The following is a 57,671-nucleotide window of genomic DNA, read 5'->3' as shown; positions in this document are numbered from 1 at the left end:
CGTTTCATGAACGAGGCGCCGACCCTATTGATGATCGGGATTGTTATCCTCGTCGTCGTCAAACCGTTCTAAAGAGACGTTGTCGGTTAAATTTGCTTGATTTTAAGCAGCCCCCTTGCGGCGGTGAACCTTACTCGCTATTTTCCCTCCACCTCATCCTTGTGGCATGTATGTAAAGTTTGATCGTCTGCGATCTCTTCGCAGGACCGGTTACAGCCTCGACATCGCCTTCCCCCCAGAATTTAAGAGTAATGGTCACTTCATGGCTGAAATGAAGCTTCAAGAACTTAAGAGTAAGTCCCCGACGGATCTGCTGGCGTTTGCCGAATCGCTCGAGGTCGAAAATGCAAGCACCATGCGCAAGCAGGAACTGATGTTTGCGATCCTGAAGGTGCTTGCCAGCCAGGATGTGGAGATTATCGGCGAAGGTGTTGTTGAGGTTCTCCAGGATGGTTTCGGCTTCCTGCGGTCCGCCAACGCCAACTATCTTCCGGGTCCCGACGATATCTATATCTCGCCCTCCCAAATTCGCCGCTTCTCGCTGAAGACTGGCGACACCGTTGAAGGCCCGATCCGTGGACCGAAGGAAGGCGAGCGCTACTTCGCACTGTTGAAGGTCAACACAATCAATTTCGACGATCCCGAAAAGATTCGTCACAAGGTGCATTTCGATAACCTGACACCGCTCTACCCCAATGAACGTTTCAGGATGGAGCTGGAGGTTCCCACCTCCAAGGATCTTTCGCCGCGCGTCATTGACCTTGTTGCGCCGCTGGGCAAGGGGCAACGCGGACTGATCGTCGCGCCGCCGCGCACCGGTAAGACCGTCCTTCTCCAGAATATCGCTCATTCAATTACGGCGAATCATCCCGAGTGCTATCTCATCGTTCTCCTCATCGACGAGCGTCCCGAGGAAGTGACAGACATGCAACGCTCCGTTCGCGGGGAAGTCATTTCGTCAACCTTCGACGAACCGGCCGTGCGCCACGTTCAGGTGGCGGAGATGGTCATCGAAAAGGCCAAGCGCCTCGTTGAGCATGGCCGCGACGTTGTCATCCTGCTTGATTCGATCACGCGTCTCGGTCGCGCCTATAACACTGTCGTACCCTCTTCCGGTAAGGTTCTTACCGGTGGTGTCGATGCTAACGCCCTGCAGCGCCCCAAGCGTTTCTTCGGCGCGGCCCGCAATATTGAAGAGGGCGGATCGCTCACGATCATCGCCACAGCTCTCATCGATACGGGTAGCCGCATGGACGAAGTTATCTTCGAAGAATTCAAGGGCACCGGTAACTCGGAAATCGTCCTCGACCGCAAGGTCGCCGACAAGCGTATCTTCCCGGCGATGGACATCCTGAAGTCCGGAACACGTAAGGAAGACTTGTTGGTACCGCGCCAGGACCTGCAGAAGATCTTCGTGCTGCGGCGTATCCTTGCGCCGATGGGCACGACGGACGCAATCGAATTCTTGATCGACAAGTTGAAGCAAACGAAGAATAATCCGGACTTCTTCGACTCCATGAACACCTGATCCTTAGCCGGATTCACCAAGGTAAACCGGTCACAGCGTGGCCGGTTTTTTCTTTTTATACACCTGTTATCTTCAGCCTTGCACTGGAGAAGGAAAATGCTGCCCAACATGGACACAATATTCGCGCTGTCGAGCGGTGCCGTCCCTGCGGGACTCGCGGTGGTTCGAATCAGCGGCGCTGATGTCCCTACGGTTCTGGCCTCACTGATTGGCGCGCCGCCCCCGGCTAGACAAGCAGCACTGAGGTCGATTCGGACTCGTAATGGTCTGGTGATTGACACCGCGCTCGTTCTATATTTCCCGGCGCCGCATTCTTTCACGGGCGAAAGCGTCGCGGAGATACATCTCCACGGCGGCCGCGCCGTGGTTGATGCTTTACATCGGGAACTTGCGGAATTCGAGAATCTACGACCAGCGGCGCCAGGAGAATTTTCGCGGCGCGCCTTCGAAAATGGCAAGCTGGATCTAATCGAAGTCGAGGGCCTGGCAGATTTGATTGCAGCCGAAACGGAGATGCAGCGGCGGCTGGCTGTCGAGCAGAGCTCGGGCGGCCTTTCATCGGTCTACAACGGATGGGCGGATCGGCTGACGCGCGCTCGCGCCCTAATCGAAGCAGAGCTTGATTTTCCGGACGAGGAGGATGTGCCGGGTTCCGTATCGGATCAAGTATGGGCTGACGTGGCGAGGCTGGTCACAGAAATGCGCGAGCATCTCCTACAGCTCGAGGCTGGTGAGATTATCCGAGACGGTTTCAAGGTTGTTATCGCCGGCAGACCGAATGCCGGTAAGTCGAGCCTGATGAACGCCTTGGCTAAGCGCGACGTTGCGATTGTCACCGATATCGCCGGGACAACAAGGGACGTACTGCACGTTGATCTGAACATGGACGGCTACCTGGTCAAACTTTACGACACGGCGGGCCTTCGCGCCGCAGCGGAGAGAGTTGAACGCGAGGGTATCCGACGGGCCGAGAAAGCGATTGCCGAAGCCGACCTCTTGATCTTTGTCGAGGATATGTCGGTAGATACCGCAACGAACACGTACCCTGAGGGTGCGTTGCTGGTCGGCGCCAAAAGCGACTTGCCCCGTAAGAGTATGAATGACTATGATCTCGTCATCTCGGCGGCGGACGGAACCGGCCTGGAAAGGCTGCGCGCCCTGATTGTCGAGCGTCTAAGAGCCAAAGTGCATCCGCAGTCGATGGCTATCCCGAGTCGGACGCGTCACAAAGATTCGCTGGCGAAATCACTCTCTGCTTTGGAGACGTCGTTACTAAACCCCACGCGAGGGTTGGATCTGCGAGCGGAAGACCTAAGAGCGGCCAGTGATGCACTGGGGCGCGTCACGGGACGTGTCGACGTGGAGAACTTGCTCGACGTGATCTTCGGAGAGTTCTGCATCGGAAAATGATTCACGTGAAACATCCGAATCGGTGCCGCCGCGGAGCGGTTTCACGTGAAACGCCTTGACTCGCTGCAACACTTCGATCATCACCGGACAATCTCAGGAGCTCGAAGAATGAACACCTCACGGTTCGATGTCATCGTCATCGGCGGCGGACATGCCGGATGCGAAGCCGCTGCTGCCGCTGCGCGTCTTGGTGCCAAGACGGCGCTGGTCACGCATCGCCGCGACACGATCGGTATCATGTCGTGCAATCCGGCAATTGGCGGACTTGGTAAAGGCCACCTGGTTCGAGAGATCGACGCCATGGATGGGCTGATGGGACGGGTGGCTGACGCCGCCGGTATTCAGTTTCGTATGTTGAACCGGAAGAAGGGGCCCGCGGTTCGCGGCCCGCGCACCCAAGCCGATCGCAAGCTGTATCGAGAAGCGATGCTCGCGGAAATCGAAAGCGTCGAAAATCTTACCGTCGTCGAAGGTGATGCGTTCGATCTGACGATAGTAGAAAATCGTGTTGCAGCTGTTGTCATGAAAGATAGCCGGATTCTTTCCTGCGGCTCTGTGGTGTTAACCACCGGAACTTTCCTACGCGGTCTTATTCACATCGGCGACAAGAAGATACCGGCTGGTCGCGTTGGTGAGGAACCGTCGCTCGGCCTCTCTCATACGCTTCTGAGCCTAGGTCTGGGGCTTGGACGCCTCAAGACCGGTACCCCGGCGCGCCTGGATGGCACTACCATCGATTGGCAGAGTGTTGGCCGACAGGGTGCTGATGACGAGCCCGTCCCGTTCTCGTTCATGACAGATCAGATCGTGAACCCGCAGATCGAATGTGGCGTGACACGTACCACCGAGGCAACACATCGGATCATCGTTGAGAATCTCAGGCGATCCGCAATGTACTCGGGTCAGATTGAGGGAGTCGGCCCGCGCTACTGTCCGTCAATCGAGGACAAGCTGGTGAAGTTCGGCGAACGCGACGGACATCAGGTTTTTCTTGAGCCTGAGGGTCTCGACGACAAGACGGTCTATCCCAATGGAATCTCGACCTCACTGCCTGCCGAGATCCAGGACACATTCATTCGAACGATTCCCGGTCTTGAGCGCGTTCAGATTCTGCAGCCGGGTTACGCGATCGAATACGATCATGTGGATCCTCGAGAACTGAAGCCGTCGCTGGAAGTCAAGAAGATGCCTGGATTGTTTCTGGCTGGGCAAATCAACGGTACAACGGGCTATGAGGAAGCGGCAGCTCAGGGTCTCGTCGCCGGTATCAATGCCGCCCGCCTGGCTGGCGGCCAGAGCGAGGTTCTCTTTAGTCGCACTGATTCGTACATCGGGGTGATGGTCGATGACCTAACATCTCGCGGTGTTGCTGAGCCATATCGGATGTTTACGTCCCGTGCCGAGTATCGTTTGTCGCTGCGGGCAGACAACGCAGATGTTCGCCTCACGCCGTTGGCTATTCAGATCGGGAGTGCTTCATCCCGCCGCCGTGATCGCTTTCAAGCCTATAGTGACGCGTTGGAGCGAGGCCGCTCGCACCTTAAGGCACTGTCAGTGACCCCAAACGAGGCCGGCCGCTTTGGACTCAAGTTGAATCAGGATGGCCAGCGCCGCTCAGCTTACGATCTTCTGTCGTATCCCGATTTTAGCTTGCAGGATCTTCGGCAGATTTGGCCTGAGCTGTCGCGTATTGACAGTCGGGTGGCTGATGCCCTGGAGATAGAGGCGGGCTATGCAGTCTACATGCAGCGGCAATCAGCTGATATCGCGCACGTGAAGCGTGATGAGGACCTGACGATACCGGGCGACTTTGACTTCAGCGTCCTCGCCGGTCTATCCAACGAGTTAAAGTCTAAGTTGCACAATACGCGCCCATACAACGTCGCGCAGGCCGCTAAGATCGACGGCATGACGCCAGCCGCCATCTCCTTGTTGCTCGTTCACTTGAGACGTGGTGTCTTTAGCGCCGCGGCATCAGGCTGAGGCGCCTATTGCAATTTACGAGAGTCCTATCATGCACCTAAACGGTCGGCGTGTTTCACGTGAAACACAGGAGCGCCTTGAACATTTCGTGGGCCTTTTCCAAAAGTGGGCAAAGGCTATCAATCTCACTGCGCCATCCACGCTAAATGACGCGTGGAACCGACATATTGCTGACTCCGCACAGGTCTTTCAGATCCAATCGTCGCCTCTCACGTGGGTTGACCTCGGTAGCGGCGGTGGCTTCCCTGGCGTTGTAACGGCTATTATGCTTGCCGAACTGGGTGGTGGATGGGTTCATTTGGTCGAGAGTAACCGCAAGAAGGCTGCGTTTCTCCGCACAGCACTTCGCGAGACCGGTGCTCGAGGGTCCATACACATCGAACGAATCGAAGACGCTCCGCCGACTATCGAGAACTGCGATTTTGTCTCTGCTCGGGCGCTTGCAGACCTCACAAAGCTCCTGACCTATGTCGAGCCATGGTCGCAGAAGAATGCGGATCTTCGTGCTTATTTCCACAAAGGACGGGATTACCGTGCCGAGATCGAGAAAGCGCGTGGTGAGTGGCGATTCGATCTGTTAGAACATAAGAGCGCTGTCGAGGAGGATTCCGTGGTTCTGGAAATCTTCAACATTCGACGCTTGGCTTAACAGATCGGGCTTTGGCTATGGCTGGCGAACGAAATCGTATAATCACCATTGCAAATCAGAAAGGCGGCGTTGGTAAGACCACGACTGCCATCAACCTGGCGACGGCCCTGGCTGCGATCGGCGAGCGGGTTTTGATTGTTGACCTCGATCCCCAAGGCAACGCCAGCACCGGCCTCGGTATTGACCGGAAGCATCGCCGGCTATCTTCCTATGACTTGCTTTTGGGCGATTGCTCTGTGGAGGAGGTGGCGCAGGAGACTGCAGTACCCAACCTCTATATAGTGCCTTCGACAATGGATTTGCTCGGTGTCGAAATGGAGATCGCGAGCCAAAATGATCGCGTCTTCAAGCTGAAGAAGGCTCTCGCCAAAGAGGATGCTTTCCGCTTCTCCTATATTCTTGTCGATTGCCCACCCTCCTTTAACCTCCTGACGATGAACGCGATGGCTGCGGCGCATTCAGTGCTTGTGCCGCTGCAATGCGAGTTTTTCGCCCTCGAGGGTCTTAGTCAGCTCCTGGAGACTGTCGATCAGGTTCGACGTACCGTTAACCCCAACCTCGACATCCAAGGCATCGTGCTGACAATGTTCGATTCTCGCAACAATCTGGCGCAACAGGTTGTTAACGATGTGCGCACCCATCTCGGAGAAAAAGTCTACCATACGTTGATTCCGCGAAATGTACGCGTTTCGGAAGCGCCGTCCTATGGAAAGCCGGCAATTCTGTATGATCTGAAGTGTGCGGGGAGCCAGGCGTATCTCCAGTTGGCATCCGAGGTTATCCAGCGCGAGCGCCAACGTCTCGCCGCGTGATTTGAAGAAAGAATGGCGAGTTATTCATGAACGATGATGTCTCGAAGAGAAGACTTGGTCGCGGCTTAGCTGCATTGATTGGCGAGATGGACCAGCCGATTCCGGTTGATACTGCAAAGCCGGGAGTCAGCGCCGATCGTATGGTTCCGATCGAATTCGTCAGCCGGAACCCGCGCAACCCTCGGCGCTTCTTTGATGATGGCCAACTGCATGAACTCGCGAGTTCTATCCGCCAACACGGCATTGTCCAGCCGGTCGTAGTTCGCACGCTTGCAAGCAATCAGTTCGAGATCATCGCCGGCGAAAGACGGTGGCGGGCGGCGCAACTGGCCGGTCTCGTAGAAATCCCCGTGATCGTGCGCGACGTCGATGATAAAACCGCGCTCGAGATCGCGATTGTTGAGAACGTGCAGCGCTCCGACCTCAATCCGCTGGAAGAGGCGCTAGGCTATGATCAGCTGATGGCGGAATATGGTTATACGCAGAATGATCTCGGCGAAATTATCGGCAAGAGCCGTAGTCATGTTGCGAACTCGCTGCGTCTCCTGAAGTTACCGGAGCCGGTTCGCGATCTGTTGGCTGCGGGCAGCCTCTCGGCCGGCCACGCCCGAGCCTTGGTGCCGACCTCTGACCCGACCGCCCTCGCCCGTACGATCGTCGCAAAGGGCATGTCAGTGCGCGACGCTGAACGACTGGCTCAGAACGATATTAAGGCACAATCCGAGCCAAGGGCTCCAGGGCACCAGAAGGATCAGAAGGATTCGGACACGCTCGCATTAGAGCGGACATTGTCGGATGCACTCGGCCTCGATGTGATGATCAATCACAAAGCGAGCGGAGGACAAATTCGAATTTCCTATAAGTCATTGGAACAATTAGAAGAAATCTGCAGACTTTTGGAGCGTCGCTAAGCAGTTATCGACGTGCCGACTGTAATGTCGTTGAGAGCAGCGTTTGGAGAGCGATGCTGTCTTCCAGGGCTGCGCGCTTGCGGGTTTGTAGAATTGCAGCCTGCAGGCGATTTGCCTCCCGCGCCAAGGCCTCAGCGGACCAGGTTCGGAGTGCCTGTTCGATGATTGGCTTTCGTCGAAAGTGAAGATGGCGGCCTAACGTCTGCATGACCTGCGCAGCCGGCAATCGCTTCTCGTCCATCTCCGTCTTCATCGCGTCAAGCAGTTGAAATTGCTTTAGGCAGGCCTGAACAACAAGGAACACAGCGGTCTTGGAGGATATGATCTTCTGCATCGCGTGCAGAAAACTTGCTGGATTGCCGTTCAGCACCGCATCGACCGCATCATCTACCGATATTGCGCTAGCGTCGCCAATGATCTCTGTAACGTGGTGTTCTTCGATCGTCGGTTTTCCGCGGCAATAGAGTGCGAGCTTTCGCAGTTCATTGCGCGAGGCAATACGATCTCCCCCAATGAGTTCCAGCAAAGCTTGCCGTCCAGCCGGCGTGATGCCGATTCCAGCGCTGGAGAGTTCGCTGTCTATCAGGCTGTTTAGCGCACGGGTGTCATCCGCGTAACAGGGGATTGCCACCAAATTGCGCGCCGCTTCGGTTGCCTTTCGCAGTAGGGATCCTTTCTTCAGATCCCCAGCTTCGACGATCACGTACGTGGCTTCGGGCATGTTGATTGACAAAGCCTGGAGAGAGTCGACCAGATATTTCTCGTTCGCCGCTCCGCGTATCCAGATAAGTTTGTCCCCGCCGAAGAGGCCGATCGCCCCTGCCTCGTCCAGAAGACGGCCTTGATCCCGCTGCAAATCGGAGATGTCGAGCTTTATCAGGGAGAAGGGATCGTCAAGCGAAACTCTGGTCTTGCCCGCGAGCAGTGTCGCACGCTCAGAGACGAGGCCGCGGTCTGGTCCGTAGATGACGAACAGGCGGTAGTTGCGGGCGGATCGCTCAAGAAAGCCTTCAAATTCGTGCGATTTGATTTCCACCACGCTCCGGCTCCTCAGCGGCCGAGCGCAGCCGCAATATCTGCACCAACGAACTCGGCTGCCTGCCGCGCGGCACGATTTTCGGCATCACGAATGGCGCGCTGCTTCGCAAACTCCTGACCCGGAAAATCAAGCAGGGCGGTCGCATAGCGGTTGCCAGCCTTTATAACATGGCCGTCCTTCGTCGACTTCAGGGTATAGTCGACGCTAACCGTTGCACGGCCAGCCAGCGACTCATCCGACGACGCGACGAGCAATGTGCTAATGATGTTCGACCGCACGCTCAATTCCACCTTGTAGTCGGGGTTCTCAGGCTCGCCGGCCCCGCGCCCCGCGATAAAGATCAGCCGGTTGCGAACCTCCTGCCCGACACGGCTGGTCGCTTCGGAGAAGCCAACAGACGAGAGCTTGCCGGCTACGCCTGAGCTTTCGGAATAAAGGGGCCTAACTTGGCAGGATGCGAGAAAGGCCGTGGACGCAAGGATTGCGGCAATACCGGTGCCACGTACCAGCTTAAAAGCGATATCAAACGACAATGTTCACAATCCTTTGCGGAACCACAATGATCTTCTTGGGCGTCTGACCGCTCAGAGCCCTCTTAACGTCGTCCAATGCTAGTACGGCCTCGGTGACGGCATTCTGATCTGCGTCGCGTGAAATTGTCAATTCGGCGCGCTTCTTACCGTTGATTTGAACTGGCAAAACCACATCGTTTTCAACGACGAGGGCGGCATCGTAATGCGGCCAATCGGTGTGTGCCAGCAAACCATCGTTGCCGAGCGCTGCCCAGCATTCCTCGGCCAGGTGGGGCATCATCGGCGCTACCAGCTGGATAAGGATCTGCGCAGCGTCACGTACGGCGGCGCGATAGGCCAAATCGCCCTCGCCGGCAGCAACTTTGGTCAGAGGCGATGCAAGCGCATTGACCAGTTCGTAGATCCGCGCGACAGCCTTGTTGAACCAGAGACGATCATAATCGTTTTCAACGGCCTTGAGTGTCTTGTGAGCGATTTGCGAGATCGCTTGACCTTCGCCATCCTTAGCCGGAGTCGCAGCCACATTCTTCAGAGCGTCCGCGGCTTCGGCGATCAGTCGCCACAACCGCTGGGTAAATCGGTGAGCGCCCTCGACGCCCGCTTCCGACCAGATGACATCCCGTTCCGGCGGCGAGTCCGAGAGGACGAAGAAGCGTGCAGTGTCGGCGCCATAAGACGCGATGATATCGTCCGGATCAACGACATTCTTCTTCGACTTCGACATCTTCTCGATCGACCCGATCGCGATTTCTTCCCCGCCGGAGAGGTGATAGGCGCGGCGTTTGCCGTCGAGCTCTTCAATGCGAATGTCGGCGGGCGCGACCCACTCGCGGCTCATTCCCGAGCCGCGGCTGTATGTTTCGTGCACGACCATACCCTGCGTAAAGAGACCCTTGAACGGCTCCCTGGCGTCGACGTGACCCGTCTCGCGCATCGCCCGGGTGAAGAAACGCGAGTAGAGCAGATGCAGGATGGCGTGCTCGATGCCGCCAATATATTGATCGACCGGGAGCCATCGATTGGCAGCGCTGACGTCGGTCGGCTTGTCCTCCCAGGGGGCGGTGAAGCGCGTGAAATACCAGCTCGAATCGACAAAGGTATCCATCGTGTCGGTTTCACGCCGCGCATCCTTGCCGCACTGCGGGCAGCCGACATGCCGCCACGTCGGATGACGGTCGAGCGGATTGCCGGGCTGATCGAAGGTAACGTCCTCAGGCAACTTTACCGGCAGATCCTTCTTCGGAACGGGAACGACGCCACAGTCATCGCAATGGATGACCGGTATCGGGCAGCCCCAATAGCGCTGGCGTGAAATGCCCCAATCGCGCAGGCGGAAGTTCACCTTGCGCTCCCCTTGAGGAGCATTCCCGAGCGTCATAGATGACAGGCGGTCGGCCACGATCTCGAATGCTTCAGTTGTGTTCTTGCCATCCAGGAAACGCGAATTGATCATCACGCCATCACCGTCATAGGCAACGTCACCGACACTGAACGTCGCGGCATCGCTATCCACCGGCATAACAACCGGAACAACGGGCAGACCGTACTTGCGTGCGAAATCGAGGTCGCGCTGATCGCCGGACGGGCAACCAAAAATCGCTCCAGTGCCATAGTCCATAAGAACGAAGTTCGCGACAAAGACAGGTAGTTCCCATGAGGGATCAAGCGGATGCCTTACCCGAATCCCGGTATCGATGCCCTTCTTCTCCGCGGTTTCCAGTGCCGCGAGCGAGGTGCCGGCACGACGGCATTCCTCGCAGAAAGCATCGATAGCCGGATTTTTCGCCGCGGCATCCTTCGCCAGCGGATGGTCGGCCGCTATGGCCAGGAACGAAGCGCCAAACAAAGTGTCTGGTCGAGTCGTATAGACTTCGATCTCGGTTTCTCCGGTCGGAGCTGTCGGCTGGACGATCTCCCAGCGCAGCATCATGCCCTCGGATCGGCCGATCCAATTCTTCTGCATGAGCCGGACCTTTTCAGGCCACTGATCAAGCGTGTCCAGCGCGTCAAGCAGATCCTGACTGAAGTCGGTGATCTTGAAGAACCACTGCGTCAATTCTCGTTGCTCGACCAGCGCACCTGAACGCCAGCCTCGGCCGTCGATCACTTGCTCGTTGGCGAGAACCGTGTTGTCGACCGGGTCCCAATTGACCTTCGACTGCTTGCGATACACGAGCCCCTTCTCTAGGAAATCCAGGAAGAGATGCTGTTGGTGCTGGTAGTAGGCGACGTCGCAGGTTGCGAATTCGCGGCTCCAGTCCAACGACAGGCCCATCGCTTTCAACTGGGACTTCATGGAGGCAATATTCTGATAGGTCCAGGACGCGGGATGGACGCCTCGCTCCATCGCCGCGTTTTCAGCCGGCATGCCAAAAGCGTCCCAGCCCATGGGATGCAGGACATTGTAGCCGCGAGCGCGCTTGTAGCGGGCGACGACATCGCCCATCGCGTAGTTCCGCACATGGCCCATGTGGATGCGACCGGACGGATACGGAAACATCTCGAGGACGTAATACTTCTCGCGCGGATCGCTGTTGTCGGTCTCGAAGACCTTCGCCTCGTTCCATTTCTGCTGCCAGCGAGGTTCGGCATCGCGCGGGTTATAACGTTCGGTAGCCATGGTATTCGTATTTCCAGAAAATCAGGGGAAGTTGGTGGTGACCTTCACCATGAAACCGCGGTAGCGTCAAGTTTTGTGGGCGCCGTAGGCGCCGGATCTCGGTCTTCCGGCCACGATTTCAAGCATGTGGGCCTTGGCAAGCACAGCCCGGGCGTTTAGTGCATGGCCATCTTCTCACGCGACATCTCGAGGCGAACGATGGAACTAGAAGAGCGATTGAACGATGTACGCTCGCGTATTGCTGCAGCCGAGCTGCAAGGCAGACGACCGGATGGGTCGGTCCAGCTGGTTGCCGTCTCGAAGACATTCGACGCAGACGCGATTCGCCCAGCGCTCGAGGCTGGGCAGCGAATATTCGGAGAGAACCGGGTCCAGGAAAGTCAGGGAAAATGGCCTGACCTGAAAGCTGAAATACCCGGCATCGAACTTCATCTCATCGGACCCCTGCAGTCGAACAAGGCAGCGGAAGCAGTGGCGCTGTTTGATGTCATCGAAACTGTTGATCGCGAGAAAATTGCCCGCGTACTTGCCGATGAGATGAAGCGCCAGGCGAAGACCCCCCGCCTCTACGTTCAGGTGAATACCGGGCTTGAGCCGCAGAAAGCAGGAATCGCACCCAAAGAGACGATGCAGTTTATCGGTTTTTGCCGCGACGAGCTCGGCCTCACCATTGAGGGATTGATGTGCATTCCGCCCGCTGACGAAAATCCGGGCCCGCATTTCGCTTTGCTGGCGCAGCTCGCGAAGGCTTGCGGCGTCGAGAAATTATCGATGGGAATGTCCGGGGACTATGAAACGGCGATCGCCTTTGGGGCGACCAGCGTCCGCGTGGGGTCCGCGATTTTCGGCGCCCGCTGATACGCTGCTTTCGTCGGGCTTCCTCTCCTGCCCAGCCTCTCCTAGATTGCTAAGGTAACTTGCATATCCTGGGGAGGAGCAGATGCAGGGTGGCTATCAGCGAACCTATGCCAGATGGAAGGACGATCCCGAGGCCTTCTGGCAGGAGGCGGCGGCGCAAATTGACTGGTTCAAAGAGCCGGAACTGACGTTTTCACGGGAGGGCGGTCCATATGGCCGTTGGTTCCCCGGGGGCGAAACCAATACTTGCTATAATTGCTTGGATCGCCATGTTCGGGCAGGTCGCGGCGGCGACACCGCATTCATCTACGACAGCCCCATCAGCGGTGCGAAGACCATCTTTACCTACGGCGAAGTTCTCGCCGAAGTGAGTGCCATCGCCGCGACGCTGCGCGAACGGGGGATTGGCAAGGGCGACCGCGTTATCATCTACATGCCGATGGTGCCGCAAGCAGTCTTCTCCATGCTTGCATGCGCGCGCATCGGCGCTGTTCATTCCGTCGTGTTTGGTGGCTTTGCCGCAAACGAGCTTGCCGCGCGCATTGACGATTCGGGAGCGAAACTAATCGTGACCGCAAGTTGTGGGCTCGAGCCGGGGCGGGTGGTACCCTACAAGCCTTTGGTGGATCAAGCGATTGCCATCGCCAAGTCAAAACCAGCGCATTGTCTTGTCCTGCAAAGACCGCAGCTTGCGGCAGATTTGGTCGATGGTCGTGATGAGGATTTCGAGGCTGCTGTTGCGAGAAACCGTGGAGTGAAGGTGGAATGCGTTTCCCTCGGCGCTACGGACGAACTCTATATTCTCTACACATCGGGCACGACGGGCCAGCCTAAGGGCGTTGTGCGCGACAACGGTGGTCACATGGTCGCCCTTAACTGGTCGATGCGGAACATCTTCGGCATCCGGCAGGGTGAAGTCTTCTGGGCTGCCTCCGATATCGGTTGGGTTGTCGGGCATTCCTACATCGTCTATGCGCCGCTGCTGGCAGGCGCCACCAGCGTGATCTTTGAAGGAAAGCCGGTGGGCACACCCGATGCCGGCGCCTTCTGGCGGATCGCTTCGGAGCATGACGTTCGCGTTCTCTTCACCGCCCCCACCGCCTTCCGCGCCATTCGCCGCGAAGATAGCGAGGGTGTTCACCTCAAGGCGTATTCCATGCCGAATTTCAGGGCCCTGTTTCTGGCGGGAGAGCGCGCCGATCCGGAGACATTGAAGTGGGCCGAGCGTATGCTCGATGTTCCTGTGATCGATCATTGGTGGCAGACCGAAACCGGATGGCCGATGGTGGCGAATCCGCTCGGCCTTGAGGTGTTGCCGGTAAAGCATGGCTCCCCATCGGTACCCATGCCCGGATACAGCATCCACGTTCTCGATGACGCCGGCCACCCGGTTGCGCCGGGGATACTTGGCAATGTGGTTGTCCAGCTCCCCCTGCCCCCAGGTTGTCTGCCCACTTTGTGGAATGCGGATGCGCGCTTTCACTCAGCCTATCTGGCCGAATTTCCTGGCTATTACAAAACGGCGGATGCCGGGTATGTGGATGAGGATGGCTACCTCTTCATCATGTCTCGCACGGACGACATCATCAATTGTGCCGGTCACCGTCTGTCGACGGGGGCCATGGAAGAAGTTTGTGCCACGCATCCGGATGTCGCCGAATGCGCGGTGGTCGGAATTGCCGACCAGTTGAAGGGGCAGGTGCCCTGCGGTTTCCTTGTCCTCAAAAAGAATGTTTCACGGGAAACATCGGCGATCGAATCGGAGGTCGTTCAGCTCATCCGGGAAACGATCGGCCCGGTGGCTGCTTTCAAAACGGCGATAACCGTCGACCGCCTTCCCAAGACCCGCTCTGGCAAGATCCTGCGCGGCACGATCCAGAAGATTGCCGATGGCGTGCCGTGGAAAATGCCGGCGACGATCGACGACCCGGCAATTCTCGAGGAGATCGGTGAAGCGTTGCGCAAGCGCGGCTTCGGCTCGCTGCCGATGTAGATACAAAGTAAAAAGGCCCCGCTACGCAGGGCCTTCTAAATCATTCATCAAAACAATCAGTACTGATCGTCTTCGTCCTCATCCTTCGGAGAGGACTTCAGCGACTTGAGTTTTGCGAAGACGGCATCGGCGTCGATTTCCTTCTCCTCTTCGCGATCATGGCTCGTCAGACGTTCAGTTTCATGCGCCGACTGCAGGGTCGCGCCAAGCTCGGCCGCCGTCGGCAGCGGACGACCCTTTGCTGCCTTCTCGACTTCCATGTCGAGATCGATTTGGCTGCAGAGACCGAGTGTCACCGGGTCCATCGGCGCGAGATTTGCGGAGTTCCAGTGTGTGCGCTCGCGAATCTGTTCGATTGTCGATTTTGTGGTACCGACCAGCCGTGAAATCTGCGCATCCTTCAGTTCCGGATGGTTGCGCACCAGCCAGAGAATGGCGTTCGGACGATCCTGGCGCTTCGAAACCGGTGTGTAGCGCGGACCGCGACGTTTGGATTCGGGAACGCGAACCTTGGGCTCGGAGAGCTTCAGCTTATGCGCCGGATTCTTTTCCGCGCGGGCGATTTCGTCGCGTGAAAGCTGACCGGTTGCTATGGGATCGAGACCCTTGATGCCTTGCGCAGCTTCGCCATCGGCAATTGCCTTCACTTCGAGCGGATGCAGTCTGCAAAACTGAGCGATCTGGTCGAATGACAGGGCTGTGTTGTCGACGAGCCAGATGGCAGTCGCCTTCGGCATGAGCAATTGTTGAGCCATGGATATAGTCCTTCTGTCGTCCGCGCCGGTGTCGCGGTCCGTGGATTGTCACCACTATGTCCGGGAAATATGGCGCTATATAACCGCAGTGACGCAGAATTGCAATTGATCACGAATGAAATGACCTTTGTCTAATTGCCGGGCAAATGCGACCTGCTATGAATGCCTAGAGCCAAGCCGGACTGCTTCGTTCCGTCCGGTGTCCGAGTGAGGAGGAGTTCCATGTCCGAAAAGATCTACCCGGTGCAAAAACCGGTGAAGAACCATGCGCTTATCGATAGAGCCAAGTACGAACAATGGTACGAGGAAAGCGTCGAGAACCCTGACAAATTCTGGGGCAAGCATGGCAAGCGGATCGATTGGTTCAAGCCTTACACGAAGGTCAAGAACACGTCCTTTACTGGCAGGGTCTCGATCAAGTGGTTCGAGGACGGGCAGACGAACGTTTCCTACAACTGCATCGATCGGCACCTGAAGACCAACGGTAATCAGACGGCAATCATCTTCGAGGGCGACAACCCGTACGTCGACAAGAAGATCACTTACAACGAGCTTTACGAGCATGTTTGCCGGATGGCGAACGTGATGAAGAAGCACGGCGTCAAGAAGGGAGATCGCGTCACGATCTACATGCCGATGATCCCGGAGGCGGCCTACGCGATGCTCGCCTGCGCACGCATCGGCGCAGTCCATTCGGTGGTGTTCGGTGGCTTCTCTCCGGAAGCACTGGCCGGGCGTATCGTCGATTGCGAATCCACCTTCGTGGTCACCTGCGACGAAGGCGTCCGCGGCGGCAAACCTGTTCCGCTGAAGGACAATACCGACACGGCCATTCACATTGCCGCCCGCCAACATGTCATCGTCGACAAGGTGCTCGTGGTGCGCCGTACCGGCGGCAAGACCGGCTGGGCGCCGGGCCGCGACCTCTGGTACCATCAGGAAATCGCCACGGTTAAGCCGGAGTGCCCGCCGGTGAAGATGAGGGCGGAGGATCCGCTATTCATCCTTTACACTTCCGGCTCGACGGGAAAGCCAAAGGGCGTATTGCATACGACCGGTGGCTATCTCGTCTACGCGGCAATGACCCATGAGTATGTCTTCGACTACCATCCGGGCGATATCTACTGGTGCACCGCCGACGTCGGCTGGGTCACCGGTCATTCCTACATCGTCTACGGTCCGCTTGCGAACTGCGCGACGACGCTGATGTTCGAGGGGGTGCCGAACTTTCCGGACCAGGGTCGGTTCTGGGAGGTTATCGACAAGCACAAGGTCAACATCTTCTACACGGCGCCGACGGCGATCCGGTCGCTGATGGGGGCTGGCGATCACTTCGTCACCCGCTCGTCGCGCTCTAGCCTGCGTCTGCTCGGAACAGTCGGCGAGCCGATCAATCCGGAAGCGTGGGAATGGTATTACAATGTCGTTGGCGACAAGCGTTGCCCTGTCATCGATACCTGGTGGCAGACGGAAACGGGCGGTCACATGATCACGCCGCTTCCGGGCGCGACCGACCTGAAGCCGGGGTCCGCGACGATGCCGTTCTTCGGCGTGAAGCCGCAGCTGGTCGATAATGAAGGCAATGTACTCGAGGGTGCCGCCGACGGAAACCTCTGCATTACCGATAGCTGGCCGGGTCAGATGCGGACCGTCTACGGCGATCACGAGCGCTTCATCCAGACATACTTCTCGACCTACAAGGGCAAGTACTTCACCGGCGACGGCTGCCGACGGGATGAGGACGGCTACTACTGGATCACCGGTCGCGTCGATGACGTGCTGAATGTTTCAGGCCACCGCCTCGGTACCGCCGAAGTCGAATCCGCGCTCGTTTCGCACAACCTTGTCTCGGAGGCGGCTGTCGTGGGCTACCCGCATCCGATCAAGGGTCAGGGCATCTATTGCTACGTCACGCTGATGGCCGGCAACGAAGGTTCGGACGATTTGCGCCAGCAACTGGTCAAGCATGTCCGCAGCGAAATCGGCCCGATCGCTGCACCCGACAAGATACAGTTTGCCCCGGGTCTTCCAAAAACGCGTTCGGGCAAGATCATGCGCCGTATCCTGCGCAAGATCGCCGAAGATGACTTCGGCTCTCTCGGCGATACCTCGACGCTTGCCGATCCGGCAGTAGTCGATGACCTCATCGCCAACCGCCAGAACAAGGCGACCGCATAAAGAAGGAAGCCGCTCCGAGCGATCGGGGCGGCTTCAATTCTCTGCGCCGCAGGTTTCTCGCGGTTTTCGGCCGCCGTTGTAGGCCCGCACGATCCCGTCTTCCAGCATGTCTTGAGCCGGATTCCTGCCATCTGAAAGGGTGACGTTCGCCAGGATGCGGCCGAAATACTTGTCGCCCGCGATCTGCGTCAGCTGGATTTCCGATGATCCCGATGTCAGGGTTTCGAGGGCATGGCGCGCGTCGATCCCCGCGCGTCTTGTTTCAGCGCAGCTAGAGTGCATTTCGGGCGCGTCGATTCCGCGGATCCGGACATACACTTCCATTGTCTGCTGCGGCCAAGGACGCGCTTCGACCAGCAGCGTGTCGCCATCGATCACCCTCAGGATTTCCGCCGAAACAGGCCCTTCTATTTCGTCGCGAGCAACGGCCGTTACAGGGGTCGCAACAAGGGCAAGCGCAACGAGGGGAGCAATCTTTCTCATAAAAGGAATAAATTCCGATCATGAGTGAAAGTCAATAGGAATATTTACTTAGAAATCGATCGCCCTGCCATTGATTTCCCAATCTCCAAAGCGCGAGGGATCTGCGCCGCCGCGGCCACCTATCTCTGCAGGCATTTCTACCGGCTTCTCGTTTCGGCGCCGCTCTTCGGCCTCGGCAAGCGCGCGCTTGGCAGCCGGTGATAGCAACTTCCGAGGAGCCTCGGCAGCCTCAGTCGCCAGGGTTTCGTCGTTGTCGTTGTCTGCTGGCTGCATCATGCGATTCCGCCTGAAAAACATTGAAAATGGCTGGTGAATGACCAAATCATAGAGCGCCAGCGCCGCAATTGAAACCCTCTGGTTTTATGCGGTCCGCTCAGGGGCACTTTGGAGATAGCGATGAATCTTGTCCGTACAGCCATGTTGCTCGCCTTCATGACCGCATTGTTCATGGCCGTCGGCTTCCTAATTGGCGGGCGTGGCGGCATGATGATCGCGTTCGTGATCGCCGCCGGAATGAACTTCTTTTCCTACTGGAATTCCGACCGGATGGTGCTGTCGGCTTATCACGCCCAGGAGATCGACGAGCGCAATGCGCCGGAGTTTTTCACGATCATAAGGGATTTGGCGCGCAATGCTGGCTTGCCGATGCCGAAGGTCTACCTCTACGACAGCCCACAACCAAACGCCTTCGCGACAGGTCGTAATCCGGAAAACGCTGCCGTTGCCGCGTCCACTGGGCTACTGAGTGCGTTGACGCCCCAGGAAGTCGCCGGCGTGATGGCGCACGAACTGGCGCACGTGCAGAATCGCGACACCTTGACGATGACCATCACGGCGACGCTTGCCGGCGCGATTTCCATGCTGGGAAATTTTGCGTTTTTCTTCAGTGGCAACCGAGAAAACAACAACAATCCGCTCGGTTTCGTAGGGGTGTTGCTGGCGATGATCGTCGCGCCGCTTGCTGCAATGATGGTGCAGATGGCCATCAGCCGGACGCGCGAATACTCGGCCGATCGCCGTGGTGCAGAGATTTGTGGTAATCCGCTGTGGCTTGCATCGGCACTTGGCAAGATCGCACGTGGCGCCTCGCAGGTGCCGAACTACGATGCCGAGCGCAATCCGGCAACCGCCCACATGTTCATCATCAATCCGCTGACCGGTGCTGGGATGGATAATCTGTTCTCCACGCACCCGAACACGGAAAACCGGATCGCAGCGCTGCAGGAAATGGCGCGCGGTGGCATGAATATCTCGACGCCGCCGGTTCGCGCTGATAATCCGATGCGCAAATCGCGTTCGGTTCCGAATACCGGTATTGATCGCGGTGGTTCACAACCGCCAAAAGGTCCGTGGTCTTGAATTCTGACGGCAAGAAAAAGCCATTTCGCAAACCAAAGTCTTCCAATTCGGGCTCTGTCGCTGCTCCGGCAAAGCCCGGATTGCAGGTTCGCGCTGCCGCGGCCAAGATCCTGGCGGCCGTCGTCGACCGGAAGCTTTCGCTTGACGGTGCCTTGGACAATGAACATGGCAATCCGGCGTATAAGGCTCTCAATGAGGGTGACCGAGCCCTCGTTCGCGCCATTCTCAATGCGACGCTGCGCCATTTGCCGCGGATCGACGCCGCAATCGCCGGCTTGCTTGAGTCACCCCTTCCGGAAGGCGCGCGGGCCCTGCATCACGTTCTTGCGATTGCCGCCGCGCAAATTCTCTACCTTGATGTGCCGGATCACGCTGCGGTCGACCTCGCCGTCGAGCAATCAAATCAGGACCCCCGGAATCGCCGTTTTGCAAAGCTGGTGAATGCCGTTCTGCGCCGTCTTGGAGGCGAGAAAGACCAGATCTTTGCCGAGATCAACTCCATTCCAGTAATGCCGGAATGGTTTCTCGACCGGCTTGAGAAGGCCTACGGCAAGGAAAGGGCGCGATCGATCTCTGACTCGCAGCTGGAGCCGGCGGCTATCGATCTTACGGTCAAGGATGACGCGCAGGGATGGGCGGAACGTCTGGGCGGCCTCGTGCTGCCGACCGGTGGTGTTCGGCTGGCTGCCTTCGAGGGTGGCGTCCCCTCACTGGAAGGATTTGCGGAAGGCGCGTGGTGGGTTCAGGACGCAGCAGCCAGCATTCCCGCCCAATTGTTTGGCGACTTGGCGGGCAAGCGCGTTGCCGATTTATGCGCAGCTCCCGGCGGTAAGACAGCCCAGCTCATCCTTGCCGGAGGCAACGTTACTGCGGTCGAACAGTCCGAAAACCGCATCAAGCGACTGCGAGGGAATCTCGATCGGCTTGGATTGAATGCCGAGACTGTTGCCAGCGACCTCACCAAATACGAGCCGACGGAGCTTTTCGACGCCATACTGCTCGATGCGCCCTGCTCATCGACGGGAACGACGCGTCGCCATCCCGATGTTCTCTGGGCCAAGGGACCGGATGACATAGCGAAACTTGCAAGTCTTCAGGAACGCCTGCTGCGACACGCGATAACCTTGTTGAAGCCGGGCGGGACGATCGTCTTTTCCAATTGCTCGCTTGATCCGGCCGAGGGCGAAGAGGTAATCGCGCGCGTACTTTCCGACACACCGATGCTTGAGCGTGTCGCCATTGATGCCCAGCAGTGGCCGGGCCTGGAATCTGCCATCAATGCCCTCGGAGAATTCCGCACCACACCCGACATGCTCGAAGCTCCCTCCGGTTTTGCCAGCGGACTTGACGGTTTCTACGCCGTCATGATGCGCCGTGTTGCCTGATTGAAAGGCAACTGGCATAGTTGAGCACCTGTCATAATTTGATACGTAAGTGTCACTGATTCCGGGCTTATTCACTTATTCTTAACGACGCGGGTCAATAGACAATAAACATGTGGTCCGGGTTCTCGACTCTTTACGTGGGAGAGGCTTGGCGGCGCACGCTGTGCCGCGGAGCAATCCTGCGGCTGCGTCTCTTCCGCCATACCGTTCACGCCCCGGAGCGGTTGATCGTCGCTCCCACCGACCTGCGCGCGGTCGATCCGCATGTGGCCGACGAGATTTTGAACGGTCGCTTCCCGCTCGCCGGTCGGCTCCTCGAAACCGGTGGCAAGTCGCCCTTCAATTTCAGTCTCCCATCCCGATCATTCGCCCTGCGGCTTCATAGTTTTGGCTGGCTCCGCCACATGCGGACCAAGAAGAGCGACCTGCATTCGAGCGTTGCCCGGTCCATCGTCAACAATTGGCTGTCGCTGCATGGCGGCCGCATCGAAGGTATCGCCTGGGAGATCGATGTTACCGCGCAGCGTGTTATTTCCTGGCTCTCGCATTCGCCTGTCGTTCTCCATAACGCCGATCGCGGCTTCTATCGCCGCTTCCTGCGCTCGCTAGCCTTCCAAGTGCGATTTCTGCGCCGCATGGCAAAGTACGCGCCACCCGGCGAGGTTCGCTTTCGATTGCGCATTGCCCTTGCAATGGCCTCTATTGCCATGCCGACGCGCGCAGGTGCCCTTCGGCGCGCTGCTGATGCACTGGACCAGGAGTTCGACAGCCAGATTCTACCGGATGGCGGGCATGTCTCGCGCAATCCGCGCGTCGGCCTGGAATTGCTCTTGGATCTTCTTCCGCTCCGGCAAACCTATGTCAATCTCGGGCATGATTTGCCGCAGAAGCTGATTTCCGGCATCGATCGCATGTACCCAGCGCTGCGGTTTTTCCGGCACCAGGATGGCGACCTTGCGCTTTTTAACGGCGCAACGTCGACGCTCGCGACGGAATTGATGTCGTTGCTTCGGTACGACGAGACTGCGGGTGATCCCTTCAAGGCGATGCCCCATTCACGTTATCAACGGTTAGCCTCAGGTAGAACGGTGGTCATTGCTGATACAGGATTGCCGCCGGCCGGCAGTCTGTCGCGCACGGCGCATGCGGGTTGCCTGTCGTTTGAGATGTCGTCCGGACGTCACCGCTTTATCGTCAATTCCGGATCGCCGAAGTTTGCCGGCAAGCGCTACGTGCAGATCGCTCGAACGACGGCTGCGCATAGCACGGTGACCGTCAACGACACTTCTTCCAGCCGTTTTGCGTCCTCCGACTTCGTCGCAAACGTTATCACTGACGGCGTGAAAAGCCTGAATGTGGATCGCGTGCTCGCCGATGACGGCCGCGACGTGATCAAGGCAAGCCATGACGGCTACCTCAACGCCTTCGGTGTTCTGCATGAGCGAGAGCTGACCCTGAACGCCACGGGATTGATCGTTACGGGCTGTGATCGGTTGGTTGCGCCGGAAGGCAAGGTCGATGAGGCCGTGCGTGCGGTGGCGCGCTTCCATGCTCACCCATCCATCAATCTGAAGCAGTTCGACAAAGAGTCGGTGATGATGACGGCGCCCGATGGAGAAACATGGCTGTTCTCGTCGCCCGGCAACGAGATCGTCATCGGCGAGGACGTTTTCTTTGCGGATGCTTCGGGCATTTGCGGTTCCGACCAGATCGAGATCGCCTTCTCCTATCCCGAGCGGCCGGAAATACGCTGGTTTTTATCGCGCAAGGGCTAGCGAGTGTTTCCGCGGCGGCAAAGCTGTGCTAACGCGGCGCCATCATCCGCTTATCCCTCGCCGGATATCTCCCGAAGACCAAACGGAGAAGCCTCATGGCCGTTGTTTCCAAGAAAATCCCCGCACCCGACAAGGTCGCAGTCAAGACCGCGTTGCTTTCGGTATCGGACAAGACCGGTATCGTCGAACTCGCGCGTGCGCTCGCCGACAAGGGCGTTCGCCTCCTGTCGACCGGCGGCACTCACAAGACAATTGCGGCGGCCGGTCTTACGGTGACCGATGTTTCCGAGGTCACGGGTTTTCCAGAGATCATGGATGGTCGCGTGAAGACCCTGCACCCGAAAGTGCATGGTGGGCTGCTCGCCATTCGGGACGATGCTGAACATCAGGCGGCAATGAAGGCGCATGGCATCGAGGGTATCGACCTGGTGGTCGTCAACCTCTATCCGTTCGAGGATGTTCGCGCTGCCGGCGGCGACTATGCGACGACTGTCGAGAATATCGATATTGGCGGCCCCGCGATGATCCGCGCATCGGCCAAGAACCATGCCTACGTGACGATCCTGACCGATCCGGCGGACTATCCTGAGTTGCTCGAGCAACTGGCTTCGGACGCCGGTCAGACCAGCTATCCGTTACGCCAGCGGATGGCCGCCAAGGCGTTCGCGCGCACGGCAGCTTATGATGCCATGATTTCCAACTGGTTTTCCGAAGCTCTTTCGATCGACACACCGCGTCATCGCGTCATTGGCGGCGTGCTCAAGGAAGAAATGCGTTATGGCGAAAATCCGCATCAGAAGGCGGCATTCTATGTGACGGGCGAGCGTCGCCCCGGTGTTGCCACCGCGTCGCTGCTGCAGGGCAAACAGCTTTCCTACAACAACATCAACGACACCGATGCGGCTTATGAACTCGTCGCCGAGTTCCTGCCCGAAAAGGCAGCAGCCTGCGCGATCATCAAGCACGCAAACCCCTGTGGCGTGGCGACCGGCACCAACCTGCTGGAAGCCTACAAGCGCGCGCTTGCCTGCGATTCCGTTTCGGCTTTTGGCGGTATCATCGCGCTCAACCAGACGCTCGATGCGGAAACGGCGGAAGAGATTATCAAGCTCTTCACCGAAGTTATCATCGCACCCGACGTCACCGAGGAAGCGAAAGCCATCGTTGCACGCAAGGCAAATCTTCGTCTCCTGACTGCAGGTGGCCTTCCGGATCCGCGCTCAGCCGGCCTGACGGCGAAAACCGTCTCCGGCGGCCTGCTTGTGCAGAGCCGAGACAACGGCATGGCCGAGGATCTGGAGCTCAAGGTGGTTACCAAGCGTGCGCCGACCCCGCAGGAACTCGAAGACATGAAATTTGCCTTCAAGGTAGCCAAGCATGTCAAATCGAACGCCGTGGTTTATGCCAAGGATGGACAGACGGCCGGCATTGGCGCAGGGCAGATGAGCCGCGTCGATTCTGCCCGTATCGCTGGCCTGAAGGCCGAGGAGGCAGCCAGGGCTCTCGGGCTTGCAGAGCCGCTGACACGCGGTTCGGCAGTGGCGTCTGAGGCCTTCCTGCCCTTCGCCGACGGCTTGCTGTCCATGATCGCCGCTGGTGCAACGGCAGTGATCCAGCCCGGTGGATCCATGCGCGACCAGGAAGTGATCGATGCTGCAAATGAGCACAACGTCGCGATGGTCTTCACCGGCATGCGGCACTTCCGCCACTAAACCCGTGGGCTGCCGTTACGCCCTGTCCGCTGGATAGGGCGTACGGAAAAGCAGGACCAGTCCTGCAGCGAGGAAGATTACCAGTGTTGCCATTCCCAAGCGCGACGAACCGGTCGCATAGGTTACGGCGGAAAAGAACAGCGTCGCCAGAAAGCTCGTAGCGCGCCCTGACAGCGCGTAGATGCCAAAATAGCGACCGGCCTCGCTCAGGCTTACGCTGCGCGCGAGATAGGACCGCGAGGACGCCTGCACCGGGCCGAAGGCAAGACCGATCAGCAGACCGTAGGCAATGTATGCCTTCTCCGCTGCCGTACCGAAGAGGCCGCCGGAATCGGCGGTTGGCAGCTTCAGCAAACCAAAGAGAGTGTATCCAGGCCCGGTCGACACTATCCCGATAGTGGCGATCAGCAACATTGTCAGGCTGATAACGATCGTCGACTTAGAGCCTATACGCCGATCAACGCGACCGGCAATGATGCAGCCGAAGATCGCAACGACGTTGAGTATGATTCCGTAGATCCCGATCTCAATCGTCGCCCAGCCGAACATTCCGGCAGCAAAAGCGCCGCCGAGGATCAGCAGCCCGTTGACGCCATCCTGATAGATCATCCGGGCGATGAGGAAGCGAACAATGCCACGGCGATGCTTGAGTTCGGCAAGTGTACTCTTCAACTCGGTAAAGCCGGCTCGCACCGCAGCGCCAAACGGAAGGCCCTTGCTGATGTCAGGTGTGAAAAAGAACATCGGCAGAATGAAGATCAGATACCAGACAGCCGAGATCGGCCCAGTGATACGGGCATCTTCGCCCTGGTGCGGATCGAGACCGAACAACGGATCGAGACCAAGAATTGTTTTGCCGGATTCGAGATTGCCGGCGAGCAGGACCACGACGGCGATAAGAACAATCATCCCGCCGAGATAGCCGAGGCCCCAGGCCGTATTGGATAGTTTGCCGACCTCGTCTTTGCTGACGAGCCGAGGCATCATGGAATCATTGAAGACGATCGAGAACTCGGCCGCGATCGAGGCCAGGATCATGAAGATTATTGGGTAGATCAACGGTGAGCCGGGCGCTGCAAACCAAAGGCCGAAGAGGCTCGCAATCTTGATCACCGCGAAAAACGCGATCCAGGGCTTTCGGGCGCCGGACTGATCGGCGATGGAGCCGAGGATTGGCGACAAAATGGCGATGATCACCGAAGAGATCGTCGCCATGTTGCTCCACATTGCCTGGGCGGAGACCGGATCGGCAGTCAGGCGCGACACGAAGTAGGGACCGAAGATGAAGGTCGTTACAACAGTGAAGAATGGCTGGGCTGCCCAGTCAAAGAGCATCCAGCCCCAGATGCCCTTCTCCGATGCCCTAGCCGGCTGCGTTCCCGTCCAGTCGATGCGATTCACAGTCCGCTCCTGATTCCGAGCGGAACTGTCTCACCTAGCCCCGTCGCGCGCAAGATCGGTCAACAGACCAGCCGCCACGGTGATACGGGCAAGGTTCGGGTCGCCGCTGTCGCTCAACCCCGACAGTTCCTCCGCTATCCGGTTGATCCTGATGCGATCGCCTGCATGCCAAGCTTGGACCGGAAGCTTGTCCTTACCGTGGTTGGCAAGTGCCGAAATGACGATATCGCGTCGCGCGCTTGCGATCTGGTCGATGCTGCGGGCCAGCGCCAGGTTTTCATAGTGGTCAGCCGTGATGATCCGTGAGCCGGCGGCAAGCAAGCGCCCGATCCGGAAGGTCTGGGAGACAGCAAAATAGCTTTCCGCGGCACGCGCCAGCGGTTCGCCCGTGCGGGCAGCGATTTGCATGATCTCAGGTACGAGGGCAAAGCCGAGCAGCCCCGAGATCTCGGCGGCCAACTTATCCGGCACACCGGCGTCACGATACTCCTGCTGCCGCGCTTCGAGCTCCGGCACCGTCTGGTTGGCGAAAATCGGCTTGAGCTTCTTGAGGGCAGTCTGAAGTCCCTCGACAGTTGCGGATATATCGCCCTTGGTCATCTGAGTCTTCAGGAGCAGGCGGGTCAGCACCGTGAACGTATGACTGATTTCCTCGTAGATGCGGTTCTGCATCTGGCCGGAAATCTTGCCATCCAATGCGTCTGTCTCCGCCCAGAGTCGGCTGAGGTCAAACCCATCGCGGGCGATTATCGCGGCCCGAACAACCTCAGGCGCGGATGCCGCCGTCGCATCCGTCATGCTGATGGCAAAGCTTGGGCCGCCGCGGTTGATGGCCTCGTTTGCCAACACTGTCGCAATGATCTCGCGCCGTAGACGGTGGGTATCGATATCCGACGCGTTCGTCTTGCGCATCTTTGCGGGGAAGTAGTTCGAAAGTGTTGCCGCGAAATAGGGATCGTCCGGCAGATCGCTGGCAGCCAATGCGTCGAACAGCACGATCTTCGCATAGGACAGCAGAACGCCGATTTCGGGTCGGGTGAGCGGCTTGCCAGCGGTATAGCGTTCCGCGAGGACCGTGTCGTCGGGAAGGGTCTCCACCTTCCGGTTCAGCTGCTTTGCGCCTTCGAGCACTGTCATGAGCCGAGCAAGTTCCAGCCCGTTGGCAGTGCCCTTGCGCTCGGTCAGCGATATCGCGAGAGACTGCAAATAGTTGTTCCGCAGCACGAGCCTGCCGACCTCGTCCGTCATGGAAGAAAGAAGCTGATCGCGCTTTGACCGAGTCAGGCGACCGTCGTGCATTGCTGCTGCGAGAGCAATCTTGATATTGACCTCGACGTCGGACGTGTTGACGCCGGCCGAATTGTCGATTGCGTCGGAATTGCAGCGCCCGCCTCGCATTCCATAGGCGATACGACCTTTCTGTGTGACACCAAGGTTTGCGCCTTCGCCGATCACCTTGGCGCGCACGTCTTCGGCAACAACGCGAATTGGGTCGTTGGCACGATCGCCGACTTCAGCATCGGTTTCCGACGGCGCCTTAACGTAGGTGCCGATGCCACCGAACCAAAGCAGGTCGACCGGGCTCTTCAAGATGGCCGTCATGATCTCGAACGGCGTTGCTACGGCCTTGTCGATGCCAATCGCAGCCACCGCTTCCGGCGTCAGAGTGACGGACTTTGCCGAGCGCGAAAAAATCATCGCACCTTTCGAAAGGACGCTCTTGTCGAAATCCTGCCAGCTCGACCGTGCCAGGTTGAAGAGTCGCTGCCTTTCGGCAAGCGTCTTCGCCATATCTGGATCGGGATCGATGACGATGTCGCGATGGTCGAAGGCCGCAATCAGCCGGATTTTGGGCGACAACAGCATGCCGTTGCCGAAGACGTCGCCCGACATGTCGCCGACGCCGGCGACCGTGAACGGCGCGGTCTGGATGTCGATGTCCATTTCGCGGAAGTGGCGCTTTACCGTTTCCCAGGCGCCGCGAGCGGTGATCCCCATCTTCTTGTGGTCATAGCCAGCCGATCCGCCCGAGGCGAAGGCATCATCGAGCCAGAAGCCCGCTTCCTGAGCAAGCGCGTTGGCGGTGTCCGAGAAAGTCGCAGTTCCCTTGTCGGCTGCCACGACGAAGTAGGGGTCGTCGCCGTCGAGCCTCACCGTATCCATTGGCGGCACGATATCGGGGCCACTGATGTTGTCAGTAATGGACAGCAACGTGCGGATATAGGTCTTGTAAGCCTCGCGGCCGGCATTGAAGACTTCGTCGCGGCTGCCGCCAGCCGGCAGTTTCTTCGGGTAGAAGCCGCCTTTGGCGCCGACCGGTACAATGACGGCGTTCTTGACCTGCTGTGCCTTCACCAGGCCGAGTACTTCGGTCCGGTAATCTTCGGCACGGTCCGACCAACGCAAGCCGCCACGCGCCACCTTGCCGAAGCGCAGATGGACACCTTCGACTTCGACGCCGTAGACGAACATCTCGCGGAATGGTCGCGGTTCAGGGAGTCCGTCGACCAGATGCGGATCCAGCTTGAAGGCCAGCATCGCCTTCGGCGAGCCGTCCGCATTGCGTTGGAAGTAATTTGTCCTCAAGGTGGCGTCCACTACGTTGACGTAACGGCGAAGGATGCGATCATCATCGAGGCTCGGCACATCGGAGAGAGCCGCCTCGATCCTCTGATGATGCTCGGCCGCCTTCTTGATCCGTACCTTCTCGGAGATCTTGGGATCGAGCGCGTCGTAGAACAGCCGGAATATCATTGCCGCGATGACCGGATACTTGTCCAGCGTCGTAGCGATGTAATCCAGCGAGTAGGGAATGCCCGCCTGACGCAGGTAGCGCGCATAGGCGCGAAGTACGCTGGTTTCGCGTGCAGTCAATCCGGCCGAAACGATGAGCCGGTTGAAGTTGTCGTTGTCGATGACGCCGCTGAATGCAGCTAGGAATGCTTCTTCCAGCATTTCGCCATGACGGTGAAGGTCGATTTGTATGCCCCCCCGCGGCTCCAGTTCCATATCATGCAACACAACCAGCGTTTCCGCGCCGCCGTGGAGGGTTACGTCGATGTCGAATGTTCCCTCACTAATGACGTTGAAGCCGAGGTTTTCAAGCAGCGGTACGCGGCGGGACAGGGCAAGTTGGCCGCCGGAATGGAAGATCTTCAGGCAAAGCAGCTCAACGCCGTCTTTTTCCCGCGTGTAGAACGCGATGCGGATCGGCTCCCCGGCCGCGCAGGCGGCGATATCCTCGAGATCGTAAAAGGTTTCTTCCGGCGGGAAGAGATCCTGGAAGGCGTGGCTTACGTGCAACTGAGGGGCCTTCGGCCCGGCTAGGGCTTCGAACCGATCATCCCACCGCGCGGTGATGGCGCGAATGGCTTCTTCCAGCTTTGCCTGCGGTACGCGAGGGGTCTTGCCTCCGGACCGGCCGATGATGAAGTGGACGCGTGCGACACCACCCTCCGGGAAAGCCGGATAGTAGGCCGAGACACGGCCATCGTAGACGGTCTTCAGATAGGTCCCGATCTTCTCACGCACGATCGAGTCATACTCTTCGCGTGGGACGTAAACGATCACCGATACAAATCGGTCGAAATGGTCTATGCGCGGCAGGACTCGGACACGCGGCCGATCGGCAAGATCGTTGATCTGCTCGGCGAAGCCGGCCAGAAGCGGTGTGTCGATCTGGAAGAGGTCGTCGCGCGGATAAGATTCCAGCGTGTTATCGAGCATACGGCCCGAGTGGCTCATTGGGTCGAAGCCGAAATGTTCCTTCACTCGCTCGATCTTGGAGCGGAGCAGCGGGATATCGCTTGCAAGCGACGTGTAGGCAGTCGAGGTGAACAGACCGACAATACGCAGTTCGCCCGTCACATTGCCGTCGGCGTCGAAGCGCTTGACCCCCACATAGTCCATGTAGGCGCGGCGATGGACGATCGACTTCACATTGGCCTTGGTCACGATCAGGAAGTCCGGGCCATCCAGGAATGCCAGGATTTCCGGGGTCGTCGTCACCGCATCCTTGCCGGTGCGCAGAACGAGAACGTCGGGGTTCGACAGGATGCCAAGACCCGTGCCCTTGTCGCGTTCGACCTTCGCGCTCGCGCCCTTGCCGGAGTAGACATACTCCCGCATGCCGAGGAAGGTGAAATTTGCGTCGCGGAGCCAGGTCAGGAAGGCAAGCGCTTCGTCCCGTTCAGTCTTCCGCCGGCTGGCATTGTAGGCGGAAAGCTCATCGATCACCGTTCCAAGCTTATCCAGCATGGGTCTCCAGTCGGATACCGTTACCCGCACTTGCTCGACCACCGTTTTCACTCGCTTGACAAGCTCAGCGGCCTGGGCCGCTGTCAGGGGCGCAAGATGTAGCTGGATGTGACTGACGCGATTGGCCGGCTCGCTCGGGAGATCAGCGGAGTAAAGTTCGGGAGCCTTGCCGGGCTCCATCACCAGGATCGGATGCACGGCCATGTAAAGGTCGCGATAGCTGCTGGTAACCTCGCCCATCACCGATTCATACAGGAACGGCATGTTGCGGTCGGTCACCGAGAGAATGGATACCGCAACACCGCCCGGCTCCACGTCGGCAATCGTATCGATGGTGATACGTGCCGAGTTGCTGCCCCAGGCAGCCAGTTCCTTGGCCGAATGAACGGCGGAAAGCGCCAACATCTCCGGTGTGTATTGCTCCAGGTCATCGCCGCTGGCACGCCCAAAGAGGATATCAGGATCGAGATAGGTTTCCCCGGTTGCAGCCGCGATTTTGGTCGCGCTTTCAAGCTGTTTTTCTCGTTTCGGATTGTTTCGACCAGCCATCGCAGATACTCCCTCATCTCCTCGATTTGGCGCAAAGTAGCAGAAGATTTGACGAAAGAATCTCTAAATGAGCGCTTTCTGAGGCAGCTTTCATGCGTTTTTGGCCACCGCAACGCAAATTTTCGAAAGATTTTGCTTCGTCGTAGATATGTGGAAATTTCCCGAGCCGACGTTTTCATGTCTCTATGAAGAGCGGTTGACAGTGAAGCAGCAAAAAGGGGATCAACGGGTGTCGAAAGCTGAGTGGAGCATCATGTCGGAAAGTGCTGCAGGAACTGTCATCGTCATCTCCAGCCATGTTGTGCGTGGTTCTGTCGGAAATCGCGCGGCGGTCTTTGCGCTGGAGACCCTCGGCCACCAGGTCTGGGCGCTGCCGACGATCGTGCTCCCCTGGCATCCCGGCCATGGTCGGTCAACGCGGCTGACATTTACCGAAGCAGATTTTGACGCGGCGATTGAGGATCTCATCCGCGCGCCGTGGATCGGCGAAGTGAAGGCCGTTCTTTCGGGCTATTTCGGCAATGCGGCGCAGGCACGCTCGGTTGCCCGGCTCGTGACTGCTTTGCGCGAACGAAAGCCTGAATTGTTTTATGTCTGCGATCCGGTGATGGGGGACCTGGGTGGGCTCTATGTGCCGCAGGCAACGGCGGAGGCGATCAGGGATCATCTGATACCCCTCGCGTCGCTTGCGACGCCCAATCGCTATGAGCTTGCTTGGCTCGTTGGCGCCTCGCTGGATGACAATACGGCGATCATGGATGCCGCGCTGTCGCTGGGGCCGTCTCGCATGCTGGTAACGTCAGCCGTGCCGATGATGGCAGGCGGCACGGGGAACCTCTATCTTTCGGGGCGCCACGCGCTGTTGGCGGAACATCGCCTTATCGACAAGCCGCCGAATGGTCTTGGCGATCTCCTTGCGGCCCTGTTTCTATCGCGGCTTCTCTCCGGCATGGAGGACGAAAAGGCGCTCCAGCTTGCAACGGCAAGCGTCTATGAGGTGCTTGCTCGCGCTGTGAAGCGGGGCAGCGATGAACTGACGCTTGCGAGCGACTCCTCGAGCCTGACAACGCCGATGGCAATGGTTCAGATGAGGCGCCTGCTGCATCCGGCCCAAAGGCGCAAGGGCTAGCGGCTATCGTGCGGTGCGATATTGATCTTGTATTGCGCAGGCTGTAATCGAAGATCATGCAGCATTTTCCAAGCACCCTTCTAGACGGTTATCGCAACTTTATGAACGGGCGTTATGCGGACGCCCGTGATCGCTATCGGACACTAGCGGAGCACGGGCAGAACCCCAGTACGCTTGTGGTAGCCTGCTCGGATTCCCGTGCTGCGCCCGAACTGATTTTCGACGCCGGCCCGGGCGAACTTTTCGTCGTCCGGAATGTCGCCAACATGGTGCCGCCCTATGAGCCGGATGGGCATTTCCACTCGACGTCTGCCGCGCTGGAATTTGCGGTTCAGGCCCTGAAGGTTACAGATATCGTCGTCATGGGCCACGGCCGTTGTGGTGGCATTAGGGCGGCTCTGGACCCGAGCGCTGAACCTCTTTCTCCCGGTGACTTTATTGGACGCTGGATGTCGCTCGTGAAGCCTGCGGCAGAACAGATCGGCGCCAACGACGTGATGACTGCCGCCGAGCGTCAAACTGCACTCGAGCGAGTATCGATCCGCAATTCGATTGAGAATCTCAGGACATTCCCGAACATCAAGGCCTTGGAAGAGGCCGGTGAGATCGCGCTTCATGGAGCATGGTTCGACATTTCGACCGGTGAACTGTGGGTGATGGATGCCGAAACCCGCGACTTCATTCGACCGGATGTCTAAGCCCAAATAAAAAGCGCCGAACTTCAGTTCGGCGCTCGTGGCTCAGTGTTGGATTCTCAGTTTCCGTCGATCTGCTGGCCGATGTAGGCAATGGCCTGCTGATAGACCGTCGCGGCATTCCAGCCGGCGATCGCTGCAAAGTTGGGTTCGCCGGGCTGATAGCCGGCGCCGGCCTGCCAACCATGGCCCTTCAGGAAATTAGCCGTCGAGGCCAGCGCATCCGCGCGCGAGCCGACCATGTCGACGCGACCGTCGCCGTCGCCATCGGCGCCGAAGCGCACGACATTGCGTGGCAGAAACTGCGTCTGGCCAATCTCGCCGTGCGCGGCGCCTCGCGCCTGCGGGCTGAGGTAGCCTTCCGAGACGAGTTGAAGCGCTGCGTAAAGCTGATCGGTGAAATAATCAGAGCGCCGGCAATCGTAAGCAAGTGTCGATACGGCCGACATGGTGTGCTGGTTGCCCATGTAGCTGCCGAAGCCGGTCTCCATGCCCCAGATCGCGATCAGCGGGCCAGCGGGAACACCATATCGGCGTTCGATCGATGCAAAGAGCGCAGCATTGGCACGCTTCATACCCTTACCACGGGAAATGATCGTTGCACCGCCGCGCTTCTGCATGAAAGCGTCGAAGGAAAGCTTGAAGCTCTTCTGGCCGCGGTCTGCGGCGATGGTCGGTCTGTTATAGGAAACGTTCGCAAAAGCGCGATCAAGAACCGACGGGCTCACGCCGTTCGCAGCAGCCTCTTGCTTGAACTCGCCAACCCAGGCGTCGAAGCCGGCACCGTTATTGCCGCACTGGGCGGCTGTGGCCGCTGCCGGAACTGCGTGGAGAGTACAGGCCGCCGCAGCTGCCAGCAAAAATTTCGTCATGCGCATGGAGATACCCCGATCCCGATCTGACTAGCCTTCAAACCGGGCCAGCTGCCCGCTTCCGGCAATATTGTCACCGTCTTTGAATTGGCAAGCGCGGGAGGCCGAAAACGGCAAACCCGCGCCCAGCAAGCCCTACCTTAATAAGCGGGACTTAACAAATCACAGTTAACAGTTGGTTAGGCTGCCTTCTTGCGTGGCTTCACAAGTCCGCGATTGATGAGAAGCTCGGCGATCTGGATCGCGTTGAGCGCAGCCCCCTTGCGAAGGTTGTCGGAAACCACCCACATGTTCAGGCCGTTCTCGACCGTCGCATCTTCGCGGATGCGCGAGATGTAGGTCGCGTCTTCTCCGGCAGACTCGTATGGCGTGATGTAGCCACCGTTCTCGCGCTTGTCGATGACGAGGCAGCCCGGAGCTTCGCGCAGGATATCGCGTGCCTGATCGGCAGTGATTTCGTTCTCGAACTCGATGTTGACCGACTCGGAGTGGCCAATGAAGACCGGAACGCGAACTGCCGTGCAGGTCACCTTGATCTTCGGATCGAGCATCTTCTTGGTTTCGGCGAGAACCTTCCACTCTTCCTTCGTGTAGCCGTCTTCCATGAAGCTATCGATGTGCGGAATGACGTTGAAGGCAATACGCTTCGTGAACTTCTTGTTCTCGATCGGATCCGCTACGAAGACGGCGCGGGTCTGGTTGAACAGCTCGTCCATACCATCCTTGCCGGCGCCGGAAACCGATTGATAGGTCGAAACAACGACGCGCTTGATCTTGGCGAAGTCGTGCAGCGGCTTGAGAGCAACGACGAGCTGTGCAGTCGAGCAATTCGGGTTGGCGATGATATTGCGCTTGGTGAACTGGGTAACGGCGTCCGGGTTCACTTCCGGAACGATCAGCGGTACGTCCGCGTCGTAGCGCCATGCCGAGGAGTTGTCGATGACAACGCAACCCTGTGCGCCGATCTTGGGAGACCACTTCTTGGAGACCTCGCCGCCTGCCGACATCAGGCAGATATCGGTGTCGGAGAAATCGTAATTCTCGAGATTTGCGACCTTCAGCGTCTTGTCGCCGTAGGACACTTCCGTGCCCTGCGAGCGCGCGGACGCAAGTGCTACGACTTCATCGGCAGGGAAACCGCGCTCGGAGAGGATGTTGAGCATTTCCCGACCGACATTTCCGGTCGCTCCCGCAACTGCAACTTTAAAACCCATTTCTCAAGCTCTCTTTCTCTTCTCTCCTCTTGTCCGGTGAGGGGGGAAGCGCGAAAACATCGCGTCTTCCTTGTCCCCAGCCGAGCCGGGGAGAGAGCGGCAGGCCAGAGACGTTAGACGGTTTTCGTCGTCGTTTTGGCCTTGGTTTTGGAAGAAACCGGAACGGCAATATCCATCCCGGCACTAAGTGCCCGGTCATTGCATGCAGCAATGGCGTGTTCGTGGCGAACCATGGATATTCCTTTTCCGCCGTTGCTCTTAAAAGGTTTTCCACAGGAGTCAAGGTTTTTGCAATTGGAGTACGCAGCAGGATAGCGGGCTGGGAGCGTCGAACCGCCGAAAGCGTCTCGCCTCCTAACGCCGATCCCTAGAACGATCGACGTGCGCGGGAACCGGAACGAAACCTCGGTCGGGCAACCGCCTGTGGCTCCCGGCCTCCAATTTCCGCTTACGCTCAAGATGATAGGCATAGGCAAACTGGACAGCGATGCCGATCACCACAAAGATCGGGCCGACGATGCGATCGTGGTTGTTGATGTAGAGCACCACCTGACCCACCATCGCCAAAATCGTGCCGGCGACAAAAATGCTGAGCGAATGGCGACCAAGAATGGTCAGCGGGTTGTCCGTGGACCTGCGAAGCAAGCGCGAGATCGCTGGAATATTGAGGACGAGATAGGTGAGTGCCAGGACGTGCAGCAGCCTCGGCAGCGACAGGAATGTTTTGTCGAAGCCCGTCAGCACCGGCGGCAACCCGAACGACGCCAGCGCAATTCCGAAACTCCAGAGTTGACCGACAACCCAGGCAAAGGACAAGGTGACATAGGCGGCCGCAAGTCCAAAGAGAACGGGATGTTGCGGCAGTTTGCCGCCGCGGCGCACATGCATCATTCCGACAATGCCGATGGTGAAGAGGAATTGCCAGGACAACGGGTTAAGGAACCAATAGCCCTCAATCAGCATGTTGTGAGGAGCAATTTCGTAGACGCCGGCAACCAGCCATACGGCGCCCGAAACGGCAAGCGCAAGGAGCGGGCTTACGGCATTGAGCAACAGTATGACCGGCACCATCAACATCAGTGCGCCATACATCGGGAGAATATTGTTGTAGCCGATCTGGTGCCCAAGCAGTAGCAGCGAGGGAATGCCGGCCTTCAGATTGGTGAGAACGGCAAGGATGTTGATCTCACACAGAAGCCCAGGCCGATGGAAGATCCAAGCGCCGGTCAGAAAAAGAGCCAGCGTCATGAACGTCGTAATCATGTGAGCCAGGTAAAGTGTAAACGATCGCTTCGTGGCCTTCATCGCCGTCTGCCACCAGGTGGCCGGTTGAAAGCGCGATCCATAGGCCAGGCCGACCGCAATCCCCGAGATTAGGACGAAGCCTTCGGCTGCATCGGAAAATCCAAAATTCTTGGTTGTGAGATTCTCAAAAATCTGCCCTGGAACATGATTGATAAAAATCGTGATGAGCGCGAGGCCGCGCAGAACGTCCAATCTGGTGTCACGTTTCGGCGTCGCTACCGACACAGAAATTTGCTTGGCGCTGATCTTTCCTTCAAGCGCTACGGCCATGGACTTCTCCTGCTTTACGATTTGCAAACGCAGTTGCGGCCAAAAGGGTTCCCTTTTGGCCGCAACGAATCGCCGGATGATTAGCGTGGAAGAATGCTGTTATCCGACCGGATATCCCTCACCGGGATCGGTGACTTCGCGTCCGTTGATGGTCACATCGTAGCCCCTTGGTTGGGACGATTTTGAGACCGAAATGAGATATTTAGCACCTAAATGTTCGATCTCCGCAGAGAAACCATCCCAAGTGCTCGGCAAGGCCGGACGCACATGCAAGCGGCTGTCCTTTATCCGGATACCGAGGATCCCCTCGGTCACCGCACGGTAGAGCCAGCCTGCGGAGCCGGTATACCATGTCCAGCCGCCGCGTCCTGTGAGGGAGCCTTCGCCGTAGACGTCAGCGGCAATGATGTAAGGTTCGACGCGGTAGCGTTCTGCCGAGGCCGGATCCCGCGCATGGCTGATCGGATTGAGGAGTTCAAAGCAACGCAAGGCCTCATCGCCGCGGCCAAGCTCGGCCAGAGCCATCACCACCCAGGTCGCGGCATGGGTGTATTGGCCGCCGTTTTCACGAACACCTGGCGGATAGGCTTTGATATAGCCGGGGTCCTTAGCCGAGTTAGCAAAGGGCGGGGTGAAGAGCCGGATGATCCGCGCTTCAGGATCGACCAGCTTGTCCAGCACTGAGTTCATTGCCTTTGCTGCGTGCGCCGGATCTCCCTCCCCGGAGAGCACGCTCCAGGATTGGGCAATCGAATCGATCTGGCACTCCAGGCTCTCCTTTGAGCCAAGGAGGCTGCCGTCGTCAAAGGTACCACGCCGGTAATAGCTGCCATCCCAGGCAACGGTTTCAAGCGCAGCCTTGAGCTCGGTGAGGTGCCTTGTCCACCGCTCGACACGTGCCGTGTCGCCGCGCTCTTGGGCATAGGCAGTGAAGGAGCGCAGCGCGCCGGCCAGGAACCAGCCGAGCCAGACACTCGTACCCTGTCCGCCGATGCCGACGCGGTTCATGCCGTCGTTCCAGTCCCCGCCGAGGAACAGCGGCAGACCGTTCTTGCCCTTCCGGGCGATGGCAAGATCAAGCGCGATGGCGGCATGTTCGTAAACGCTGACGGTGTCGTCGGACACCTCAGGCAAATAGAACGAGTCATGCTGGCCCTCGAGAAGTGCCGGACCTTCCAGGAAGGCGAGCTGTTCGTCGAGGACGCTCTTGTCGCCCGTAACGCTGCAGTAGTGGTGAATCGCATAGGCGAGCCAGACAACGTCGTCCGAAATGAGCGTTCGGACGCCTGCGCCGGTACCGGGCAGCCACCAGTGCTGCACATCTCCCTCGCGGAATTGTCGCGAGGCGGCGTTCAGGATCTGCTTCCGGGCGATCGACGGCTCGTGCACAATGAAAGCCAGCGTATCCTGGAGCTGATCGCGGAAACCAAAGGCACCGCTGGCCTGATAGAAGGCCGTGCGCGCCATGATGCGGCAACCGAGGCTCTGGTAAGGTAACCAGGTGTTGATCAGGTTGTTCATGCTCTGATCAGGCGTGGAAACCTGCAGCTTTCCAGTGAAATGCTGCCAGAAGCCGCGATTTGCCTGGACTACGTCGTCGAAGGCGACCTTGCGGATATCGTTGATTACCGCGCTCGCCTCGGCCCTCGTCTTGGTTTCGCCGAGGAAGAAGCAGACATCCCGCTCCTCGCCCGGCGCGATCTCGATATCGATCGCTAGCACCGCTGCCGGATCGCCGTCGAGCTCGGTGGCGCCGGAAAGGAGGGCGGCAGAGCTCACAGCGTGCGGTGCCTGGATCGTGCCTGTCTTGCCGATGAATTCCCGACGGCTGGCGGTAAAGCTCGACGGCTTTTCGCTCGCCACAAAGAAGGCGGTGCGACCGGAGTAGTCGATGCTGTAGTTGTTGCTGGCAAACAGCGCACCCGTCTCCGCGTCGTGCTCCGAGAGGATGAACGGCGCCGACTTTTGTGCATTGTTGCCGAGAATCCACTCGACATAGCCGTAGAGCCGCAGCTTCCTCGGCTTGGTGCCAGTGTTGCGTAGCCGGATTCTCTGAAGCTTGACCGGTTTTTCCCGATCGACGGTTTGCGTGACCTCAAGCGCGATTTCATTCTGGACGCTCGAGAATACGGAATAGCCCAGGCCATGCCGTGCTTCGAAGCGAATATCCTGCCGTTCCGAGAGGCTCGCAAACGGTGTCAAAACCGCTCCACTCTCGCGATCGACAACGTAGATCGCCTCACCCGGCCGGTTTATGACCGCGTCATTCGACCACGACGTCAGCTGATAATCGCGCGAGTTTACACTCCACGTGAACCCTGCGCCTTCTGCAGATACATGGAAGCCGAATTTTTCATTCGAGATCACATTGATCCAAGGCTGAGGCGTCGCGTGGCCACCGGGAAGACGCACGACATACTCGCGACCATCGACAGCGAAGCCGCCGATGCCGTTCCAGAAATTGAGATCGCCTTGCTCCTCGATTACGACCTTTGACGGACGTGGGGCGGGCGTCGGCGCAGCCCGCTTGACGGGCGCCTTTGCCCGATCGGCACGCTCCAGTTCCTGCTGTTCTTCCTTGGACGGAGCAAACAACGCGACGGCACGGTTGATCTGGTCAAGAATCTTGCCGTTCTTGGCGTGGAAGGTGACACGCGAGGCGGAGATGAGGGCGTGATACGTCGCTTCTTCCATCAAGTCCTTGCGCACCGTGAAGATATGCTGACGCAAACCATCGGCCTGGCCCATGCGGCGGACGTTTTCGGCCATCTGGTCGACGGCATGCTGCATGTCCTGGGCATAAGACGATGCACGTTCGTTCATGATGACCAGATCGGCAGTGACGCCGCGCGAGCGTAGGTATTCTTGCGCAAGCAGGGCTTCCCTGACGACGTCGAGGTCCATGTCGTCGGTGACGCGCAGCGTGAAGATCGGGAAGTCGCCCGAAATCGCGAGCGGCCAAAGCGATGACTGCGATTGCATGCCGGCTGCGACTGCGGCGGCATCGGCGCGCAGGTGCATGTCCGGATATACAAGGTGACGGCCAAGATGCTGAAAGGCCGCGGCCTGCTGCGATGTCACGCCGACATGGCGCATCTGCACCTGCGTGCGGGTCCATGCCTGGACCAGTTCGTGGTTGAAGGCGTCAGCATGCCGATAGCGATTGACTGCCTGGTCAACCTCGTTGCGGCTCGGCGCAGCAATGGTCCAGAAGATAACGCTGACCTTCTTGCCGGGGGGCACACGGACCGTACGGCGAAGCGAGAGAACCGGATCGAGGGTGAAGCCATCCGTGCCGGAAAGGGTCGCACCCGGGTCGAAGGCGGCAGCATTCGCGAGGCTGCGACCGCGGCCGAGGAACTTGCGGCGGTCCGTTTCGAACTCAGTCTCGCGCGTCGAGCCGGAGGTGTCGACGATAAGGTGAGCAACGGCCATGTTCGGCTCGTTCGGATCGCGCTTGTTGCGCTCGACGCGGATAACGTCACCGCGCTTTCCGACCTCCGTCTTGACGAACATGCGCGCGAATGCCGGATGGGCGTTGTCGACGTCGTCCGTCGCGAGAACGGGCTCGAGATAGGAGGTCACTTCGATAAATCGATCCTCCGTCCCGGAATTGACAAGGGTCAGGCGCCGCGCTTCGGCGTCATGCTCGGTGGCGACAATGCATTCGACTTCGCTCGTGATGTCGCCGACCGTCTTGGTGAACTCCGCCTTTTCGTCGGCGAAGAGAACCTTGACCTCTTCGCCTTCGACACTCTTCGGCTCCGTGGTTGCCGACCACCATTCGTTGGTCGCCGTATCGCGAAGGAAGAGGAAGGTGCCCCAGCGATCCTCGGTCGGATCAGCTTTCCAACGGGCGACCGATTGGCCGTTCCACCGCGAATAGCCGGCGCCTGTCGCGGTCAGCATCAACGAGTAGTGGCCGTTCGAGAGGAAGACCAGCTCGCGATCACGCGACGCGGGATCATAGATTTTGCGTAGTTCAGGGCGCAACAGATCGTCCTGAATGCTAGCGGGGGTGTCGGATTCGTGTTTGCCGCTCATGACCGGAATATCCCGCGGTGCCTTCTCTTGGAGAAGGAGCTCGGCAGCTTCGATCACTGGATCCGAGTGGAAGAGTTCGCGCAGGTGACCATTGAAGGCGACGTTCGCGACTGCAGCGATCGACATGCCATGGTGGTGAGCATAGTAGTTATAGACGACCGCGCAAGTCTTGCCTTCCGGCACGCGGGTCGGCGTAAAGTCGACGGCGTCGTGGTAGCCGAACTTGCCGAGCGCGCCGAGCTTGCGCAGGCGCTGTAGGTTTTCAAGCGCCGCGTCAGGGTCGTACTGGCTGGCAAGGATCGAAGCATACGGCGCGATGACCGCGTTGTGGCCGAGGCCGCGCTTCAGACCGAGCGATGGGACGCCGAAATTCGTGTACTGGTAGTTGAGGTTATGGTCGCGCGCATTGAAGGCCGCTTCCGAAATACCCCACGGGATGCCCAGCTTGCGGGCATGATTCATCTGCTCCACAACAACGAGATTATTGGTCTGGTTAAGGATGCCTCCGCCACGCTCCTGCATGACGAGCGGGGGCATGAGGTATTCGAACATCGAACCGGACCAGGAGACAAGCGCGCCGCGCGAGCCAACCGGAACGACCTGGCGGCCGAGACGGTACCAATGCTCCGTGGGCAGATCGCCCTTCGCGATGCCGAACAAGCTGGTGAGGCGGCATTCCGACGCCAGCAGGTCGTAGCAGGCCTGATCCAGCTCGGCGCTTTCGACGCGATAGCCGATCGAAAGCAGGCGACGCTCAGGTCGGAACAAGAAGCCGAAGTCCATCGAGAAGGCGAGGTCGCGGGCCTTGTCGCGCAGCGCAATCAGGCGAGGCCGTAGCGCGTCGATGTTGGACAGATCGAAGGTGCTGTCGGAGATATGGGCTTCGCAGACCTTAACCAGCGATTCCGCCCAGCGCGTGACTTCCGCGCTCAACGGGGACTTCACCTCATGGTCGAGGTTAGCGGCAAGTTTCTGAATGTCGCGCGCCAGGACGGCGAGGTTGATGATGCGGATCGATGCGAATTCATGTTCGCGTTTGACCGCGGCTAGCGCATTCTGGAAGCCGATGATGCGTTCCTCGAGGCGGCGGCGCAGCGGACGAACTGTCTTGCGATCATCCGGCAGCTCCGACAGCCCCTCGGCAAGAATACCCGCCGTATCGCCGACGCCGTCGAGGTTGCCCTGCATGTGGGCCGACGGCGCTTCTGCCCAGTCGCGGCAGGCGGACGAAATCGCGATCAAGTGGCCGGCAAGGTTGCCGCTGTCCACCGCTGAAACGTAACGCGGTCCGAGCGTCTGGAGCGTATCGGTGTGATACCAGTTGAAGAGATGGCCGCGGAATTTTTCCATCTTGTCGATCGTTGCGATGGTCTGCTCAAGCCGTTCGATCGTTTCTTCGAAGGAGAACCATCCGAATTGGCGGCCGGATACAACGGACAGCAGGTAGACGCCGATGTTCGTCGGAGACGTGCGTGTGGCCACAATCACATGCGGCGTTTCCTGGACGTTGTCCGGGGGCAAATAATTCTGCTCGGCGGTCGTAAACGTCTCGAAATACCGCCAAGTGCGGCGGGCGATCTTGCGAAGCTCGGTGGAGACAGATTCCGCAACTTCAAGTCGGTCTTCGGTCTCGGCCGACTGGCTGACATAGTAGGCGACCAACGGCGAGAGGATCCACAGGCAAGCGAAAGGGACGCCGACGAGATATGCATTGTCACCGGAGAGCGCCGCGAAGCCGAGCGCAAACAAGGCCAATACTGGTGCGTGCCACATGGCCCGGTAGTAAGACAGGATCGTTCCCTGCTTGCCCGCTTGGACGCTCGCCGCCGTGCGCCACTGCAGCATCAGCCTGTGGCTGAAAAACAGGCGATAGAGCGAGCGGCCGATAGCGTCGGCCATCATGCATGCGGAATCGGCGATGAAGATGATCCGCAAGGCGACTTGGGCATTGGCCGCACGAATGTCGGACCAAACGGTATAAAGGTGAGCGCTTGCGACCACATCGCTGCTGCGCGGAATGATGCCGTGAATAAGCGACAGGGTCGGGGCGACAAAGAGGCAGAAAATCAAGAGAATCTGCCACACGAGCGCGCCAAGCGGGCTCATGAAGTACCAGCCGAGCACGGAGGCGAAAAACCAGGCGATGGGCGTCAGCGAGCGGCGTAAATTGTCAAACATCTTCCAACGGCCGAGCCCGGTCACACCATGCTTCGGGTTGAACATATACGGCAGCAGCTGCCAGTCGCCACGCGCCCAGCGATGCTGACGCGAGGTTTCGACTTCATAGCGGATCGGGAAATCTTCAACCAGTTCCAGGTCGGTGACGAGCGCGCAGCGCGCCATCGAGCCTTCGAGGAGGTCGTGGCTGAGCACCGAGTTTTCGTCAATTCGCCCTTTCAGAGATGCCTCGAAGGCATCCACCTGGTAGAGCCCCTTGCCGGTGAAGGTGCCCTCGCCCGCAAGGTCCTGATAGACGTCGGACACGGTGAAGACGTAGGGATCAAGGCCGCGGTTGATCGAGAAGACGCGTTGGAAGACCGACGCGTCCTTGCCTGTCGTCAGCGACGGGGTGACACGTGGCTGCAGCACGCCATAGCCGCTTTCGACCCGCCCTGTAGCCTGATTGATGACGGGACGGTTGATCGGATGGTAGAGCTTGCCGGCGAGCTTCGTGACCGTGTCACGCATAAGGCGCGTGTCGGCATCGAGCGTCATCACGTACTGAATGTTTGCCGGCACGACATTGGCGCCCGGAAGGTAGGTCGTATCGCGATCACCGCGAAGCAGAAGGTTCAGTTCGTGCAGCTTGCCACGTTTGCGCTCCCAGCCCATCCAAGCGCCCTCGGACGGATTGTAGAGCCTGCGGCGATGCAAGAGGTAAAAGCGCGTCTTGCCATCAAAGGCATAGCGCGCTGAGAGGTTCGCGACCTCGCGACGGGCATAGTCTAGAACTTCGAGGTCGGCCGGCGTTTCCTCGACCTGGCTGTCCGGCCAGTCGCTGAGCAGCGCGAAGTAGATCTCGCCGCGGGGGTTGGCGAGGTAGTGTACCTCGAGATTGCGGACCAGCTCGTCAACACTGTCACGGTTCGAGATCAAGCACGGAACGACCAGAAGCGTACGGGCCTCCTCGGGGATGCCCTCCTTGAATTCGTAACCGACCAGTCGAGCCGGCGTCACGAAAAACGACAGCACGGTGTTGAAGAGGCCGGTCGCACCTTCGGAGGCCGGAAGCGAGAACATGATCAGCAGGATCGCGATCTCAAGTGGACCCATGCCCGCATTGGCCATGAACCTCCCGACGATCGCCATCGCGATGATGGTCAGAAGGATCACGGGAACGGCGATTGAGAGCCAGTTAAACCGACGAACGGTTCGAACAAAATGCTGCGTCAGAGTCGGGCGATAGTTTGACCGCGCTTCCAGCTTGGGTCTTTGCACGCCGGTCAGGAAACCGCCGACATTTGGTTCACGCTGCTGCGGTTCGTCGGAGGCCTTGGCCTCCTCGGTCATATCGAGCGCCAGCTGGGCGATCTCCATTTCCGACAGCGGCGAGCGCTTGGCAAGCTTTTCGATCTGCTTGCGGTATTTGTTGCGAGAGCCTGAATCGAGATCGCCATAATCGGAATGATCCCAAAGCAGCTTGTCGACGTGGCTGACCTGCTCCACCCAGACGGACCATTCGGTGTCGTCGATCTCGCGAAGACTGCGAATGATGTTGCCCATCGTGACGTTGCCGGAGGACAGGCGGCTGTGCTCCGCCATTGTCGTTTCTTCGGTATCGCGCCCGAGTGCCTCAAGGCGTTCGTCGAGCCAGGCGATCGCCACGCTGGACGCCTGAGAGCCGTCACGCATGCGGTAGAGGAACTGCGTCGCGAAGGTGTTGTCTTCCGCAAGCGATTCCAGCGACCTGAGATATTCGGCAGCCTTCGTCGGGTCCGTCAGCCGCACGAGCTCATCCGCAGCCTCATTGGCGCGTCGGCGCATCCGGCGGCTGCGTTCGACACGGATAGAGATGCGGCGCAGGTTCTCCACGAGAACGTAGCGGACCAGTGACGGCAGCGCCCAAAGCTCACCGATCTTCAGTGTCTCGCTCTGCTGAAATCCATCGACGAGGGCTGTGAGGCTTTCCTGCGAGATTGTGCTGTGGGTGTGGGCCACATAGAGCCATGCAAGCGCGAGCGTGCGCGGCACTTGTACGCCGTTGACGTCAAGCGTCGGCAGCTCTCGGTAGAAGCGACGCGGGAAATCGCGACGCACTTCCTGGATTGCTTCCTCGACAATGTAGTGGTTGTCGAGCAGCCACTCCGCCGCCGGAGTGATGGTTTCACCGGATTCCACGTCTGTTGCCGTGGTGCGGTAGACCCGCAGGATCTCCTTTTCGTTCTCCTTGTGCCGCGCGAAAAAATCGAAGGGCGCAAAAGCCGGCAGCGAGTCTATGCCGCGGGCAGCGACAGAGGCGCCTATGGCCTTGATATCTTCGATGGAAAGGTAAGTTGAGCGGATCGAGTCGTTATGATCGATCTGCTTCGTTTCGGGCTCGCGGGACGGGTTCGGAGACGTGGCGGAAATGTTCATGGGTTCGGTTCTGGATCCAAACAAAATTATGATGATTTTGCGTTGCCTTTTGCACTGCCGAATATGACTGCCGCATGAACAGCACCGGGGTTTCTAGATCCCGGACAGCAAGATCGGAACGGTAATCAACCAACGATGCGAAACGGTTTAAACGCGGACCTGTGTGGGCGACGCGCGACACGGCTCCGTTGTGCCCTCCACCCTTTTGGAGCCATTCCGGGAAAGTTGGACACCATTGCGATAATTCAAGTCAAGATGTTTCAAAGGAGGCATTTCGGCCGCACGTGGGATCGCACCTACCGACAAAAGGAAACCGGCGCTTGGGCAAGCGCCGGCTTTCACTTTGTAGATAGGTTTTCGTCAGGTGCGTCGCATGAGGCGCATGACCACAGACACGACGAACAGAATCAGGAACAGGAAGAAAAGAACCTGAGCGATCGAGGCGGAAGCGCCGGCAATGCCGCCAAAGCCCAATACGCCGGCGATCAGCGCCACAACGAGAAATACGAGTGCATAATAAAGCATGGCGATCTCCTTGTCTTAGCTGATGGAGTTAACGGGAGGTCGCTCTATTGGTTCCGTCAAAGCTACAAGACCGCCCCAGCCAAAAGAAAAGGCGCGCCCGTGACGCGCCTTGCCATAACCGCTAATCGATCGCAATTTTAGAATGCGTGGAAGAGGTAGAGCAGAATAATTACCGGGATCGGAATGCCGATCAACCAGAGTAAAATGCCTTTCATCGTCATTCTCCCTTTTCACAATGTCTGTGCGGAGAGAATGAGCAGCTAAGCGGATAGTTCCGCAGCGGCAGCCTTCAAGTGCCACTACGATATATTCTCTGGCTTAGCCTACGACGCCAAAGACGAGAGCTGCGACGAAAACAAATGCCGCCGTGACAAGCGTTGCGTTAATAGCAAGTTGGATCTTGCTGCGGGTCGTGCCCGGCTTCTTGGTTTGGACGGAACCATACTGATTCACATGAGCATGCGAGATACCCAGGTCTGCCATGTGTTGCCTCCGTTTCTCCGTGTTCTTTTTTGTTAGAGCGTTTTCGTATTTTCTCTATCTGATAGGTAGAGATAAAATTCTGTCCTGCTAGGGGGTGTTAAAAAATCCGCCCCTTTGGGTGGAATTAGACAAGAATCCGCCAGGCCCAGAGCAAGGAGCGGTCATCTTCCACCGCTTGGCGCGGGCTTCCTTTGGGTTCCGGTTTTTCGAGGAGCCGCCGGTCTTTCTCCGCCGGAATCGAGGTCGAAGCTGCAGCTTTTCTATCGGTCTTGGCCGGTGGGTGCAGATATCCCATGGTCATGCCGCCGAGAAAAAACATGCTTGATCTCCATGATCACGAAAATTAACGGGCGTTAACGGGATCATGACAGAAGTAAGGCGGGTGTCAATAGTCTAGTTGAATGGTCGTGTTTTAGCGGATCGTTAAGGCTAAGGCTCGCCGAGCCCTAGCGAAAACAATTCGTTGAAAGGATTGCGTTTCACGCTTTGACGAAACCTTTGCTGGCCACCATCAAATTTCGCGTGTAGTCCTCGGACACGGCCGCCCCTGCCAGCTGTGCGGATGTTAATCGTTCGACGACGGATCCATTGCGCATCACAGCGAGGCGATCGCACATATGGGTAACCACGCCGAGATCATGGCTGACCATAACGAAGGTCAGCTTGCGATCCCGCCGCACCTGTTCGAGGAGGTTCAGAACCTCGGCCTGCACGGAAGCGTCAAGGGCTGAGGTCGGCTCATCAAGCAGGAGGATGGACGGCTCGACGATCAATGCCCGGGCAATCGCAACGCGTTGGCGTTGGCCACCGGAAAGCTGATGCGGGTAACGGAAGCGGAAACCGTTTCCAAGTCCAACCTCATCGAGAGCGCGGGCGATCCGCATGTCGCTGTCGCGGATGCCATGGATAGCCAGCGGCTCGAGCAGGAGGCGATCGATGGTCTGGCGCGGGTGCAGGGATCCGTATGGATCCTGGAAGACCATCTGCACCTGTCTGTAAAAGGTCTTGGATCGCTTGGCGCCGACGAGAGGATCGCCATGGATCTTTATGGAGCCACTTGCCACCGGCGCCAGGCCGGCAACGGCACGAAGCAGCGTCGATTTTCCCGATCCGGACTCGCCGACCAGACCGAATGACTCGCCGGACTCGATATCGACGCTGACGTCTCTCAGCGCGTGGAAGTGATCATAGATCACGCTCAGCTTGTCGACTGAAAGTGCAACGCTCATGCGGCCCACTCCGGCTTGCGATCCAGAACCGGCAACGGATGCCTGCTTTCGCCGATTTGGGGCATGCAGTTCAACAAGCCCTGCGTGTAGGGATGGCGCGCATTCTTGAGCTCGGACGCCTTGAGTTCCTCCACGACCTTGCCGGCATACATGACGATGACGCGGTCGCAGAAGGATGAGACCAGGCGCAGGTCGTGGGATACGAAGATCAGGCCCATGCCGCGTTCCGAGACGAGCCGGTCCATGATCCTGAGAACATCGAGCTGGACCGTGACATCCAATGCGGAGGTCGGTTCGTCGGCGATCAGTAGCTCCGGATCGGCGATCAGCATCATGGCGATCATGGCGCGCTGACCCATACCGCCCGAGACCTCGTGCGGATAGAGGTCGAAGACCCGCCCTGGATCACGGATCTGCACGGCCTCGAGCATTGCGAGAGCGCGATCGCGCGCCTCCGCCTTGCCGACGTTTTCGTGGGTCCTCAGCGTTTCGCAGATCTGTCGGCCGATCGACATGACGGGATCGAGCGAATATTTCGGATCCTGTAAGACCATCGCGATACGTTTGCCGCGCAGTTTCCGGCGCTGTTTGGCGGACGCGCTGAGAAGGTCGATGCCATTGAAATCGAGCTTGTCGGCCGAAACAATGGCGTGCTTTGGGGTCAGACCCATGATGGCGCGCCCCGTCTGGGACTTGCCTGAGCCGGATTCGCCGACGATCCCGAGGCGTTCCTTGCCAAGCGTGAACGAGACGCCTCGAACGGCTTCGATCACGGCCGTGCGCGTGGGATAGCTAACCTTGAGGTTTTGAACGGTGAGGAGGTCGGTCATTGGCCGCTCTCCTTCGGGTCGAGCGCGTCGCGCAGGCCGTCGCCGAGAAGGTTGAAGCCGAGGCTGACGATGAGGATCGCAAAACCTGGCATGGCTGCCACCCACCACTGGTCGAGGATGAAGCGCCGGCCAGAGGCGATCATCGCGCCCCATTCAGGAAGCGGCGGCTGCGCGCCGAGGCCGAGGAAGCCGAGACCAGCGGCCGTCAAGATGATGCCAGCCATGTCGAGCGTGACGCGCACGATGAGTGAGGAAAGGCAGAGCGGCATGACATGCCGGACCACAATCCGCAGCGGCGATGCGCCCATCAGCTTGACGGCGGAGATGTAGTCGGAGCGGCGGACGGTCAGCGTCTCCGCGCGCGCAATCCGAGCGTAGGGCGGCCAAGAGGTGATCGCAATCGCGATGATGGCGTTCTGGATCCCAGGTCCGAGTGCCGCAACGAAGGCGAGCGCCAGAACCAGCTTTGGGAAGGCCAGGAAGATATCGGTTATGCGCATCAGCGTCGCATCCACCCAGCCGCCGGCATAACCCGACACCGTCCCGACGATCAGACCGATTGGCGCCGAGATGGCGGCGACGAGAACAACGACTAGCAGGGTTAGGCGGGAGCCGTAGATCAGGCGTGAATAGATATCGCGGCCCTGGTCGTCGGTACCAAGCCAATAACCCTCAGCGCCGGGCGGAAGCAGCCGCGCATTCTTCAGGTCGCCAACGATGGGCGAATGCGTTGCTAGGAGGTTTGCAAAGGCAGCCACGAACAGCAGGGCAATGATGATCAGCAATCCGACGACGGCCAGACGGTTTGCGGTGAACTGACGCCATGTCACATAGGCTCGGCCCAATTGCGCCTGTTTGCGCGACTGTGGCCGATCGGAAAGCAGCCACTCGCGGCGGCTCATCGGCGCTGATTGATGTGCGGGAACCGTCATCGGCTTCGCGTCCTAGGGTCGAGTGTCCGATAAAGAAGATCGGACAGAAGATTGATGCCGATGAAAACCGTGCCGATGACGATGGTGCCACCGAGAACAGCGTTCATGTCGGCATTCTGAAGGGAATTGGTGATGTAGAGTCCGATGCCCGGCCATGAGAACACTGTCTCTGTCAATACCGAACCCTCGAGCAGACCGGCGTAGGAGAGCGCGATGACGGTGACGAGCGGCACTGCGGCGTTGCGCAACGCATGGCCCCAGATCACACGTGTTTCGGACAACCCCTTGGCGCGCGCGGCAACCACATATTCCTGGCTGAGTTCATTGAGCATGAAGCTGCGGGTCATGCGGCTGATGTAGGCAAGCGAGAAGTATCCGAGCAGCGAGGCCGGCAGAATGATGTGGCGGAAGACGTCATAGAAAACGTCCCACTGCCCCTGCATGGCGCTGTCGATTAGATAGAAGCCGGTCACGGGCGTAAAACTGTACTCGAAGACGATGTCGATGCGGCCCGGGAAGGCGACCCATCGCAATTGGGCGTAGAAAATCACCAGCGAGATCAGCGCAAGCCAGAAGATCGGGACGGAGTAACCGATCAGGCCAATCACACGGACAACCTGGTCGGCAATGCTGCCGCGCCGAACAGCAGCAAGCACGCCAAGCGGCACGCCGATGACCGATCCGATAATGGTCCCGAGCGTCGCAAGCTCGATCGTCGCGGGAAACACACGCCTGATGTCGACCATGACGGGATTGGTGGTCAGGACGGAGGTCCCGAAGTCGCCCGACAGGATGCTCTTCAGGTAAATATAGAACTGCTGGTAGAGCGGTAGGTCGAAACCAAGCTCGCGACGAACGCGCTCGACGACGTGCGTGGGCGCACGATCACCGAGGATGGCAAGGACGGGATCGATCGGTACGACGCGGCCGATGAAGAAGGTTACAGCCAGGAGGCCAAGATAAGTCGTGACGGCGGCGACAAGAAATCGCCCGACCGCCTTGGCAATGGGAACGGCACGGCCCCGTTTGGGCCGTGCCTCCATCTTTGTTTCAACGATGCTCACGGATCAATCCTGCCGGATCATTCCTTGCCGATCGGGCCGACATAGTTGGTGTCGAAGCTCGGGCCGAGCTTGAAGTCCTTCAGGCTCTTGCGGGCGCCTGCGACTTCGATCTGCTGGAAGATGACCACGAACGGGCTGTTTGCGAGAAACTTCTTCTGAACGTCCTCGTACATGGCGGCGCGCTTGGCGCCATCACGTTCCAGCAGGGCGGCCTTCGTTTCCTTGTCGAGTTCCGGCGCTTCCCAGGTGTTGCGCCAGGCGAGCGTCTTGACGGTACCGGCATCCGAGTTGTCCGGATTGCTGGTGAACGTATCGGCGTTCGAATTTGGGTCGAAATAGTCCGAACCCCACTGACCGATGTACATGTCGTGGGTGCGCGCGCGGAACTTCGTCAGGGTCTGCTTGCCGTCGCCGGGGATGATCTCCATCTTGACGCCGGCCTGGGCGAGCGACTGCTGCATGGATTCAGCAATACCGGTTACCGGCTGCGTATTGCGGACGTCCATCGTTACCGAGAAGCCGTCCTTCAGGCCGGCCTTCGCAAGCAGTTCCTTGGCCTTGGCGACGTCGAGCTTGTACGGGTTTTCATCGAGCGCGCCGAGCTGGCCCTTCGGCAGGAAGGTCTGGTGGATTTCGCCGATGCCCTTGATGAGCGTCGAGCCGATCGCATCGTAGTCGACGAGATACTTAAAGGCTTCCTGGACCTCAGGCTTCTTCAGGTTCTCGTTCTTGGAATTGAGGCTGACGTAGTAGACAGTGCCCTTCGGCGCGCTGACAGTCGTCAGGTCGGCATTCTTGACGACTGCATCGAGGTCACCGGGCTCTAGGTTGCGCGCGATATCGATATCACCGGCTTCGAGCGCCAGGCGCTGCGCCGAACTTTCCTTCATGAAGCGATAGATAACCCGGTTGAGTTTCGCCTTGTCGCCGTAATAGTTGTCGTTGCGCTCCATCACGACGACTTCATTGGCGCGCCATTCGCGGAGCTTGAAGGCGCCGGAGCCGGCATAGCCGGTCTTCAGCCACTCGTTGCCGAAATCGTTGTCGTACTTGTAGTCGGCGCTCGGCGTCACGGACTTGACGTGATCCACGACCAGCTTCTTGTCGACGACGGATGCCACAGTTGCCGTCAAGCAGTTCAGCACGAAGCTCGGCGCATAGGGCTTGTCGACGGTGAAGACGAACGTGCTTTCATCCGTTGCCTTCGCCTTCTCGGTGACGTTGTCGCCGTTGATGCCGAATTGGGTGATGATGAAGGCCGGGCTCTTGTCGAGTTTGACGGCCCGTTCGAACGACCACGCGACGTCTTCAGCCGTGATCGGGTTGCCGGACGCGAATTTCATGCCGGGCTTCAGCTTGAAGGTATAGGTCAGGCCATCGTCGGAAACCGTCCAGCTCTCAGCAAGGTCACCCTTTACCTTCGAAGTGTCGCTCATATCGAGACGGACGAGCAGGCTGTAGGTGTTGCTCGTGACCTCAGCCGTCGACAGCTCGAATGCTTCGCCCGGATCCATGGTGATGATGTCATCGATGGCGAAGCCTTCGACCAGCGTGTCCTTCGGCGTTTCTGCGAAGGCGACCGGCGCGGCTGCCATCATGATCGAGAGCGCTGCCCCCGCAGAGAGTGCGCGGAAGGTGCGGTTGAATTTGCTGACTATCATGGTTTTGTTCCCCTGTTTTCCATTTCAACACAAAGCAATCGGCAGGCTTAGGCGTCCTGTTCTCCCCACGCCGAAGCCAGAATTCTCAGCCAGTTCCCGCTGGCCAATTTTTCAAGATCTCGGGCACCATAGCCAACGCGCTGGAGGGCAGCAATGAGCTTCTGATTGCCTGCGGCATCCCCTATTTCTTCAGGAATTGTCGCGCCGTCAAAGTCCGAACCGAGCGCCACGCAGTCGATGCCGACGCGCTCGACCAGATAGTCGATATGGCGCACCATATCCCTCAGTGGCGTGTCACCGTCGGAGCGTCCGTCGCTGCGCAGCATCGCAGTCGCGTAGTTTACGCCGACGAGACCGCGGCTTTCTCTGATGGCGTCGAGTTGTTTGTCGGTGAGATTGCGGGCAACCGGTGTCAGTGCATGGGCGTTCGAATGGCTAGCAACGAGCGGCTGATCGGTCGTCTTTGCGACATCCCAAAAGCCTTTCTCGGTGATGTGCGCCAGATCGATCATGATCCCAAGCCTGTTGCATTCGCGCACGAGGGCAAAGCCCGCTTCGGTCAGGCCGGGGGCCGTGTCCGGCGACATCGGGAAAGCGAAAGGCACACCGTGGCCGAAGATATTGTGGCGGCTCCATACTGGGCCGAGTGATCGCAGGCCGGCGGCATGGAACACTTCGAGCGCTGCCAGGTCGGGGCCTATTGCCTCGCAGCCTTCCATGTGCATCACCGCGGCGAAGACGCCGTCGGCCATGGCTTTGCGGATGTCCTTTACCGTGCGGCAAAGACGCCAGGCGCCGGCGCGGTCGAGGCGAAGCGCGATTGCGGCCATCTCCGTCGCGATATTCAGCGACGAAAGCGGCTCGAGCGGCGCGGCAAGGGGAGTCACGTAATGACCGTTCTTGTCGGGATCGGCGAAGACGAGATCGCCGGAAGGAACGTAGATTGCACAAAGGCCACCGGCCAGACCGCCAGCCTTGGCGCGTGGAGCATCGATGTGGCCTAGATCAGTTCCGTTTGAAAATTCAGCGATTGGATCGCCGCCATCCCGTTCATGTGTCCAAAGCCGGAGAAGGACGTCGTTATGGCCGTCGAATACGAATTGCATCTGCGTTCCTGTGTGCCCGAGCGGGCGATATGAAGAGCGCAGAATAGAAAAGCTGGCGGAATACGCTACCCCTTTTTTCAGAATTTTTGCGGTTCGGTAGCAATGGTTAGCGGAAACGAAAAACGGGAGCCGAGGCTCCCGTTCCAGAGTCCTTTTCGTCAGTGCTTCGCGCGTTTCTTTTGCCGGTAAACGTCGATCACGACAGCGGCCACGATGATCAGCCCTTTGACGATCTCCTGGTAATACGCATCAACCCTGAGGAAGGTAAAGCCTGAGGTCATCACGCCGAGGATGATCGTGCCGATAACCGTGCCGGTGATCCGACCGACGCCACCTGTCAGAGACGTGCCCCCGATGACCGTCGCAGCAATCGCGTCCAATTCGTACATGACACCCATGCCTGCTTGCGCGGTTTGAGCGCGGGCTGCGGTGACCACGCCGGCAAGACCTGCCAAGAGACCAGCGATGGCGTAAACCTTGATGAGGTGCGCCTCGATATTGATACCGGAAACGCGCGCTGCCTGAAGATTGGCGCCGATTGCATAGGTGAATTTGCCGTAGCGGGTATAGCGCAGGGCGATATGGAAGATCAGCGCGACGACGAGGAAGACGATCACAGGCCAAATGCCGGTGCCGATGAAATTGAATTGATCGGTGAGCCCCGAAACCGGCTGGCCTTTGGTGTACCACTTCGAAATGCCGCGTGCAGAGACCATCATGCCGAGCGTCGCGATGAACGGTGGGATCTTGGTTCTTGCGATCAGCTGTCCGTTGATGAAACCGGCCGCCAGGCCAATCAGGAGACCTACGCCGATCGGAATGAAGAATGGTAGGTCGGTCAACGACGGATAAAGTGCCCGAGGCCACGTCGACGCCTGCGCGAAGCTCGCCGCGATCATCGCCGTCATGCCAACGACGGAGCCGGACGACAGGTCGATGCCTCCGGTGATGATGACCTGCGTCACGCCCACCGCGATGATGCCAATGACGGAGACCTGGAGGATCATGATCGTCAGGCGCTGCGAATTGAACAGGAAGCTCTGGCCGATAAAGATCCAGCCAAGAACTTCGTAGACAAGCGCAATCCCAATCAGAACGAGGAAAATACTGAGCTCCGGCGGAACGCGTCGTCTGCGCGCCCGCGTTGCGAGTGGGGCTGCCGCCTCAGCTGCGTTGGTATTCATGATATCCTCCCTTCGGTTCCCGGAGCCCGCGCGTCATTGCGCGGCAAGCTCCATCACCTTGATCTGCGTTGCTTCGTCGCGATTGAGAAAACCGGTTACGCGTCCTTCATGCATCACCATGATGCGGTCGCTCATGCCGAGCACTTCTGGCATTTCCGACGAGATCATGATTACTGCCACTCCATTCCTCGCCATCTCCGACACAAGACGATGGATCTCGGCCTTGGCGCCGACATCGATGCCACGTGTCGGCTCGTCGAGAATGAGGATCTTCGGATTGGTAAGCAGCCAGCGACCGATCAGAACCTTCTGCTGGTTGCCACCGGACAGATTCTCCACCCGCTCATCGAGGTTTGGCGTCTTGACGCGAAGCTTCTTGGCCATGTCTTCACAGGTTGCCTCGATCGAGCCCTCCTGCACGAAGCCACCCTTGACGAACTTGTCCTGGAGAACGGCGATCTGCATGTTCTCGAGAACGCTGAGGATCAGCAGACAGCCCGTTTCCTTGCGGTCCTCGGTCAGGAACGCCATGCGGTTCTGGATTGCGACGGTTGGCGATGCGATATCTGTCTTCTTGCCGAAGAGTTCGATGGTGCCCGATGTCGCCGGCGTTACGCCGAACAAGGTCTCGGCGACATTCGATCGACCGGATCCCACAAGTCCGGCAACGCCGAGGATCTCGCCGGATCGTACGTCAAAGGAGACGTCGCGGAAAACATCGTTCAGCGAGAGGTTCTTGACCGAAAGGACGACGTCGCCGATCGGCACCTCCTCCTTCGGGAACATTTGTGTGATCTCGCGACCGACCATCATGCGGATGATGTCGTCGCGGGTGACGTCTGTCGACGCATGGGTGCCGATGTAGCGCCCGTCGCGGAACACCGAAAACTCGTCGGCAATCTCGAACAGCTCGTTCATCTTGTGCGTGATGTAGACGATGCCGATGCCTTGAGCGCGAAGGTCGCGAATGATCCTGAAAAGATGCTCGACCTCACGCTCGGTCAGTGCCGATGTCGGCTCGTCCATAATCAGAACGTCGGAATTGTAGGAAACCGCCTTGGCAATTTCGACCATCTGCCTGTTGGCAACCGAAAGATCGCGAACCTGGATCTCCGGGTCGATATCGATATTCAGCCGTCGAAACAGCTCGTCCGTCTGGCGGAACATTGCTGCGTGATCAACAAAGCCGAACTTGTTCTTCGGCTCGCGCCGGATCCAGATGTTCTCGGCAACGGTCATGAAGGGCATCAGGTTCAGCTCCTGATGGATCATCGCGATGCCATTTTCCAGCGCATCGAGCGGTGATTTCAGCTGAATCTCGACGCCTTTGAGGCGTACTTCGCCCTTGTCTGGGATGTATATGCCAGCGAGGATTTTCATCAGGGTCGACTTGCCCGCGCCATTCTCGCCCATCAAGGCGTGCACGGTACCGCGCTTCAGCCGGAACTGAACGTCATCAAGCGCGATGACGCCGGGGAATTCCTTGCGTACGCCTTCGGCGCTCAGCAGGTATTCCGCATTCGGAACAACGCCGCTTTGACGCACTGCGGCCATGGTAGACGGGCTGACAACCATCTCATTTCCTCCCGGACACGGACTGAAGGAAGGGATGCGGACCATGCCCGCATCCCGATTCTCTGAACGTTAGTTCTTCGCGACGAAGTCCTTGACGTTCTCAGGCGTGACGAGTTGGAAAGGAATATAGACCTTCTTTTCCACCTTTTCGCCCTTAGCCAGCTTCAGAGCTGCATCGAGCGCACCCTTGCCCTGACCTGCTGCATCCTGGAAGACCGTCACGTCGAGGTCGCCTGCCTGCATGGCGGCGAGTGCGTCCTGGGTGGCGTCAACACCGCCGATGACGATCTTGCTGAGATCCTTACCGGCTGCCTTGAGTGCCTGGATGGCGCCGATTGCCATTTCGTCATTGTTCGAGATGACAGCATCGAACTCGAGACCGCTGGAAAGCCAGTTGGTCATAAGGTCGGAACCTTGGGTACGGGACCAGTTAGCCGTCTGCTCTTCAATGATCTGGATGCCCTTGCACTCATCGGTCGCCACGACATCGTGGACGTCCTTGGTACGCATGCGCGCAGCCTGGTTGGAGAGTTCACCCATCATTACAACGGCCTTGCCCTTGCCACCGAGCAGCCGGCAAACTTCCTTGGCTTCGAGGGTGCCGGACTCCTGCTCATTCGAAGCAACGAAAGCCTGCTTGTCCGGAAGAGCGTCAACGTTGACCGGCTCGCGGTTTACGTAGACGAGTGGAATGCCGGCTTCGGCTGCGATCTTCGACATCGCCGCCGTAGCGTCGGTATCAACCGGGTTGACGACGATCGCGTCGACCTTGGACGCAATGAAGTTCTGGATCTGGCTCTGCTGCTTGGCCACGTCGTTCTGCGCGTCTTCAACCTGCAGTGTCACGCCGTTCATGGTCTTGGCGTAGTCCTGCATGCCGTTGCGTAGAACGGTCAGGAAGTTGTCGTCGAAGAGCGCCATAGAGACGCCGACCGTTTCAGCGTGAGCGGCCGTCGACAGGACGAGCGCCATGGCAGTGCCCAGGATAAATTTCTTCATTTTCTTTCCTCCACAAAGCGGTGTCCGGCTGCACCCTCCTCACGCCGGAGCTCCGGGCCATGCCCGAAAGCCAGTATATGTTCGTTGGGCCATCTCCCGTTGGCAGTCCGTCAAGAAACGGAACAAACGAACCGTAAAATGTGTATCACGGAATATTCATTCCATTTTCTGATAAAGGCGTCAAGTCCATTTCAATGATGGGTCCCGGACCGACCGCGAAAATCGCGCGAAGACACCTTGGCTGGCGCTGAAAAGCGTTCCCGCGCGAACTATATGCGCCAGCGGCAGCAGGTCGCTGCCTACCATGGAGAAACCGATGCCTATTTCGATGTACCGATTGACAGTTCCCGTCTTCCAGCACGGTCTTGAAAGCTTGAAGACCTATCTCGACAAAGCCGAGAACTTCGCGAAAGAAAGAGGGATCGATGGCGCGGATCTCGTTGCCGCGCGGTTGACTTCGGACATGTTGCCGTTCTCGGGTCAGTATCAGCGCGCGACCGATAGCGCCAAACTGGCGATCGCGCGGCTGACCGGCAGCGATGCGCCCAAATTTGAGGACAACGAGGCGACGATCGCCGAGTTGCGTGAGCGTGTTGCCAAGACGGAAGCCTATCTCGCTACCGTCGCGCCGGCCACGCTCGAGGGGACGGAAACGCGGGAAGTCACTCTGTCGCCAGGGGGCAATAAGCTCACGTTCCGCGGCGACGAATACGTGTTGACCTTTGCACTGCCGAACTTCTTCTTCCACCTTGCAACGGCTCACGCGATCCTGCGCAACCAGGGCGTACCCGTCGGCAAGATGGATTACCTCGGACGCCTCGGCGGATAGGTCGGAGGGCCATCGCGCCTAACTCGTTTCGTGCCGACTAGGCCTTGCCTTCAGCGTTGCCGTGCATCAGGAGCGGCCACGCACGTCAATCATCGCGCCGACTGAGCGCGGTGATTGACGTAACGTCTTCGACCGATCATGGATGCATTTCAGTGCTGATTTGATTTCGCGTGCCAGTTCCACGCCGACCGAATGATCTGAGATAGATCGTACTGCGGCGCCCAGCCGAGAATTTCCCGCGCCTTGTCATTGTTGGCAACGAGCGTGTGCGAGTCGCCTTCACGACGACCGACATATTCCACCGGAAACGGCCGCTCCGAGACGCGCTCGATTGTGCCAAGAAGCTCCTTAACAGTCGTTCCCGTGCCGGTGCCGAGATTGAGGGCAACCGACTCCCCGCCCCGAAGCAGATGTTCCACGGCACGAACGTGGGCGTCGGCGAGATCGAGGACGTGGATGTAGTCGCGGACGCAGGTGCCGTCACGCGTCTCGTAATCGGTGCCGAAGACCTTGAAGCCTTCACGGCGACCCAGTGCGGCGTCGATCGCCAGCGGTATGGCGTGGGTTTCAGGCTGGTGCCACTCGCCGATCCGACCCTCGAAATCGGCGCCGGCTGCATTGAAGTAGCGAAGCACGACCGATCGAAAGCCCGTGTACTTGTCATAGTCGGCAAGCGCCTGCTCGACGATGTATTTCGTGCGGCCGTAGGGATTGATCGGCACCTGGCGATGCGTCTCGTCCAGCGGTACACTCTGCGGCAGGCCATAGGTTGCGCAGGTTGACGAGAACACGAACGCTTTCACGCCAGCAGCCTGGGCGGCTGCCAAAAGGGTCAATGTGCCGATGACGTTGTTTTCGTAAAAGGCTACCGGATCCTTGACCGATTCACCGACCTCGATAAGGGCGGCAAAGTGCAGGATGGCTGCTGGTTTGTGCTTGGCAAGGACCTCGTCGAGACGG

The 57,671-nt window shown here is 58.7% G+C and carries 43 protein-coding genes (2 of these 43 only partly in view); 17 read left to right on the top strand and 26 right to left on the bottom strand.

Annotated features, from left to right (window positions below):
- The 7 genes from hemJ to FHT97_RS23035 all read left to right on the top strand — a co-directional run.
- On the top strand, window positions 1-72 hold the end of the coding sequence (gene hemJ / locus FHT97_RS23065; protein ID WP_183864389.1) for a protoporphyrinogen oxidase HemJ. It extends 465 nt beyond the left edge of the window; only the last 72 of its 537 coding nucleotides appear in the window; its start codon lies off the left edge, out of view; its stop codon occupies window positions 70-72.
- 190 nt (window positions 73-262) lie between these two features.
- The gene (gene rho, locus FHT97_RS23060) at window positions 263-1,528 is read left to right on the top strand and encodes a transcription termination factor Rho (protein WP_183754898.1); all 1,266 of its coding nucleotides are present in this window, start codon (window positions 263-265) and stop codon (window positions 1,526-1,528) included.
- Between the two features lie 96 nt (window positions 1,529-1,624).
- Window positions 1,625-2,938: a tRNA uridine-5-carboxymethylaminomethyl(34) synthesis GTPase MnmE gene (gene mnmE, locus FHT97_RS23055; RefSeq protein WP_183864388.1), complete on the top strand. Its 1,314-nt coding sequence runs from the start codon at window positions 1,625-1,627 to the stop codon at window positions 2,936-2,938.
- 108 nt (window positions 2,939-3,046) lie between these two features.
- Window positions 3,047-4,921 carry a tRNA uridine-5-carboxymethylaminomethyl(34) synthesis enzyme MnmG gene (gene mnmG / locus FHT97_RS23050; RefSeq protein ID WP_183864387.1) on the top strand — a complete coding sequence of 625 codons (1,875 nt, stop codon included), beginning with the start codon at window positions 3,047-3,049 and terminating at the stop codon, window positions 4,919-4,921.
- A 31-nt stretch (window positions 4,922-4,952) separates the two neighbouring features.
- The gene (gene rsmG / locus FHT97_RS23045) at window positions 4,953-5,570 is read left to right on the top strand and encodes a 16S rRNA (guanine(527)-N(7))-methyltransferase RsmG (protein WP_183864386.1); all 618 of its coding nucleotides are present in this window, start codon (window positions 4,953-4,955) and stop codon (window positions 5,568-5,570) included.
- 17 nt (window positions 5,571-5,587) lie between these two features.
- Window positions 5,588-6,382: a ParA family protein gene (locus FHT97_RS23040; protein ID WP_183754906.1), complete on the top strand. Its 795-nt coding sequence runs from the start codon at window positions 5,588-5,590 to the stop codon at window positions 6,380-6,382.
- A 26-nt stretch (window positions 6,383-6,408) separates the two neighbouring features.
- Window positions 6,409-7,293: a ParB/RepB/Spo0J family partition protein gene (locus FHT97_RS23035; protein ID WP_183864385.1), complete on the top strand. Its 885-nt coding sequence runs from the start codon at window positions 6,409-6,411 to the stop codon at window positions 7,291-7,293.
- A gap of 4 nt (window positions 7,294-7,297) precedes the next feature.
- Here FHT97_RS23035 and holA read toward each other — a convergent pair whose 3' ends face one another.
- From holA to leuS, 3 genes are read right to left on the bottom strand one after another with little or no spacing between them, the layout of a single operon-like run.
- A complete protein-coding gene (gene holA / locus FHT97_RS23030) occupies window positions 7,298-8,332 on the bottom strand; it encodes a DNA polymerase III subunit delta (protein ID WP_183864384.1) in 1,035 nt (344 codons plus the stop codon).
- Window positions 8,333-8,343: 11 nt separating this feature from the next.
- Window positions 8,344-8,865: an LPS assembly lipoprotein LptE gene (gene lptE / locus FHT97_RS23025; RefSeq protein WP_183864383.1), complete on the bottom strand. Its 522-nt coding sequence runs from the start codon at window positions 8,863-8,865 to the stop codon at window positions 8,344-8,346.
- Complete coding sequence (gene leuS, locus FHT97_RS23020; protein ID WP_183864382.1) at window positions 8,855-11,485, bottom strand: leucine--tRNA ligase; 2,631 nt, start codon at window positions 11,483-11,485, stop codon at window positions 8,855-8,857. Before leuS ends, lptE begins: the two co-directional genes overlap by 11 nt.
- Before the next feature lie 198 nt (window positions 11,486-11,683).
- Here leuS and FHT97_RS23015 point away from each other — a divergent pair, with 198 nt between their 5' ends.
- Complete coding sequence (locus FHT97_RS23015) at window positions 11,684-12,343, top strand: YggS family pyridoxal phosphate-dependent enzyme (RefSeq protein ID WP_183864381.1); 660 nt, start codon at window positions 11,684-11,686, stop codon at window positions 12,341-12,343.
- An 82-nt stretch (window positions 12,344-12,425) separates the two neighbouring features.
- Window positions 12,426-14,336 carry a propionyl-CoA synthetase gene (locus FHT97_RS23010; RefSeq protein WP_183864380.1) on the top strand — a complete coding sequence of 637 codons (1,911 nt, stop codon included), beginning with the start codon at window positions 12,426-12,428 and terminating at the stop codon, window positions 14,334-14,336.
- A gap of 56 nt (window positions 14,337-14,392) precedes the next feature.
- Here FHT97_RS23010 and FHT97_RS23005 read toward each other — a convergent pair whose 3' ends face one another.
- Window positions 14,393-15,091: a DUF1013 domain-containing protein gene (locus FHT97_RS23005; protein ID WP_016556837.1), complete on the bottom strand. Its 699-nt coding sequence runs from the start codon at window positions 15,089-15,091 to the stop codon at window positions 14,393-14,395.
- Window positions 15,092-15,313: 222 nt separating this feature from the next.
- Between FHT97_RS23005 and acs the strand changes: the two genes are divergently transcribed.
- The gene (acs, locus tag FHT97_RS23000; protein WP_183754920.1) at window positions 15,314-17,269 is read left to right on the top strand and encodes an acetate--CoA ligase; all 1,956 of its coding nucleotides are present in this window, start codon (window positions 15,314-15,316) and stop codon (window positions 17,267-17,269) included.
- Between the two features lie 33 nt (window positions 17,270-17,302).
- On the opposite strand, the gene FHT97_RS22995 is transcribed toward acs, so the two are convergent.
- Both FHT97_RS22995 and FHT97_RS22990 read right to left on the bottom strand, forming a co-directional pair.
- Window positions 17,303-17,752, bottom strand: a complete 450-nt coding sequence (locus FHT97_RS22995; RefSeq protein ID WP_183864379.1) for a thermonuclease family protein — start codon at window positions 17,750-17,752, stop codon at window positions 17,303-17,305.
- 48 nt (window positions 17,753-17,800) lie between these two features.
- Window positions 17,801-18,025, bottom strand: coding sequence for a DUF1674 domain-containing protein (locus tag FHT97_RS22990; protein WP_183755320.1), 225 nt, complete (start codon window positions 18,023-18,025; stop codon window positions 17,801-17,803).
- Window positions 18,026-18,148: 123 nt separating this feature from the next.
- Here FHT97_RS22990 and htpX point away from each other — a divergent pair, with 123 nt between their 5' ends.
- The 4 genes from htpX (at window position 18,149) to purH (ending at window position 23,983) form a co-directional block, all read left to right on the top strand.
- Window positions 18,149-19,111 (top strand): zinc metalloprotease HtpX, encoded by a 963-nt coding sequence (gene htpX / locus FHT97_RS22985; RefSeq protein ID WP_183864378.1) that lies wholly within the window; start codon window positions 18,149-18,151, stop codon window positions 19,109-19,111.
- Window positions 19,102-20,496 (top strand): RsmB/NOP family class I SAM-dependent RNA methyltransferase, encoded by a 1,395-nt coding sequence (locus FHT97_RS22980; protein ID WP_183864377.1) that lies wholly within the window; start codon window positions 19,102-19,104, stop codon window positions 20,494-20,496. The genes htpX and FHT97_RS22980 overlap by 10 nt, the downstream gene beginning before the upstream one ends.
- Before the next feature lie 110 nt (window positions 20,497-20,606).
- Complete coding sequence (locus tag FHT97_RS22975) at window positions 20,607-22,271, top strand: heparinase II/III family protein (protein WP_183864376.1); 1,665 nt, start codon at window positions 20,607-20,609, stop codon at window positions 22,269-22,271.
- A 95-nt stretch (window positions 22,272-22,366) separates the two neighbouring features.
- On the top strand, window positions 22,367-23,983 hold the full coding sequence (gene purH, locus FHT97_RS22970) for a bifunctional phosphoribosylaminoimidazolecarboxamide formyltransferase/IMP cyclohydrolase (RefSeq protein WP_183864375.1): 1,617 nt from the start codon (window positions 22,367-22,369) through the stop codon (window positions 23,981-23,983).
- 15 nt (window positions 23,984-23,998) lie between these two features.
- On the opposite strand, the gene FHT97_RS22965 is transcribed toward purH, so the two are convergent.
- On the bottom strand, window positions 23,999-25,384 hold the full coding sequence (locus FHT97_RS22965; protein WP_183864374.1) for an MFS transporter: 1,386 nt from the start codon (window positions 25,382-25,384) through the stop codon (window positions 23,999-24,001).
- A 30-nt stretch (window positions 25,385-25,414) separates the two neighbouring features.
- The gene (locus tag FHT97_RS22960; RefSeq protein WP_183864373.1) at window positions 25,415-30,190 is read right to left on the bottom strand and encodes an NAD-glutamate dehydrogenase; all 4,776 of its coding nucleotides are present in this window, start codon (window positions 30,188-30,190) and stop codon (window positions 25,415-25,417) included.
- A gap of 253 nt (window positions 30,191-30,443) precedes the next feature.
- On the opposite strand from FHT97_RS22960, the gene pdxY reads away from it, so the two are divergent.
- The gene (pdxY, locus tag FHT97_RS22955; RefSeq protein ID WP_183864430.1) at window positions 30,444-31,319 is read left to right on the top strand and encodes a pyridoxal kinase PdxY; all 876 of its coding nucleotides are present in this window, start codon (window positions 30,444-30,446) and stop codon (window positions 31,317-31,319) included.
- 56 nt (window positions 31,320-31,375) lie between these two features.
- Entirely contained in the window at window positions 31,376-32,017 is a 642-nt protein-coding gene (locus FHT97_RS22950) for a carbonic anhydrase (protein ID WP_016556826.1), read from the top strand.
- 56 nt (window positions 32,018-32,073) lie between these two features.
- Here the strand turns inward: FHT97_RS22950 and FHT97_RS22945 are convergent, their stop codons facing one another.
- The 17 genes from FHT97_RS22945 to FHT97_RS22870 all read right to left on the bottom strand — a co-directional run bounded on the left by FHT97_RS22945 (window position 32,074) and on the right by FHT97_RS22870 (window position 55,882).
- Window positions 32,074-32,892 (bottom strand): lytic transglycosylase domain-containing protein, encoded by an 819-nt coding sequence (locus FHT97_RS22945; protein WP_114714200.1) that lies wholly within the window; start codon window positions 32,890-32,892, stop codon window positions 32,074-32,076.
- A 173-nt stretch (window positions 32,893-33,065) separates the two neighbouring features.
- The gene (locus FHT97_RS22940; RefSeq protein ID WP_183754936.1) at window positions 33,066-34,100 is read right to left on the bottom strand and encodes an aspartate-semialdehyde dehydrogenase; all 1,035 of its coding nucleotides are present in this window, start codon (window positions 34,098-34,100) and stop codon (window positions 33,066-33,068) included.
- Window positions 34,101-34,213: 113 nt separating this feature from the next.
- A complete protein-coding gene (locus FHT97_RS31625) occupies window positions 34,214-34,465 on the bottom strand; it encodes a hypothetical protein (protein ID WP_259127011.1) in 252 nt (83 codons plus the stop codon).
- Complete coding sequence (gene opgC, locus FHT97_RS22935; protein ID WP_183864372.1) at window positions 34,455-35,675, bottom strand: OpgC domain-containing protein; 1,221 nt, start codon at window positions 35,673-35,675, stop codon at window positions 34,455-34,457. Before opgC ends, FHT97_RS31625 begins: the two co-directional genes overlap by 11 nt.
- Window positions 35,676-35,774: 99 nt before the next feature.
- Entirely contained in the window at window positions 35,775-44,294 is an 8,520-nt protein-coding gene (locus FHT97_RS22930) for a glucoamylase family protein (protein ID WP_183864371.1), read from the bottom strand.
- 360 nt (window positions 44,295-44,654) lie between these two features.
- Window positions 44,655-44,819, bottom strand: a complete 165-nt coding sequence (locus FHT97_RS22925; protein WP_016556821.1) for a DUF1328 domain-containing protein — start codon at window positions 44,817-44,819, stop codon at window positions 44,655-44,657.
- Between the two features lie 318 nt (window positions 44,820-45,137).
- On the bottom strand, window positions 45,138-45,302 hold the full coding sequence (locus tag FHT97_RS22920; RefSeq protein ID WP_016556820.1) for a hypothetical protein: 165 nt from the start codon (window positions 45,300-45,302) through the stop codon (window positions 45,138-45,140).
- A gap of 124 nt (window positions 45,303-45,426) precedes the next feature.
- Entirely contained in the window at window positions 45,427-45,621 is a 195-nt protein-coding gene (locus FHT97_RS22915; protein WP_183754942.1) for a hypothetical protein, read from the bottom strand.
- A gap of 160 nt (window positions 45,622-45,781) precedes the next feature.
- Window positions 45,782-46,531, bottom strand: a complete 750-nt coding sequence (locus FHT97_RS22910; RefSeq protein WP_183864370.1) for an ABC transporter ATP-binding protein — start codon at window positions 46,529-46,531, stop codon at window positions 45,782-45,784.
- Complete coding sequence (locus FHT97_RS22905) at window positions 46,528-47,361, bottom strand: ABC transporter ATP-binding protein (protein ID WP_183864369.1); 834 nt, start codon at window positions 47,359-47,361, stop codon at window positions 46,528-46,530. Before FHT97_RS22905 ends, FHT97_RS22910 begins: the two co-directional genes overlap by 4 nt.
- Window positions 47,358-48,293 (bottom strand): ABC transporter permease, encoded by a 936-nt coding sequence (locus tag FHT97_RS22900; RefSeq protein ID WP_183754948.1) that lies wholly within the window; start codon window positions 48,291-48,293, stop codon window positions 47,358-47,360. Before FHT97_RS22900 ends, FHT97_RS22905 begins: the two co-directional genes overlap by 4 nt.
- Window positions 48,290-49,357: an ABC transporter permease gene (locus FHT97_RS22895; protein ID WP_183754949.1), complete on the bottom strand. Its 1,068-nt coding sequence runs from the start codon at window positions 49,355-49,357 to the stop codon at window positions 48,290-48,292. The genes FHT97_RS22900 and FHT97_RS22895 overlap by 4 nt, the downstream gene beginning before the upstream one ends.
- Before the next feature lie 17 nt (window positions 49,358-49,374).
- A complete protein-coding gene (locus tag FHT97_RS22890; RefSeq protein WP_183864368.1) occupies window positions 49,375-51,018 on the bottom strand; it encodes an ABC transporter substrate-binding protein in 1,644 nt (547 codons plus the stop codon).
- Between the two features lie 47 nt (window positions 51,019-51,065).
- Window positions 51,066-52,124, bottom strand: a complete 1,059-nt coding sequence (locus FHT97_RS22885; RefSeq protein ID WP_183864367.1) for a dipeptidase — start codon at window positions 52,122-52,124, stop codon at window positions 51,066-51,068.
- A 158-nt stretch (window positions 52,125-52,282) separates the two neighbouring features.
- The gene (locus FHT97_RS22880) at window positions 52,283-53,308 is read right to left on the bottom strand and encodes an ABC transporter permease (protein WP_016556812.1); all 1,026 of its coding nucleotides are present in this window, start codon (window positions 53,306-53,308) and stop codon (window positions 52,283-52,285) included.
- 33 nt (window positions 53,309-53,341) lie between these two features.
- Window positions 53,342-54,883, bottom strand: coding sequence for a sugar ABC transporter ATP-binding protein (locus FHT97_RS22875; RefSeq protein WP_183864366.1), 1,542 nt, complete (start codon window positions 54,881-54,883; stop codon window positions 53,342-53,344).
- Between the two features lie 69 nt (window positions 54,884-54,952).
- On the bottom strand, window positions 54,953-55,882 hold the full coding sequence (locus FHT97_RS22870) for a sugar ABC transporter substrate-binding protein (RefSeq protein WP_183754957.1): 930 nt from the start codon (window positions 55,880-55,882) through the stop codon (window positions 54,953-54,955).
- Between the two features lie 316 nt (window positions 55,883-56,198).
- Between FHT97_RS22870 and FHT97_RS22865 the strand changes: the two genes are divergently transcribed.
- Window positions 56,199-56,711 (top strand): DUF1993 domain-containing protein, encoded by a 513-nt coding sequence (locus tag FHT97_RS22865; protein ID WP_183864365.1) that lies wholly within the window; start codon window positions 56,199-56,201, stop codon window positions 56,709-56,711.
- Window positions 56,712-56,860: 149 nt separating this feature from the next.
- Here the strand turns inward: FHT97_RS22865 and galE are convergent, their stop codons facing one another.
- On the bottom strand, window positions 56,861-57,671 hold the 3' portion of the coding sequence (gene galE, locus FHT97_RS22860) for a UDP-glucose 4-epimerase GalE (RefSeq protein ID WP_016556808.1). It continues 173 nt past the right edge of the window; 811 of the gene's 984 nt are visible here — the last part of the coding sequence; the start codon falls outside the window, past its right edge — the gene reads right to left on this strand; it ends in the stop codon at window positions 56,861-56,863.

This window comes from Rhizobium sp. BK399, assembly GCF_014194695.1.
In the GTDB taxonomy this organism is placed as follows: domain Bacteria; phylum Pseudomonadota; class Alphaproteobacteria; order Rhizobiales; family Rhizobiaceae; genus Rhizobium.
This window is presented reverse-complemented; position numbering and strand designations above follow the sequence as displayed.

Bases quoted from the DNA above. Each gene is read 5' to 3' on its own strand.
- rho (WP_183754898.1), top strand. From the start codon at position 263: ATGGCTGAAATGAAGCTTCAAGAACTTAAGAGTAAGTCCCCGACGGAT.
- mnmE (WP_183864388.1), top strand. From the start codon at position 1,625: ATGCTGCCCAACATGGACACAATATTCGCGCTGTCGAGCGGTGCCGTC.
- mnmG (WP_183864387.1), top strand. From the start codon at position 3,047: ATGAACACCTCACGGTTCGATGTCATCGTCATCGGCGGCGGACATGCC.
- rsmG (WP_183864386.1), top strand. From the start codon at position 4,953: ATGCACCTAAACGGTCGGCGTGTTTCACGTGAAACACAGGAGCGCCTT.
- FHT97_RS23040 (WP_183754906.1), top strand. From the start codon at position 5,588: ATGGCTGGCGAACGAAATCGTATAATCACCATTGCAAATCAGAAAGGC.
- FHT97_RS23035 (WP_183864385.1), top strand. From the start codon at position 6,409: ATGAACGATGATGTCTCGAAGAGAAGACTTGGTCGCGGCTTAGCTGCA.
- leuS (WP_183864382.1), bottom strand. From the start codon at position 11,485: ATGGCTACCGAACGTTATAACCCGCGCGATGCCGAACCTCGCTGGCAG.
- FHT97_RS23015 (WP_183864381.1), top strand. From the start codon at position 11,684: ATGGAACTAGAAGAGCGATTGAACGATGTACGCTCGCGTATTGCTGCA.
- FHT97_RS23010 (WP_183864380.1), top strand. From the start codon at position 12,426: ATGCAGGGTGGCTATCAGCGAACCTATGCCAGATGGAAGGACGATCCC.
- FHT97_RS23005 (WP_016556837.1), bottom strand. From the start codon at position 15,091: ATGGCTCAACAATTGCTCATGCCGAAGGCGACTGCCATCTGGCTCGTC.
- acs (WP_183754920.1), top strand. From the start codon at position 15,314: ATGTCCGAAAAGATCTACCCGGTGCAAAAACCGGTGAAGAACCATGCG.
- FHT97_RS22995 (WP_183864379.1), bottom strand. From the start codon at position 17,752: ATGAGAAAGATTGCTCCCCTCGTTGCGCTTGCCCTTGTTGCGACCCCT.
- FHT97_RS22990 (WP_183755320.1), bottom strand. From the start codon at position 18,025: ATGCAGCCAGCAGACAACGACAACGACGAAACCCTGGCGACTGAGGCT.
- htpX (WP_183864378.1), top strand. From the start codon at position 18,149: ATGAATCTTGTCCGTACAGCCATGTTGCTCGCCTTCATGACCGCATTG.
- FHT97_RS22975 (WP_183864376.1), top strand. From the start codon at position 20,607: ATGTGGTCCGGGTTCTCGACTCTTTACGTGGGAGAGGCTTGGCGGCGC.
- purH (WP_183864375.1), top strand. From the start codon at position 22,367: ATGGCCGTTGTTTCCAAGAAAATCCCCGCACCCGACAAGGTCGCAGTC.
- FHT97_RS22960 (WP_183864373.1), bottom strand. From the start codon at position 30,190: ATGGCTGGTCGAAACAATCCGAAACGAGAAAAACAGCTTGAAAGCGCG.
- pdxY (WP_183864430.1), top strand. From the start codon at position 30,444: ATGTCGGAAAGTGCTGCAGGAACTGTCATCGTCATCTCCAGCCATGTT.
- FHT97_RS22950 (WP_016556826.1), top strand. From the start codon at position 31,376: ATGCAGCATTTTCCAAGCACCCTTCTAGACGGTTATCGCAACTTTATG.
- FHT97_RS22945 (WP_114714200.1), bottom strand. From the start codon at position 32,892: ATGCGCATGACGAAATTTTTGCTGGCAGCTGCGGCGGCCTGTACTCTC.
- FHT97_RS22940 (WP_183754936.1), bottom strand. From the start codon at position 34,100: ATGGGTTTTAAAGTTGCAGTTGCGGGAGCGACCGGAAATGTCGGTCGG.
- opgC (WP_183864372.1), bottom strand. From the start codon at position 35,675: ATGGCCGTAGCGCTTGAAGGAAAGATCAGCGCCAAGCAAATTTCTGTG.
- FHT97_RS22930 (WP_183864371.1), bottom strand. From the start codon at position 44,294: ATGAACATTTCCGCCACGTCTCCGAACCCGTCCCGCGAGCCCGAAACG.
- FHT97_RS22925 (WP_016556821.1), bottom strand. From the start codon at position 44,819: ATGCTTTATTATGCACTCGTATTTCTCGTTGTGGCGCTGATCGCCGGC.
- FHT97_RS22920 (WP_016556820.1), bottom strand. From the start codon at position 45,302: ATGGCAGACCTGGGTATCTCGCATGCTCATGTGAATCAGTATGGTTCC.
- FHT97_RS22915 (WP_183754942.1), bottom strand. From the start codon at position 45,621: ATGTTTTTTCTCGGCGGCATGACCATGGGATATCTGCACCCACCGGCC.
- FHT97_RS22910 (WP_183864370.1), bottom strand. From the start codon at position 46,531: ATGAGCGTTGCACTTTCAGTCGACAAGCTGAGCGTGATCTATGATCAC.
- FHT97_RS22905 (WP_183864369.1), bottom strand. From the start codon at position 47,361: ATGACCGACCTCCTCACCGTTCAAAACCTCAAGGTTAGCTATCCCACG.
- FHT97_RS22900 (WP_183754948.1), bottom strand. From the start codon at position 48,293: ATGACGGTTCCCGCACATCAATCAGCGCCGATGAGCCGCCGCGAGTGG.
- FHT97_RS22890 (WP_183864368.1), bottom strand. From the start codon at position 51,018: ATGATAGTCAGCAAATTCAACCGCACCTTCCGCGCACTCTCTGCGGGG.
- FHT97_RS22885 (WP_183864367.1), bottom strand. From the start codon at position 52,124: ATGCAATTCGTATTCGACGGCCATAACGACGTCCTTCTCCGGCTTTGG.
- FHT97_RS22880 (WP_016556812.1), bottom strand. From the start codon at position 53,308: ATGAATACCAACGCAGCTGAGGCGGCAGCCCCACTCGCAACGCGGGCG.
- FHT97_RS22875 (WP_183864366.1), bottom strand. From the start codon at position 54,883: ATGGTTGTCAGCCCGTCTACCATGGCCGCAGTGCGTCAAAGCGGCGTT.
- FHT97_RS22870 (WP_183754957.1), bottom strand. From the start codon at position 55,882: ATGAAGAAATTTATCCTGGGCACTGCCATGGCGCTCGTCCTGTCGACG.
- FHT97_RS22865 (WP_183864365.1), top strand. From the start codon at position 56,199: ATGCCTATTTCGATGTACCGATTGACAGTTCCCGTCTTCCAGCACGGT.